Here is a 56,216-nt window from a genome sequence, read left to right as displayed (position 1 = left end):
TCCATGCATATCCGCCCGACGCCCGGTCGCCGCCTGCCGTTGATCATGACCTCCAGCCGACCGCCCAACGACCGGAAGACGCCGTCGGCGTAGCCGACCGGGATCAGCGCGAGGTTGGTGTCGCGCTGGGCGGTCCAGGTGTGGCCGTAGGATACGCTCTCCCCTGCGCCAATCGACTTCACCAGGGCAACAGTGCATTTCACCGTCATCGCGGGCACCAGACCCATATCGCCGCGCTCGGGCACCGGACTCAACCCGTATATCGCGATGCCGGGGCGCACCATGTCGAAGGCCAAGTCGGGACGAGACATCGTGGCCGACGAATTCGACAGGTGTGCGACGTCGAACCGCACACCCTGGTCACGCGCCTGCGCCAGCATGTCGCCGAATCGTTGGGCCTGAAGGTCATTCACTGGGTTGGCGGGCTGGTCGGCGTAGACCATGTGCGACATCAGCCCCCGCAGCGTGATGGCCTCCTCGGCGACGGCTCGGCGCAGCGCGGTCAGCATCGACGGGTATTGCCCCGGCGATACCCCATTGCGGTTCAGCCCGGTGTCGACCTTGACGGTCACCACCGCGGTCCGGCCGGTGCGGCGCGCCGCGTCCAGCACCTCCTCGAGCTGGCGCTCCGACGACACGGCGATCTGAATGTCGGCCAGCAGCGCGGGCCCGAAGTCGATGCCGGGCGGGTGCAGCCAGGCCAACACCGGCGCTCCGATTCCGGCCGCGCGCAGAGCCAGACCCTCGGCGACGGTGGCGACACCCAACTCGGTGGCCCCCGCGGCCAGCGCGGCGCGCGCCGTCTGGACGGCTCCGTGGCCGTAGCCGTCGGCCTTGACCACGGCCATCACCTGCGCGCCGCCGGCCTGCTCGCCCAGCAGGCGCACGTTGTGCTCAATCGCGCCCAGGTCGACCAGGGCCTCGGCGAGGACGCCCGGTGTCAGGGATATCGGCGTAACGGCCAAAAAAGTCGCGCTCCCGCTCTCGTCTGTCTGTTGGTTGGCTGTCTGCCAGTTCGCAGCAGCCATTGTCCCAGAACGGGTCGGACACATCGTTCGCCGACGGCGGGCGGACCGCAACGGGCCAGGATGGCTTCGTCGCAGTAATCACAGGCGTCACACGCGCCCCGCCGGGAATCTGACCGACGATTGCCCGCCTTTCAGCGACAAATCGCGACGTCAATGGCCCATGGGCTCGTTGTCGCTGTGAGGCGGGCAATCGCGCACATGACTTCCGCCGCCACCGCTGTGGCCGCCGTGACTCATTCGGCGGGACGTATCCGTGTGACACATCCCGTGCGGCACCACCGATGTGACACAGCCGGTGTGACAACCCCGTAGGACGGGCTCAGTGCGCGAAGTGCTCGGCCCTGTAGTGGCCGCCCGGCTTGAGCTTGTCCAACGACGCCAGCGCGGCACGGGCATCGTCGTGCAGGGCCCGGGCCAAGTCGGCGGACAGTCCCTCGCGCACCACGATGCGCAACACCGAAATGTTGGTGGCGTTGTCCGGCATGGTGTAGGCAGGCACCTGCCAGCCGTAGCCGCGCAATTCGTGGGAGACGTCGAACTCGGTGTACCCGCAGTCCCTCGAAAGCCGGAAGCTGACCACCGGGATCTCCGAACCGTCGGAAATCAACTCGGCGTGTTCTCCGCTGCGCAGCTGCTCACCCAGCCAGCGCGCCGTCGACGACAGCGTCTGCATGACCTGCGTGTAGCCCTCGCGGCCCAGCCGCAGGAAGTTGTAGTACTGGCCCACCACCTGGTTGCCGGGCCGGGAGAAGTTCAGCGTGAACGTCGGCATGTCGCCGCCCAGATAATTCACGTGGAACACCAGATCGTCGGGCAGGTACTCCTTGCCGCGCCACACCACGAACCCGACGCCCGGATAAGTCAGCCCGTACTTGTGGCCACTGACGTTGATCGAGACCACCCGGGGCAGCCTAAAGTCCCACTTCAGCTCGGGGTGCAGGAAGGGCACCACGAATCCCCCGCTGGCGGCGTCGACGTGGACCGGAACGTCCACCCCGCCACCGGCGGCCAGCTTGTCCAACGCCGCGCAGATCTCGGCGATGGGCTCCAGTTCGCCGGTGTAGGTGGTGCCCAGGATCGCCACCACCCCGATGGTGTCCTCGTCGACGGCGTCGATGACCTGCTCGGGCGTGATGACGTAACGCCCCTCCTCCATCGGCAGGTAGCGCGGTTCGACGTCGAAGTAGCGACAGAACTTCTCCCAGACCACCTGGACGTTGGACCCCATCACCAGGTTGGGGGTGCGCGTCTTCCAGCCGTCTTTTCCGGAGCCGACCTTTGCCCGCCACCGCCACTTCATCGCCAGACCGCCCAACATCACCGCCTCGCTGGACCCGATGGTGGATACCCCGCACGCGCTGGACGGGTCGTCGTCACGCAAGCCCTCGGCGTGGAACAGGTCGGCCACCATGGACACACAGCGCTGTTCGATGGCCGCCGTCGCCGGATATTCGTCCTTGTCGATCATGTTCTTGTCGAACGTCTCGGCCATCAGCCGGCCCGCCTCGGGATCCATCCAGGTGGTGACGAAAGTGGCCAGGTTGAGCCGTGAGCTGCCGTCGAGCATCAGCTCGTCGTGGATGAAGCGGTACGCGGCCTCCGGGTCCATCGACTCGTCGGGCATCCGCAGCGCCGGTACCGGCGCGGTGAACAGGCGGCCGGTGTAAGCCGGGGCGATTGAGTGTGCGCGCATAGACGGGTGTTGGGGCACAACGAAATCCTTTCAACGACTCCTACAGGGCGGCCAGGGCGGCTCGGATGTGCGGCACCATGCGCGATGCCGAGGTGGGCGCTTCTCCGGGACCCGGGTCGGCGGCCGACAGCGCCGCCGCGCGCGCGTGCACGAAGGCGGCGGCGGCCGCCGCCTCGACCGGCGGCAAACCCGACGCCAGTAGCGCGCCGATCATGCCGGACAACACGTCACCGGAGCCGGCCGTGGACGCCCACGACTGCCCGGCCGGATTGAGGTAGACCGGGCCGCCGGGATCGGCGATGACGGTGACGTTGCCCTTGAGGAGAACCGTGGCGCCGAACATGTCGGCCAGCTTGCGGCACGCACCCACCCGGTCCTCACCGGGCGGGTTACCCGCCAGCCGGGCGAATTCACCCGCGTGGGGAGTCAGCACCGTCGGGGCGGTGCGGTTGACCACCAGCTCGGGATGGGCCGCCAGGATCGTCAGCCCGTCGGCGTCCACGATCACCGGCAGGTCGGTCTCCAGCGCGAACCACAGCGCCGCGGCCCCGACGTCGTCGGTGCCCAATCCGGGCCCGACGACCCAGGACTGCACCCGTCCGGCCGATGCGGGGGTGGGCGAGGCGATCACCTCGGGCCAGTGCGCGAGCACCTCGCGGTGCGCGCTGCCGGCGTAGCGGACCATGCCGGAGGTGGCCGCGACGGCGGCGCCGGTGCACAGCACGGCGGCACCCGGATACGTCGACGAGCCGGCCATCACGCCGGTGACGCCCTGGGTGTACTTGTCGTCGTGGGGCCCGGGCACCGGCCAGCGGGCGGCCACGTCGGCGGTCTCGAAGCCCCGCACGTCGGTGTTCGCAAGAGCGAGCCCGATGTCGATCAGCCGGACCCGCCCGCAGTCGGCGAGTGCGTGCACGGGTTTGAGCCCGCCGAAGGTGACGGTCAGCACGGCGTGCACCGCGGGGCCGGTGATCGCCCCGGTCGCCGCGTCGATGCCGCTGGGGATGTCGACGGCGACCACCGGGATTCTCGCGTTGTCGACGGCGGCGAACACCTCGGACGCGGCGGGTCGCAGCGCTCCGGAGCCTGAGATCCCCACCACACCGTCGATGACGAGATCTGTTGTCGGGGAGACACCTTCGACGATGCGGCCGCCGGCCCGCAAAAACGCCGCCATGCCTTTGCGATGGGTGCGCTCGGGGTTGAGCAAGATCGCGTCCGCGGCCGCGCCGCGGCGGCGCAGGAAGGTGGCCGCCCACAGCGCGTCACCGCCGTTGTCTCCAGAGCCGACGACCGCGCACACGCGTCGACCCGCTACCCCACCGGTACGGGCGGCTAACTCGCCGAGGATTTCGGTGGCAAGCCCGTAAGCCGCCCGGCGCATCAGCGCACCGTCGGGCAGGCTGGCCAGCAGAGGCGCCTCGGCCTGGCGGATCGCGTCTACGGAGTAGTAATGGCGCATCAGAGTCAGATTACGTGTCCACGTGGCGGTGGACAGCCGCGCTCGGCAGGCCTGCGTCCACGGCGACCGGCACCGCTGCGGAGTGGCTTGGCGCCCACGGTGTTTCGGTGCCCTCCGGTGCCGGCATCAGGTCGAGGGCTTTGGCGGCACGTTGCGGCGCGCCATGGCCTGCAGGCGCGCGGGGCTCAACGGGCTGTTGCGCCTGGAGCGCGTGCGCGTCATCGGGTAGAAGCACAAGCCGATGAGGATCGAGGTGAAGTGCCCGATGGCGGTGAAGTTCAATTCGCTGCCCATCGTGATCAGCGGGAAACCGAAGATGATGCACAGGACCCCGAGATATCCCCAGCGCCACGGCCGGGCGATGTGGTAGCTCAGCACGGCCATCACGCCGACGAGGAAATAGCTGACCCCGATGTCGCGGGCATGCACCAGCCGTTGCGGGGCGTCGTGTTCCTCGATCGCGAAGTAGAGGATGCCTTCGCTGATGTAGGTGGCAAGGATGTGCGAGCTCAATCCGACAGTGAGCCAGCGCAGCTGGCCGAGCCAGTGTTCGGCCGGCGCGAGGAACAGGGTGAACAGCAGGAGGTAGGGCTCGAATTTTTTGCCGTCGATCCACAGCAGGCTGGAGAACAGGACGGCGAGCGGGTCACTGCCGAGCTCGTGAATGTTGGTGGAGCGGTGCAGCAGTACCGAGTGCAGTTCCTGGCCGGTGAGATGGTTCTGGATGAACGTCGTGATCATCAGCACCAACAGCCAGCCGTAGGTCAGCGGCGCGGTGATGACGAAATGCCAGACCACCAGCGTCATGCTGCGCACTCGACTGCGAACCGATGGATGCGCCACGACATCAACCTTCGCACGCTGGGCAGTCCGCCGGACGACTTCGGCGGCAAACACGCCACCGACGATCGGCTACTCCTCCGGCGGCGAGGCGACCGGATCCGCCGGTGCGGGGGTCGGACCCGCCGCGGCGGGCACCGGGCGCAAATGCCGCCACCAGCAGCCGATGTACAGGATCATCGAGATCGCCAGCGCGAGCAGGACCCAGATGACGACGGTGATATCGACCCAGCTGCCGAAGGGCGGCGAGCCGGGTAGCGCGTTTCGCAGCGGCACCACCGCGAACAACATCGCCGCGTACCACGTCGTCATCGGTGGCTGAAACGGCCGCCGATTCCGCGCCGTCTGAATCGCCACGACCAGAGCCAGGCTGGCGATCGTGATGAGCACGCCGAGGATCACGACGGCGAACGCCGCGGTGCTCAGCGAGCGCCGCACGTTCAGTCGGTAGGGGCCGTCCGCCTGGGATCTGGTGGCGGATAGCCGCCATCCCGAAAGGTGATCGACGAAAGTGACCGGCACACGCTCGGGCGCCCGGTCGGTGTCAGGCCCATGGAAGATTTCGACCTCGATCGGCCCCGACCGGTATTGATCGAAGGGCCAGCGCTCGATCTGGCCGGCGATGGTCAGCGGGACGGCCATCAGGCCGGGAAGCATGCCCTTGGTCCAGGTGTGCCGGGAGGGCATCGCGGCGGACCTGACGCGCAGACTCAGATCTTCCTTGAGGTGGCGGGTTTTGGGGTCCAACAACGCCGATCCGGGATTGAACGCCAGATTGACCGCGAGCACGCTGTTGTTGGATTGAATGTCTTCGACGTTGACTGTCGCCGACGGCTTGTCGCCTTCGACCGTTGGGGCGGCAACATCCAGACGCCGGCCAGTACCGCTTTGCGCGTACATCGCGACGGCCACCACGTATGCCGCGAGGATCAGGACGACAAGGCCTACGGCGCCGTATTTCGTGCCGGCCGCTCGCATAGTTGCTCCCGCCATCCCACCTGCCGCGAATCCTGCCCCAGGGCAATGTAATGGATCGGCTGGGTGTCCGCCGCTGATAGGGGCGAAGGGGCGCGAGCTATGCGCGCCTATTCAACGGTGACGGACTTGGCCAGGTTTCGCGGCTTGTCGACGTCGTAACCGCGGGCCTGGGCCACCGACGCGGCGAACACCTGCAGCGGGATGGTCGACAGCAGCGGCTGCAGAAGCGTTGACACGGACGGAATCTCGATCAGGTGGTCGGCGTACGGGCGCACGGTGTCATCGCCTTCTTCGGCGATGACGATGGTTACCGCACCGCGGGCCTGGATCTCGCGGATGTTGGACAACAACTTGGCGTGCAGCACGGCCGATCCTTTGGGGGACGGCATGATGACGATGACCGGCAGATCGTCTTCGATCAGCGCGATGGGGCCGTGCTTGAGCTCTCCGGCGGCGAATCCCTCGGCGTGCATGTACGCCAATTCCTTGAGTTTCAGCGCGCCTTCCAGCGCCACCGGGTATCCGACGTGGCGGCCCAGGAACAGCACCGTCGGGGACTGGGCGAATTGATAGGCCAAGGCGGCCACCGGTTTGATCGTCGCGATGACCCGCGCGACGAGATCCGGCATCGCCTCCAGCTCGTGGTATTCGCGCTGTACCTCGTCGGGGTACTTGGTCCCGCGGGCCTGCGCGAGGGCCAGCCCGACCAGATAGTTGGCGGCGATCTGAGCCAGGAACGTCTTGGTCGAGGCCACCCCGATCTCGGGGCCGGCACGGGTGTAGAGCACGGCGTCACACTCACGGGGGATCTGCGAGCCGTTGGTGTTGCAGATCGCCAAGACCTTGGCCTTCTGCTCCTTGGCGTGCCGGACCGCTTCGAGGGTGTCCGCGGTCTCGCCGGACTGCGAGATGGCGACCACCAGGGTGCTGCGGTCCAGAACCGGGTCCCGGTACCGGAATTCGCTCGCCAGCTCGACCTCGACCGGGAGCCTCGTCCAGTGCTCGATCGCGTACTTCGCCAGCAGGCCGGAGTGATACGCCGTCCCGCAGGCCACCACGAACACCTTGTCGATCTCGCGGAGTTCCTGATCGGACAGCCGCTGTTCGTCCAGGACGATCCGGCCGTCGACGAAGTGTCCCAGCAGGGTGTCGGCCACCGCCGCGGGCTGCTCGGCGATCTCCTTGAGCATGAAGTACTCGTAGCCACCCTTTTCGGCGGCGGCCAGATCCCAATCGATATGGAACTCGCGGTATGCCGCGGGTCCCAGGTCGTCGTTGCCGTCGAAATCGGTGATCCGGTAGCCGTCGGCGGTGATCACCACGGCCTGGTCCTGGCCGAGTTCGATCGCGTTGCGGGTGTGCGGGATGAAGGCCGCCACGTCGGAGCCGACGAACATCTCCCCGTCGCCGATGCCGATCACCAGCGGGGTGGAGCGGCGGGCGGCGACGATGGTGCCGGGGTCGTCGGCGTTGGCGAACACCAACGTGAAGTGGCCGTCCAGGCGGCGCAGTACGGCGAGCACCGATGCGGCGAAATCGCCTGCGGTGGGGCCATGCCGGTACGCCTGCGACACCAGATGCACCGCCACCTCGGTGTCGGTGTCGCTGGCGAACTCCACGCCCTGAGTCTCCAGCTCATGACGCAGGCTGGCGTAGTTCTCGATGATGCCGTTGTGGACAACCGCGATCCTGCCGGCGGCGTCGCGATGCGGGTGGGCGTTGCGGTCCGTTGGGCGTCCGTGGGTGGCCCATCGGGTGTGGCCCAGGCCGGTGGTTCCGGTCAGCGACGACGCCGGTATTTCGGCGATCGCCTCTTCCAGGTTGGCCAGCCGGCCGGCACGACGGCTGACCGTCAGGGTGCCTGCCGAGGGGCCACTGCCATCGACCAAGGCGACGCCCGACGAGTCGTAGCCCCGGTACTCCATCCGACGCAGCGCGGACATGACGACCTCACAGGCGGGACGCTGCCCGACATAGCCGACAATTCCGCACATTCTGAACAGGGTAGTGCAGGTGCAGCACCGGCCCCGCACTCTGAGGTCATGGTTAGGCCGCCCACCTGCACGAAAGGCTTGTTTGACCGACCCTACCGCCAGTTCTCCCTCCGGCTCGCCGAGCACATCGGAGCTGTGGTCATGTTTGTGCAGCGCACCTACACCTTCACCGGAACGCTCGAGCAATGCGAACGCGCGTATCGCGGTGCCCAAACCCACAGCTTCCTGGCCGGTTGGCGGGGCGTATCCCGCAGCAGGACGCTGACGTTCATTCACTCCCTCGTCACAGTAATTCACCTGATGTATTCGAAACATTGTTATTCGCCACGACATCTGCCGCGCGCATCACTTTAATCTTCCAAATATCAGCAAATACCGTAAAAACCTCAAACCTCGGAAGGACCGTCTGCAATCAGGGCTTTTGTCGGCTACGGGTCGGACATATCAGCTACCTGAGATCGCGCTTTTAGCTGAGCCATGAATTCAATTGTCAGTAATTGTTGACGGGGAGTTGTGCACCGGGTCGCATTGAGATGCGTAACTTTCTCCGACCGCGACCGGGCGCCATCAGGAGGCAGAAATGACCGCAGTTCGCTACGACGATCTGGTGCCCGCCCCCATCGCGCCGGCAACCCCGCAGAAACCCAGGCCGCGTCCTGGGGCGTCGGCAAACTCCGGCAACCCCTTGACGGATATGACCGCCCAACTGCTGTCGGTCCCGCTGCGCCAGCTTTACGCGGCCCTGTGGCGAATGGGCGTCATCGAGGTCACGAGTTAGCCGGGGCTCCGCGCACCGGCGTTCGCAAGCCGGGCGGCGTTCCTTCTCCCCCGGCGCCTGATTGCGATGCGCTAACGTCGACGCGTGGCCCGTACCCGCAAGCTCGTCGCAGCTCTCAGCCGCCGTGGCCCCCATCGGGTTTTGCGTGGCGACCTGGCCTTTGCGGGTTTGCCGGGGGTGGTGTACACCCCCGAGGAGGGGATGAATCTGCCCGGCGTGGCGTTCGGCCACGACTGGCTCACCAGCGCGGCCCGCTATTCGAACTTGCTCGAGCATCTGGCGTCATGGGGCATCGTGGCCGGCGCCCCCGACACCCAGCGCGGCCTGGCTCCCTCGGTGCTGAACTTCGCGTTCGATCTCGGCACCGCCCTGGACATCGTGTCGGGCGTGCGCCTGGGCCCCGGCAAGATCAGCGTGCACCCGGCCAAGCTCGGCGTGGCCGGTCACGGCTTCGGCGGCTCGGCGGCGGTGTTCGCCGCGGCCGGGATGCCCACCAAGCCCGCCGCAGCGGCGGCGATCTTCCCCAGCGTCACCAGCCCGCCGGCCCAGCAGCCGGCGGCGACGCTGAATGTTCCCGGGGTGATCTTCACCGCGCCCGGCGATCCGAAAACGTTGTATTCCAACGCGTTTGCGCTGGCCAATGCCTGGGACGGGGCGACGCTGCGCATCGTCAGCAAGGCCCAACCCGGTGGGCTGATCGAGGGCCGACGGCTGACCAAGGTGCTGGGGCTGGCCGGTGCGCACCGGCGCACCCAACGGTCGGTCCGGGCGTTGTTGACCGGCTACCTGCTCTACACCCTGGGCGGCGACGAAGAATATCGCGATTTCGCCGATCCGCAAATGCACCTGCCCGGCACCGATGTGATCGACCCCGAGGCCGCAGCGATTCCACTGGAAGACAAGATCGTCGCGCTGCTGAAGTGAGGCGGCACGGCCGAGGGGGTAATCGCCTTCTATGTCGACCGTGCAAGCGCTCTACGACCGCTGGATCATCGAACTGTGGAACGGCCAGCCCATCGCGGCAGAGATCGTCACCGACGACTTCGTAGGTCACTGGCCCGGCCGCGAGGTGTGCGGACCCCAGGAGCTTGCGCAGATCATTGAGCAAACGCGAAACATGTTCTCGGAATTGAGTTTTGCCGTCGAGATTGGTCCACTGTCCGACGGCGACCTGGTTGCCGGGCGCTGGGTGGGCACCGGTCTCGGTCCGGACGGACCGGTCTCGTTCACCGGCAACGACATCCTTCGCCTTGCCGCCGACGGCCAACGGTTCGCCGAATACTGGACGGGCACTTCGGCAGGCTGAGCGCCCCGGCCCGCGCGACAGCGTGGTAAGTGTCATTCATGCGAATCGGGATCGCGCTGAATTATTCGGGTGGCTTTCACGAGGCCGTGCACCGCGTGGTCGAATTCGAAAAATCGGGTATCGAAGTCGTGGTGGTGGCCGAGGCGTATGCCTTCGACGCCATCAGCCAACTGGGCTATCTGGCCGCCAAGACCAACACCGTCGAGCTGGCTTCCGGGGTGCTGCCCATCTACATCCGCACGCCGTCGCTGCTGGCGATGACCGCCGCGGGGCTGGACTACGTGTCCGACGGGCGATTCCGCCTGGGCATAGGCACCTCCGGACCGCAGGTGATCGAGGGATTCCACGGCGTCGCGTTCGACGCCCCGATCGGCCGCACCCGCGAGATCGTGGAGATCTGCCGCAAGGTGTGGCGCCGCGAACGCGTGCGATACGACGGCAAGCATTACCAGCTGCCGCTGCCCCCGGATCGCGGGACGGGTCTGGGCAAGTCTCTGCAGCTCATCAATCACCCAGTGCGCGAACGCATTCCGGTCAGCATCGCCGCGCTGGGCCCAAAGAATGTCGAGCTCACCGCCGAGATCGCGGAGGGCTGGCAGCCGGTCTTCTACCTGCCGGACAAGGCCGCGTCGATCTGGGGCGAGTCGCTGGCGGCCGGTGCCGCCAAGCGTGATCCCGCATTGGGGCCCCTCGATGTGATGGTGCACGCGTCGTTGGCCATCGGGGATAACGTGGACGATCGCCTGGCGTGGGTCAAGCCACAGCTGGGCCTCTACATCGGCGGGATGGGCGCCAAAGGCCGCAATTTCTACCACAATCTGGCGACGCGGTATGGGTTTGGGGAGGTCGCCGACCGGATCCAGGAGCTGTACCTGTCCGGACGAAAGCAGGAGGCCATCGACGCGGTGCCCGACGAGCTGGTGCGCGGCATGTCGCTGATCGGCCCGCCCGGATATGTCGCCGAACGCATGGCAGCCTTCGCTGAGGCGGGAGTGACCACGCTGTTGGTGAATCCGCTGGCCGCCGACCGCGCCGAATCCCTGCGCTTTGTCGAAGAAGCGCTGAAGTTGCAGCCCTGAGCGGTCACTGCCCCGCCTGCGGAAGCTGGTCGGCGGCAATCTCGCACGGCGTCGATCCCTGGTCGGCCGCGGGTGCCGGTCCGGCGACGGGACCAGCGGTCGGCGCGGGCCCTACGGTCGGCGCGGGCGGTGCAGGTGTGGTCGCCGGCGGTGGGGCCTCGTCCGGTTGGATCGTGTCGTCGGGCTCGGCCTGAGGTTCGTCGGTTTCGACGGGCCGGTTGGTTTCGACGGGGTCGTCCGGATCATCGGGGGTCTTCTCGGCGACCAGGTTCTCACGATCGTCTGCATGGAAGGGTGTTTCGTCGACAGGGTCCTCGCCCTCGTTCAACGGATCCGCGCCGTCCAGGCCGTCACCGGCCGATCCGATCAGCCCGCTTACCGCGTCGACGATCCGGCCGGCCAGCCCGAGCAGACCGCCGCCGCCGAGTCCGCCACCGCCGAGTCCATCACCGAGATCGCCACCGCCGAACCCACCCAGATCGCCCACCGGCATGCCGGGGGCTTCACCGAGCCCAGTTCCCCAGTCCCCCGGCGGCACGGCGGCGACCGGCGGCGGTGGCGGACTCGGCGAAATCGGTGCGGCGCTTTCCGAATCGGGCGCAGCGGCCGGCAGCGTCGCAGCGGTCTTTACGGTCGCGACGGGCGCGGCGTCCATCGGCGGGGCGAGCTGGACCGGTGCAACACCCGTCCCGAGATCGCCGGGGGATTCGAAACGCGCCGTCGGGACGGCGGTCATCTTGTCGATCACCATGGCGTAGGACGTCTCCACCCCGTCCGAGGCGGACCGCATCGCGGTAACCCAGTCGTTGCGAATGTCGTTGTCCACGAAGGGCAACACCTGTTGGCGCACCACCTCCGCCGCGCCGTCACGGTCCCCGGCCAGCACCGCGGCAGCCGCGGCCAGCCATGCCGGCCGCTGAGTGCCCACGCGGTCGTCGACGGCCACGGTGTTCACCACCTCCAAATCGATGAGGTACCACAGGTTGTCGCGCAGCGACTCGCAACGCTGGGCCGCCGCGCGCAGCTCCGTGACAACGGCATCCCCGGTGTCGCAATGCCGCTGCAACAGCCGCACAGCGGCGTCCCCGCCCGGACCGGTCCACGCGGCGGCCAGCTCGGCCACCTGGGCGCGCTGCATCCGCAGCGCTTCGGCCGCCACCACACCCGCCGCCCGCAACTCCGCGCAGTCGCGGTCCAGCGTGCGCAGGTCGAGACCGTCCTCGCCCGCATACCGCTCGCGGATCTGTACGGGATGCGTTGTCAGGTCAGGGTTTTGGTAGCCCAATGCGTGGCAGGCCTGCACGTAGGCCTGGGTGTGCTCGACGGCGGCCAGGCCCTCGGCGAGGCGGGCTGCCACATCCAGTCGGTCGGCCACGACCTAGGCGATCCGCGCCGCGGCATACAGTTCGGCATCGGCGTAGCGCTCGGCGCTCGACCGCAGCGCGGCGGCGATCTCCGCCGATGCGCGCGACCACCCTGACACCTGCGCCACCAGTCGATCCAACTCGACGCGCAGCGCGTCTCCGCGCGCGGTGTGCGTTCGCCCGGCGCTGGCCCCGGTGAAAGCCAGCCTGGACAAGTGGTCGCTTACCGAGCGGTCGATGAATTCGGCCGCCATCGCGAATTGGTTAGCGATCCGCTGCGCCCCCGGTAGGTCGATCTGGGTGCGGGCCATGGCTACGGGACATGCTCCCCCAACGGATTTCATGCCTTATCCGACGCCCGCGGCCGCGGCGGGGTTCCGATGAGATCAGAGCGCGTCGCTGACCGCTTCGGCGACTCGGGTGGCGACCCGCGCAGCGACGTCCTTCTCGGGCGCTTCCACCATGACACGGATCATCGGTTCGGTTCCCGAGGGGCGCAATAGGATTCGGCCGGTATCACCCAATTCGGCCTCGGCCTGTCCGACGGCCCGCCGCACCGCGGGCGCGCTGGCGGCGGTGTCCTTGTCGGCGACGGTGACGTTGATCAGCACCTGCGGCAACGTCTTCATCGCCGAGGCCAGCTCGGCCAGCGACGAGCCGGTCTGCACCATGCGGGTCATCAGCCGCAGCCCGGTGACGATGCCGTCGCCGGTCGAGCCGAGCGCGGGCATCACGATGTGCCCGGACTGCTCGCCACCCAGGCTGTAGCCGCCGGCGCGTAATTCCTCCACGACGTAACGGTCCCCGACACCGGTGGTGCGCACCGTGATTCCGGCCGAGCGCATGGCCAGATGCAGTCCCAGATTGCTCATCACGGTGGTGACCAGCGTCTTGGACGCCAGTTCGTCGGCCTCGTGCATGGCGAGCGCGAGCACCACCATGATGTGGTCACCGTCGACCAGGTTGCCGTCGGCGTCGATGGCCAGGCAGCGGTCGGCGTCCCCGTCGTGGGCAAGGCCCAGGTCGGCGTGGTGCGCGACGACGGCCGCGCGCAACGAATCCAGGTGCGTGGAGCCGCAGTCGTCGTTGATGTTGAGCCCATTGGGTTCGGCGTTGATCGCGATCACCCGCGCACCGGCCGCGCGGTAAGCGCGCGGAGCCACCGCGGAGGCCGCGCCGTGGGCACAATCCACCACCACGGTCAACCCGTCGAGGCGCAGCGTGCTGGCCTTGCTCAGATGGCGCAGGTAGCGGTCGTCCGCGTCCGCGGCGTCGATGACCCGGCCGATCCCCGCGCCGACCGGACGCGAACCGGGATCGAGCTCGAGCAGCGCCTCGATCTGATCCTCGGTGCCGTCATCGAGCTTGTGGCCACCGGGGCCGAAGATCTTGATGCCGTTGTCGGGCATCGGGTTGTGCGACGCCGAGATCATCACACCGAAGCCGGCGTCATACGCGCCGGTCAGGTAAGCCACCGCGGGGGTAGGCAGCACTCCGACGCGCAGCGCGTCGACACCTTGACTGGTCAGCCCGGCGATCACCGCGGCCTCCAGCATTTCGCCGCTGGCGCGCGGATCGCGACCGATCACCGCGACCCGCCGGCCCGGTGCCGGCTCGCTCGCCAGGTGCCGCGCAGCCGCGTAACCCAGCGCGAGCGCCAGCTCGGCGGTCAACTCGCGATTGGCGACCCCACGGACACCGTCGGTGCCGAATAGTCGACCCATGCGATAAAACCTCTCACAGTTGACGGGCTAGCACCTAACGTGCCCGTTCCTTTGTCGATGAAACCGACGGCGGCAGGGCGCAGACACGCCGCAACCGGCCACAACTTGTGCATCGCGATGCCAAGTTGTGGCCGGATAGCGACTGCTGATCAGCGCTTGCTGTACTGAGGCGCCTTACGGGCCTTCTTCAGGCCGTACTTCTTGCGCTCGGTGGCGCGCGGGTCGCGGGTGAGGAAGCCGGCCTTCTTCAGCGACGGCCGGTCCTCCGGCTGGGCCAGGATCAGCGCCCGGGCGATGCCCAGTCGGAGCGCACCGGCCTGGCCCGATGGGCCGCCCCCGTGCAGCCGCGCGTAGATGTCGAAGCTTTCCACCCGGTCGACGGTGACCAGCGGGGCCTTGATGAGCTGCTGGTGCACCTTATTGGGAAAGTAACCCTCCAGGGTGCGGCCGTTCAGGTTGAACTTGCCGGTGCCGGGCACCAGGCGCACCCGCACCACGGCCTCCTTGCGGCGACCGACGGTCTGGATGGGCCGGTCGAACACGAAGGGCGCGGCCGCTGCGGCCGTCTCCGAGGCCTCGACCGGGGCTTCGGTCACCTCGGTGACGGCCTCGACGGTCTCTGCGGCTTCTGGAGTTTCGGGGTTTTCGGGATTTTCGGGATTTTTTAAGCCCTCGGTCGTTTCGCTCACTGGGCCACCTGCTTGATCTCGTACGGAACGGGCTGTTGTGCGGCGTGCGGGTGCGTCGGACCGGCGTAAACGTGCAGCTTGCGCGCGATCTGCCGGGCCAGCTTGTTTTTGGGCAGCATGCCGACGATCGCGTCCTCCACGACACGGTCGGGGTGCTTGTCCATCAGCTCGCGGATGGTTCGGCTGCTCAGACCGCCGGGATACCCCGAGTGGCGGTAGGCCAGCTTCTTGTCCAGCTTCTGGCCGCTGAAGGCGACCTTGTCGGCGTTGATGACGATGACGAAGTCACCGCCGTCGACATTGGGGGTGAACGTCGGCTTGTGCTTGCCGCGCAGCAGGGTGGCTGCCGCGACGGCAAGGCGGCCAAGCACCACGTCCGTGGCATCGATGACGTGCCACGACCTCGTGGTGTCACCCGCCTTTGGCGTGTACGTAGGCACAGCGCTTACCTTCTTCTCTCGAGGTGGATCCCGGTGTGACCCGGGGGGCCGGTCAGGCGTTCACGGCAGGGCTTGGTCTCGGCGACCGACATTGACCCGAGGCCCCGTCGTACCGCACGCCAACGGAGCAGCTTACCGATCGCCATCCCCGCAGGTCAAAATGACTGTGTGGTCCCAGCGGCTCTCCTCCGCCAGGACCACACAGCCTCACGGCGCGGCTACCTCCGCGCGGTGGTCTTTTCGGCCGCTACCGCGCCCAGACGCCGGCGGCCCGGCGGTCGGCGTTGGCGACCTCTTGCGCACCGTCGCGCACGGCGTTTCCCAGGGCGGCCAGAATCTCATTGAGCGCCGTTGCCGATTGGTGCCATTTGAGCTGCTCAGCCTGGTATGCCGCGGCCGCTTCGCTGGTCCAGAGCTGCCGCAGCGGTGCGATTTGCGATCTCAGTTCATCCAGCGCGGCGACCAAGCGCGCCGATGTGGAGTGAATTTCCTGCCGCACCGTGTGTTCGATCTCGCCGAAGTTGTAGGAAAGCACCGGGTCCATGGGAGTCCTCTCTCGTTACAGGTCCCCGCCGGCGGCGGCGATGTGGTGTGCGTGGTTTTGGCCGGCTTCCTGCAGGGTGGCGGCGTTGTGCCGAATGGTCTCGGCGATGGTGTTCAGGGCGTGATAAAGCCGCACCGACTCCGCGTTCCAGCGATCCATGACGTCTTTGAAGCGCGCGGCCGCGAGCCCACCCCAAGCCGACGGCGGCACCCCGTTCATGCGACCGACGAACGCCTGCAGCTGTGCCCTGATTTCCTCGTTGCGGGCGTCGGTGATCGCAGCGACCGACCGCATCAGCTCGAGATCGGTGCTCAGCGTGTTCGGTGCAGCCATACCAAGTACGACCCCCGGCGCGGTACTTCGGTTCCACCAATTTTCATTCGATCGCGTGGGCGGATCGCACCGCCTGGTCGCAGGCGTCGCGGACGGCGTCTTCGTCGCCGGGCCGGCTCTGGCAGCCGATGCTGATCCGGACCGGCCCGTCCAGGAGCACAATCCACCGCACGTGATGCGCGGGGCGCACCTCGCGGTAAGTCACCGCTGGGCGCCCGGCGCTGGTTCCGGCTGGGTTGAAGTCGACGAACAGCCCGGGATCCTCGGCATCGATCGCATGCTTCAACCGCTCGGCGGCACCGCTGAGCGTCTCGCCGGCGACCGGTGATTGGGTGATGTGCAGGGCCACTTCGGGATCGGTCCGCGACGTGACCTGTACTCTGGCCGACCCGGGCCCGTCGACCACGCGCTGCGCCGCCCAGGTCGCCGGCACCGACAGCGCCACCCGACCTTCCACCAGATATGTTGTCGGCGCGGTTTTTACCGGCTGCGGCGCCACCACCGCGGTTCGGCCGATCGTCAACGCGGTCGGCGCCGCCGCGGCGACGACGATCGCGGCCGCCACGAGCCCGCTGCGCGTCCGGCCGGTACCGGCGGGTGCGGCCGGCTCCGGCGGTTCGCCGGTTGTGGGGTAGGTAGATCGCGCCAGGCGAGCCAGCCGAATGTCGTTGATTTCAGCGATGTCCGGGATGCTTCGTCCGCCCTCGCGCAGCGCATCGGCGATCAGCGCAGCCAGCGCCGGCGCACCGGCGACGGTGCTTGGAACGTCGATCAGCACGGCTTCGGGCGCCAACGCCGCAACGACGCCCGCGACGTCGTGGGCGACGGACAGCGGTTCGGCCGTGCGCGGTACAGCCGTGACCTCGCACGCGATGATCGCCACCAGCCGCTCGGCTATTTCGACCACGACCGTCGCATCCGGTGCGCACTGGGACGCCTGCCCCAACAGCCACGATCGCGTTCGTGTCTGACCCGCCACCGCCGCGGCGGCCTCGCGCACCACACCGACGCGCGATGCGGACCACCACGACGGATGCATGACGACCGTTCCGTCGCCGTGGCCCCGGGTTGCCGATCGCAACGCGGCTTCCCACAGTGCGTCGACGGCGGCCGGCCGCTCCCCTACCAGCGCCACCCGGTCGTCGATCGCATCGAGCGCCGTCCGGACGATGTCGAGTATCTCGCCGTCGGCGACGCCCCGTGTGGCACAACATAATCGCCGGATGGTGCCGGGCCCGGCCTCGATGTAAGCGGGATGCTGGCTCACGGTGCACTCCAGGCAACCTGGACGAGTTCCTCGCCACCGGCCCGAGTGACCAGGACGCCGCGGCCCCGCGGCAATCGCATCGGTGCGGTGGATGCCAGCGATGTACCCTGCGCCGGACATCCGCTCATCATCAGTGACGCGCAACCGAGGTCGCGCAGACTCGCCAACAGCGGCTCGAACATCGCCCGCTCGAGTCCGCCGCTGCGGCGCGCGATGACCAGATGTAATCCCAGATCTCGCGCATACGGCACGAATTCGACGAGCGGCGCCAGGCCATTGGCCGCCGGCCCGGCGACCAGGTCATAGTCATCGACGATGACATAGAGGTCCGGTCCAGACCACCAAGAGCCGCTGCGCAACTGATCCTGGCTGGCGTCGGGTGGCGGCATCCGCCCCTGCAAAACCTCCAACAGATCGGGCAGCAACACGGCCAGGGCGGCGGACGACATGGCGTAACCGCTGAGATGTTTTGACTCGACGACACCAAGTAGCGTGCGCCGAAAGTCGACAATCAACAGCTGAGCCTGGCCGGGCGTCTTCGTCCGGACGATCTCCCGGCACAACGTCCGCAGCGTCGCGGTCTTCCCGCATCCGTTGTCACCGACGACAAGGAGGTGCGTGCATCGTTCGAAATCGACTGCGACTGGCCGCAGTTCGCGCTCCCGTAGGCCGAGCAGCATCTGCGTACCCAACTCGGGGCTCGACCGGCGCACCACATCCTCGCGATCCACACGCTCCGGCAGCAGGGGTATCGGCGGGGCAACCGATTCACCATCGGGCACCTCTACGATGGGCAGCGCCACCACCATGTGCAGGCCCTCACGAGAAAGGCCATGGCCCGGACTGTCACGCGGAACATGCTGCGCCGCCTTGCGGTCGATTTCTGAATCGGCGGGATCACCCAGACGCAACTCGATGCGCGTACCGATCTGATCCCTCAGTGAGGGCCGCACCTCGGACCACCGCGATGCCGACAGCGCCACGTGCACGCCGTATGAAAGCCCCTGAGCCGCCAGCGCGGTGACCGACTCCTCCACTGTGCCGAATTCTTGGCGTACGCTCGCCCAGCCGTCGATGACGAGGAATACGTCACCGAATGGATCAGCGGATGCACCAATGTCCCCACGCCGCTTTCGGTATTCGGCGATCGACGCGATGCCATGCTCGCGGAACAAGGCCTCTCGGCGACGGAAAATCGCCCCGCATTCGGCAACTATCCGGTCGACCAGGCGCGGCTCGGCGCGGCCGGCGACCGCGCCCACATGCGGCAGCGTGTGCGCCGCCGACAGCGCCCCGCCACCGAAATCCAGACAGTAGAACTGCACCTGGTCAGGACGGTGCGTCACCGCCAACGCCGTAACTAGCGTCCGCAGCGCCGTCGATTTCCCGGATTGGGGTGCACCGATGACCGCCAGATTGCCCGTGGATCCGGACATGTCGACCATCAGTGGCGTGCGGCATTGGTCGAAGGGCCGGTCGACAATGCCGATGGGGACGGCCAGGGCACCCGGCGCGCACTCAACGTCGGCCAAGAGGGCGTCCAGCGCCGGTGCCTGCCCGAGCGGCGGCAGCCAAACGCGGTGCGCGGGTGGCCCCTGGCCAGCCAGCCGGTCCAGGACAGCGCTCGAAATGGTCCATTCGGCTGCCGCGCTCGCCTGTGCGGCGCGGCTGACCGCCCCGGTCACCCAGCTACCGAACACCTGCACCGTTCGCGCCGCCACGGCGTGCCCGCCGGCGTTCGTCGGCACGGGCGCCGAAACCGACGCGGCCTGGAAGCGAATCGGTTCGGCGCCGCTGACGCGCAAGAAGCCGGCGCCGGGCGCGCTCGGCAGGCGGTATGCGTCCAAAGAACCCAATATAGTCTGGGATTCGTTGGCCGACAGTGTTTTCAGGCACAGCCGATATGACAGATGGGCTTCCAGTCCGCGTAACCGACCCTCATCGAGGCGCTGACTGGCCAGCAGCAGGTGGATGCCCAGCGACCGTCCGAGGCGGCCGATCGCGACGAACATGTCGGCGAAATCGGGATGCTGGCTGAGTAGTTCGGAGAACTCGTCGACAATGACGAACAGCGTTGGCAGTGGGGGCAGCGTCCCAACGCCGCGTCCCCGGTCATATGCTACGACGCTTGCACAGCCCGCCATCCGCAACAGCTGCTGGCGACGGTTCATCTCACCGGCCAGGGCAGCGCGCATCCGCGCCACCAGCGGCGCGTCGTCGGCCAGGTTGGTGATCACCGCAGCCACGTGCGGAGCGTGCGCATAATCGAGAAAGGTTGCGCCGCCCTTGAAGTCGATGAGCAGCAGGTTGAGCGTCTCCGGCGAGTTGTGCGTCATCATGCCCAATGCGATGGTGCGTAACAACTCTGACTTGCCCGACCCGGTCGCGCCGATGCACAGCCCATGGGGGCCCATCCCGTCTTCGGCCGGCTCTTTGATATCCAGCTCGAGTGGGGTGCCCCCAACGGCGGTTCCGATCGGAACGCGAAGGCGGTCGCGATCTCGTCGGCGGCGCCACAACGCGGCCGGGTCGAGGTGGTCCAGATCGGAAATGCCGGCCAACTCAAGCCAATCCGGGTCAGCTCCCACCCGGCGCGTCGCGCGCACATGATAGCCGGCCAGCCGGCGCGCACATATCAGCGCGTCGATGGGTGCCATCCGGTCAGGGCACCATCCCGGTGCCTGATCACCCGGCGACCGGATCACCGGCGGGGCGCCGTCGCAGCTGGTACCGATCCCGATCGTGGTTGCGCCATCGATCGGGTCGGCGCCCAGAGCCAAATCGGTGAGCACCACCACTTCGGGTCCCTGGACCGCAGCGAGCGCATGCTGAACCTCCGCCGTGCTCGGGTAGATCATCCGCGCCGGCCCCGCCTCATCGAGGTCTAGCGGATGTTGATTGTGCGGGAGCCATTTCAGCCAATCCCAGTGACCGCACGCCTCATCGTCGACAGCGGCGGCGATCAGCAGTTGGTCGGGTGCGTGCAGCACGGCAAGTTGACAAAGGATCGCACGCAGTAGCCCGCGCACCGCGCCCAGATCGCCGTCGATCGTCACGAGTGCCCCCGCATGCAGGCCGATCGTGACCGGAGCGTGGACCGTTGAATGCGTCTGCAGGAAACGCGTGAGTGCCGTGACGGTGACGGGATCACCATGCCCCTCCGGAGCAAGCTGCGGGGCGACCAGACGGCGGGCGAGCGGCTGAGTTCCCATGCCCACCCGGATGAGGCCGAAGTCGGCGTCGGTTCGCCGCCGCTTCCACATCCGCGGACCACCGATCAGGGTCCACAGCGTGTCGGGATCGGGGTGGCTGCGCACCGCCGACCGGTATTGTGCCGCGGCGATTTCGGACACGCACCGGCGCAGCCCGCTGAGGTAGTCCAGATATTGATCGCGGTCGGCATCGACGCTACGGCCTCGTCCGCGAGCCCGGCCGGTCAGCCCCGTCACCACGGTCGAAACCAGCATCATCGCCGGGAACACCAGAAACAAGGGGCTGCGGGGCAGGCCGGTCCCAGCGGTGAACACCGCGGCCATCATGCTCATGCCCACCACGGAAATTGCGACCGGCAGAAGCCGCGCAAGCACGCCCGGCACCGTCGGCGACGGAAGGTCCGGCGGCGCCGCAACGACGATGTCCGCAGCCGGAATACGCGATTCCGCCGGCCCGGCAGCCTGGGTCACCTCATCCCCTTCCCGAGCGGCGACGCTACGAAGCACCGGCATCGGCGGCAAGTCAGCTGTGCACAACCGAATACGGCGTCGTGCTGAGCTGGCTATGTTTCCTTCCAACCCAACCGAAAGGTGCGCAGGTGCTTGCATCCGATAATGGACTGCGACGTGTCTCCGTGCATTGGGAGACTGCCGTCGTCGACGTCACCCTGCCCGCAGGAATCCCTGTCGCCGTGTTGATTCCATCGGTCGTCGACATCCTCCAAATTGTTCATTCCGACAACGAGGCCTGGCGATACCGCTTGTCGGTCCCCGGCGCGTCCGGGCTGGATCCATCGATGACCCTGGCACAGCACGGCATCGGAGACGGCGCACCCTTGGTGCTCAGCCGCAACACCGCGCCGTTGCCTGCTCCCCGCCACCTCGATGTCGCGGAGGCCGTGTCGGCCACACTCGACGCGGCGACCGAGCCGCGCCGCTACCCCGCACATGCGCGTGCCGTCCGTCTCATCGGGGTGGCGTCGGCGATTGTCTGGGTCGGGGTCGGAGGGCTGGCTATCGTGCGTAACACATTGTGTCTCAACGCCTACCGGGGCGCCGCCACGACGGTGACCGCGTCGGTGGCAGCGTGCGGCCTCGCCCTCGGACTTGCGGTCGTTGCGCGCCGCGGCTATCGAGACCGGACCGCCGGGCTGGGGTTGGGCCTCATCGCTACGGCGTTCGCGGCGGTGGCGGGCTTTGTGGCGGTGCCCGGCGCGCCTGGCATGCCGAACGTATTGCTCGCCGCGGCGGCGGCCGGCGCCACCGGGGTGGTCGCGATGCGGGTATCGGGTTGTGGTGTGGTGACTCTGACGGCCGTGTCGAACTGCGCCGCGGTCATCGCCGCGGCGGCACTGGTGGGCGTGTTCACAGCAGCACCACTGCGCATCGTCGCCTCGGCGACAGCACTGGTGTCCGTCAGCCTGCTTCCAGTGGCGGCGCGGGCATCGATCGCGCTGGCCGGGTTGTCGCCCCGGTTGGGGACCCCGGACGTAGGGGAGACCGAACCGGGCGACGCGCGAACGCATTTCCGAGCGATCCGCGCCGACAGGTGGTTGACCAGCCTGCTTGCCGGACTGTCGGTCTCGGCCACGCTGGGAGCGGTCGGCACCGTACTCGCCGGCGCACCCCGCCTGTCGTGCACCGCGTTCGGCACGCTCACCGGTGCGCTACTGCTGCTGCGTTCCCGATCGACCGACACGAGACGGACGCTGGTGTTTGCGTTCAGCGGAATCCTGGTTGCCGCAACAACCTTCGCGGTTTCCCTCTCACGCGTGCCGATGCCCGGCCCCTGGATCGTGATCGCAACGACGCTGGCGGTCGCCGTGTCGATGTGTTCGGTCTTCGCCGGATCCGCACGGCTCGCCTCGCCCGTCCTACGGCGCAGCGTCGGGCTACTGGAGTTGTCGATGCTGGCCACGATGGTTCCGTTGACCTGCTGGATATGCGGAATCTACGGTGCCGTTCGGGGATTGAACCTCACATGACGAGGCCGTGCGCCGGACGACTGCTGGCGGTGTCGGCTCTGATGTTGGCGGCGCCATTGGGAACGCCTACGGCGCGCGCGGTTTCACCGCCGGATATCGATGAGAGATGGTTGCCCAAGCCTGCCTTGCCTGCACCCCCGTGGCCGACCGTACAACGCGAAATCTGTGCGACGATGACGGCCGACTCTGGACCCGGCCGTCGACACCCAACGGGCCTCGGCGACCTATCGGCCGTCTGGCAACTCAGCCGCGGCACCGGACAACGGGTCGCGGTCATCGACACCGGGATCTCACGACACCTTCGGCTGCCCGATGTAGTGCCTGGCGGCGACTACGTGTCCACTGGCGACGGTACGCAGGATTGCGACGCGCACGGCACGCTGGTGGCTGGAATCATCGCGGCCGCAGCCGATTCCAAAACTGACGGGTTCACCGGGATGGCACCGGAGGCCACCTTGATCAGCATTCGTCAGTCCAGCGCGAAGTTCGCTCCCACCAGCGATCGGTCTCACACCGGCGTCGGTGACGTCGAAACACTGGCGAAAGCCGTTCGGACGGCGGCCGATCTGGGGGCCTCGGTGATCAACATTTCATCGGTTGCGTGCGCACCGGTGGCTTCGACGCTCGACGACCGCGCACTGGGCGCGGCGCTGGCCTACGCCGTCGACGTCAAGAATGCCGTCATCGTAGCCGCGGCGGGCAATACCGGCGGCCCGGGACAGTGCCCACCGCAGCGCGCGGACGCCACCTGGCAGACCATTACGGTCGCCGTCAGCCCGGCGTGGTACGACGACTACGTGCTGACCGTCGGCTCGGTGAATGTTCGCGGAGCGCCGTCGGCATTCACCCTTGCCGGCCCCTGGGTGGACGTCGCGGCGCCCGGCGAGGCGGTGATGTCACTCGCGCCGGAGCCGGTAGCGGGCACGAGCTATGCCGCCCCGGTGGTCAGCGGCCTGGCCGCGCTGATCCGGAGCCGCTTCCCGGCACTGACCGCGCGCCAGGTCATGCAGCGCATCGAGGTGACAGCGCATCATCCACCCGCCGGATGGGATCCCCTCGTTGGCAACGGCACCATTGACCCGCTCGCCGCGGTCAGCACCGGCACGGGTGGCCCCGGCGACACACCCGGCCCATCGCACGCACGGGTGCCGACCATCGCGCCGCCGCCGGAACCCCGCGATTCCCGTGCGCGGGACACGGCGCTCCGTGGCGTCGCGATCTGCGTGGTTGCGCTGGCTCTCGCGCTGGCCACGGGAGCAATCAGAGGTCGCCTATGGCGAGCCCGCAATCCCATCACGTGCGATTGATGCGTTCTGTCGGCTCAGCTCCGGTCCGGCCGGCAACAGCGAGAGAAGCGGCCACGGTGCCGGGCCCGCGCCGTCAAAGCCAAGGTCGTGCGCGGTGTCGTCGTCGTGAACGGCGAACCGAACGCCGGTGTCGCTGATCAGGTAACGAGTACCGGCGTCATCGCCCGCCCGCACGTAGGCGCTTGCGCCGGGCGGCACGTAGACGGCGTCCACGGCAGGGCCGGGGCCGTCGTCCTGCGCCAAACCCACCGGCGCCCGGCCGGGCGGGATCGGCAGCCGGTCCTCGGCCAGGATCACGACGTCGGGTCGGCCGGGTCGCATCTCGCCCCAGCCGGCGCACACGGTAGCGGCCGGCTCTGACAGCGTTGGCGCCCGGTCAGGAAAGAGGCCAACCGGTAGCTCGGCGACGACGGGAGCGGCCCGGATCGCGTCGGGCGCGACAGTGACCGGATTGGCCGTTCCCTGCCGGCTGCTGAACCGGAGTAAGTCGGCGGCCACGTGGCCGATGCGCTGCACGCCGGCGGCTAAAACCGCGTAGTACTCGTCGCCGTCGGCGCGTGTGATGCGAAGCACGCTGCCGACGGAGAACCCGGGCAACCCTGGCGTCGCGACGCCTCGACCGCGGAGGCGTGGCGGTGCGATCGGTGGCGCTTCCGGCACCGCATTCAGCAATGCGTGCGAGACGATCACCGGCGTTTTGCCCTCGAGGCGCAGCGCGCGCACGACGACAGCATCGTCGAGGTCCACCATCGCCCGGTGGCCGTCGTAAAGCAGGTAGGCAGGCGAATCCGACCCGGGACGCACCAGGATCGCTTGCCCGGCGGGCACTCGGTGCACGGTCGGCGCCTCGGAGCGGCGGCCGATGATGACGGTCGTGGTGCCAGCGCCAGTGCTAGCACATATCGACCAACCCACATCGTCTGGAGGCAACGGCCTGCCGAGAAACTGCGGCGCGCCCGGGATGCCCAGCAGCGGCCCGCGTTTGGTGGTGCTCAAGTCGGATTCGCTGACCGGCTGCGGGGCGGCGGCCGTCGCGGCGATGAGTCGGGCAGACGCCAGGTTGAGCACCGGATGCCAAACGTCGCGCACTCGAACGAACAGGGCGCCCGACTCCCGGCTCACCACGATCTGCGCGCGATCCAAGGCCACATGTGGCCGCAGCAGGGCGAGAACCGCACAGCCGGCCACCCCAACAGCGGTGATTACGCACCCGAACGCCACCGGACGCGTGCCCGAGCGAAACCCGGCCCGGGCATCCTGCCGCAGCAACGCGCTTTCGATCCGCCGCAGCAAATACCGGTAAGCGCTGACGTGCAGCCACGTGGCCGGCTGACGCGGCACCTGATCCCCTGACTCTCAAATTCCGTCAACGGCCACGTTAAGCGGCCATGTCGGGACGCCAGAACGGTTATCCACAGGTTGCGCGGGGTTTCGGCGCATCACAATTTGGGTAAAATTGCGCCGGTGAAAACTCACCGTGTACGTACCCGTCGGGCGGGCACCGCGCGGTCAGCCGGCCGGATCGGCCTGGGTGTTTCTGCCCTGGCTCTCGCCGCTGGCCTGCTCGCGACCCCCGCCCCGGCGCCGAAAGCCACCGCAGATGACTGCCCGGACGTCGAGGTCATCTTCGCCCGCGGCACCAACGAGCCCCCCGGCCTGGGTCGGGTCGGCGACGCATTCGTGGACTCGCTGCGCCAGCAGACCAACGGCCTGAACATCCTGCCCTACGGCGTGAACTACGCCGCCAGCAAGCTGCAGCTGCACGGCGGCGACGGCGCCAACGACACCATCGACCGCGTCAAGAAGAGCGTGGAGAAGTGCCCCAACACCAAGATCGTGCTGGGCGGCTACTCGCAGGGCGCCTCGGTGATGGACATCGTGGCCGGCGTCCCGATCGGCGGCATCACCTGGGGCAACACGCTGCCGGCACAATACGCCAACAACATCGCTGCCGTCGCCACCTTCGGTGACGTGGCCGACCGGGCCGGCGGCACCCTGCCCAGCCAGAGCGCGATGCTGGGATCGAAGGCCATCGACCTGTGCAACCCCAACGACCCGGTCTGCCACGCCGGGCCCGGCAACGAGTGGAGTGGGCACACCGAGGGCTACGTCCCCGTGTACACCACCCAGGCCGCGGCGTTCGTCGCGCAGAAGCTGGCGGCCGCCGGGCTCGGCCAGCAGTCGCCCGCGTTCGGTCCACCGCTGGGCCCCGTCCCGCAGACCCCCGGCTACGGCCCTCAGCAACCGGGCTACGCCCCCCAGCAACCGGGCTACGGCCCTCAGCCGCCCGTCTACGGGCAGAACCCGCCCGGGTCGGGCCCCTCGATCCACGGCGGTCCCGGCACCGGTCCGGCTCCCGCGCCATCGTTGCCGGCGCCGGCTACCAACTCACCGCAAGCACCTCTCGTCTAAATCGTTACCGTCGGGTTATCAACGCCCCCTTAACATCGCTGTGTGAGGCTTATCCCGTTAGGGCTGGGCATCGGAATTGGCGCAACGACGGCGTTATTGATTGGTCCCCAATTGGTTCCGCATGCGTCGGCGTCGTGCCCCGGCGTTGAGGTGGTGTTCGCCCGGGGCACCGACGAGCCACCCGGTGTCGGCAAGGTAGGAGCCGCCTTCGTCAGCGCGTTGCGCGAGCAGACCCGCAAAAGCGTTGGCGCATACGGGGTGAACTACCCGGCCAACAAAGACTTCCTGGCCGCTGCCAACGGCGCCAACGATGCCAGCACCCACCTTCAGCAGATGGCCGTCAACTGCCCCGACACCAAACTAGTGCTGGGAGGCTACTCCCAGGGCGCCGCCGTCGTCGACATCGTCACGGCCGCACCGATATCCGGCCTCGGCTACCGCCAGCCGTTGCCGCCACAGGCCGCCGATCACGTCGCCGCCGTCGCGCTGTTCGGCAATCCATCCGGCCGGGCGGGTCAACTGATGAACGCCCTGTCCCCGAATTTCGCGGGAAAGACCATCGACCTGTGCAACCCGGGCGACCCCATCTGTTCGGCGGGGTCGCAGTGGAGCTCGCACCTGAGCTACGTGCCCGGATTGACCAACAGGGCAGCGAATTTCGTCGCGGGCAGGATCTGATCTTGAATCACCGCCGGTACTGCGCGGCGTGCGCCGCGTCCATCGCTGCGGCGACGCTTCTCGCTCTAGCGGTCACCACCCTCGCGGCGCCGCCGGCGTCGGCGGACTGTCCGGGTGCCGAGGTGGTTTTCGCCCGCGGCCGGGAGGAACCACCCGGTGTCGGCTACGTCGGCGCCGCGTTCCTCAATTCACTGCGCGCCAAGGTGCGCATGCCGGTGGGGGCCTACGGGGTCAACTATCCCGCCGATGTCAGCCCGGCCAAGGGCGCCAACGACATGAGCGCGCACGTCCAGCAGATGGCGCGAAGCTGCCCGGGCACCCGCGAGGTGCTCGGCGGATATTCGCTGGGTGCCGTTTCCGCCGATCTGGTTGTCGCGGTTAGTCAACCGGCATTCGGATTCACCAACCCGCTGCCCCCGGCATTCGACCAGCAGGTGGCGGCGGTCGCCCTGTTCGGTAACGGCACCCGCAAAGTCCTTGGACCGGTCCCAGATTTCAGTCCGGCGTTCGCCGCCAAGACCATCGATGTGTGCGCGAAGGGCGACCCGATCTGCTCGGCGGCCGGCCTGAATTGGCCTTCGCATCTGCAGCCCTCTTACATCGACTCCGGACTGGTTGATCAGGCCGCCAACTTCGTCGCCGCCAGGCTGTGACCACTCAATCGCGCGAGCGCACATCCCGGGTGATCAGGTTGCGCGCCGCCAGCTGGTCATCGGGCGGGTAATCGACACCGACCAGCGACAAGCCATGCGCCGGAGCTGCGGCGAAATCGCTGGATCGCTGTGTTGCGCTAAGCAATTCGCGGCAGTAGGAGACGGGACGGCGGTGTTCCCCGACGGCCAGCAGCGCACCGACCAGTGAGCGCACCATCGACCAGCAGAACGCGTCGGCGCTCACGTGCGCGGTGATCAGGTCGCCGTCGTGGATCCAATCCAGCCGCTGCAGGTCGCGAATGGTGGTGGCGTTCTCGCGATGCCGGCAGAACGCGGCAAAATCGTGCAGGCCGAGCAGGTCTCGCGATGCCGCGTTCATCGCCTCTACGTCCAGCGGGCGCGGCCAGGCCGTGACGTAACGGGTCTGCAGCGGCTGCACACCCCAGGGCGCCGTCGAGATGCGATACACGTAGTGGCGGCGCAGCGCCGAGAACCGGGCGTCGAAACCCGCAGGGGCGCGGGTGATATCGACAACCCGGACATCAGTGGGCAGAAACCGGCCCAGCCGGCGCAGCAGTGGCACGAACTCGGGTTCACCGACACGCGGTGTACGCGGATAGGCGTTCGGCAGCGCTTCTGACGGCACGTCGACGTGGGCCACCTGCCCGGTGGCATGGACTCCGGCATCGGTACGTCCCGCCGCGCGCAGCCGCACGGGCGCGCGAAAGACGGTCGTCAGCGCCTCGTCGAGAATTCCCGCCACGGTCCGTTGGCCGGCCTGAGCGGCCCAGCCCGCGAACCCTGTTCCGTCGTAGGCGATGTCAAGCCGCAGACGGATGTCCTCGTTAACTCTCGTCAGCCTCGTCATCGGCGTCGGCCGCTTCGGCTTCGGCTCTCGCGGCGACGGCCTTGTCGGCCTTTTCTTCCGCTTCGGCCTGGACCTTGGTCGGCTCGGCCTCGGTCGTGGTCTCCTCGACCTCGGCCGTCGGGCCGACGGCCTCTTGCGGCTCGACAGAAGCCTGGGGTGCCGCGGCCGCCGCCACAGGAGCGTCGGTCTTCTTCGAAGCCTTCACCCGACGAGCCCGATCGGCCTCCGAGGTGACCGTCTTCTCCCGCACCAGCTCGATCACGGCCATGGGTGCGTTGTCGCCCTTGCGTGGCTCGACCTTGATGATGCGGGTGTAGCCGCCGTTGCGGTCGGCATAGAACGGACCGATCTCCTCGAACAGGGCGTGCACCACGTCCTTGTCGCGGATCTTCTTCAGCACCTCTCGACGGTTGTGCAGCGCACCCTTTTTCGCGTGCGTGATCAGCTTTTCCGCATAGGGCCGCAACGCACGCGCCTTGGGCTCGGTCGTCTTGATTCGGCCGTGCTCGAACAGCGAGGTGGCCAGGTTGGCCAGCAGTGCCTTCTGGTGCGATGACGACCCGCCGAGGCGAGGTCCCTTGGTGGGCTTGGGCATTGCGACTATCTCCTATTTGGGGCCGGCCCCCGTATCAGGTAGGGCCGGGACGGACTTTCGTCAGTTGTGTCCGGTTCCTCAGCGGCCGCTGCACGGCCGCATCGTCACCGGACGGCGTTTACAGCTGCTCGGTTTCCGCGTAGTCCTGGTCGTCGTAGGACGCCTCGCTGGACCAGGTGCCGGTGGCGACGTCGTAACCCGCGACCTGCGAGGGGTCGAAGCTCGGCGGGCTGTCCTTGAGCGACAGGCCCAGCTGGTGCAGCTTGACCTTCACCTCGTCGATCGACTTCTGTCCGAAGTTGCGGATGTCGAGCAGGTCGGACTCGGTGCGGCTCACCAGCTCGCCGACGGTGTGCACACCCTCGCGCTTGAGGCAGTTGTAGGACCGGACGGTCAGATCCAGGTCGTCGATCGGCAGGGCGAACGACGCGATGTGGTCGGCCTCGGCCGGCGACGGCCCGATCTCGATGCCCTCGGCCTCGACGTTGAGTTCGCGTGCCAGACCGAACAATTCGACCAGGGTCTTGCCCGCCGACGCCAGCGCGTCGCGGGGGTTGATCGAGCTCTTGGTCTCGACGTCCAGGATCAGCTTGTCGAAGTCGGTGCGCTGCTCGACACGGGTGGCGTCCACCTTGTAGGTGACCTTGAGCACCGGCGAGTAGATGGAATCGACTGGGATACGGCCGATTTCGGCACCGGACGCGCGGTTCTGCACGGCGGGCACGTAGCCACGGCCGCGCTCGACGACCAACTCGACCTCGAGCTTGCCCTTGTCGTTCAAAGTCGCGATGTGCAAGTCGGGGTTGTGCACGGTGACACCGGCCGGCGGCACGATGTCACCCGCGGTGACCTCGCCCGGGCCTTGCTTGCGCAGGTACATCGTGACCGGCTCGTCCTCCTCGGAGGACACGACCAGGCTCTTGAGGTTCAAGATGATCGCGGTGACGTCTTCCTTGACGCCCGGCACAGTGGTGAACTCATGCAGCACGCCGTCGATGCGGATGCTGGTGACGGCCGCACCCGGAATCGAGGACAGCAGGGTCCGCCGCAACGAATTGCCCAGGGTGTAGCCGAATCCCGGCTCCAGCGGCTCGATGACGAACTGGGAGCGGCTGTCGGTGAGAACTTCCTCCGACAGGGTGGGTCGCTGAGAGATCAGCATGGTGTTTCTTCTTCTCCTTCTCGGCACCCGCTATTTGATGCCGCTTGGGTTGTCCCGCGGGGATCCGCCGCGCCCGGCTTCGCCGCGCTTGCGATCACCGCGAGACCTGCACCGGTTGGGTACAGGGGTCTTTACTTCGAGTAGAACTCGACGATGAGCTGCTCGACGAGGGGCACGTCGATCTGAGCCCGCTCGGGCAGCTGGTGGACGAGGATGCGCTGGCGCTCCCCCACCACCTGCAGCCAGCTCGGGATCGGGCGGTCGCCCGCCGTCTCCCGCGCGATCTGGAACGGCACGGTGTTCAGCGAGCTGTCCCGCACGTCGATGATGTCGTGCTGCGACACCCGGTAGCTGGGAACGTTGACGTGTACGCCGTTGACGCTGAAGTGTCCGTGGCTGACCAGCTGACGGGCCATCCGGCGGGTCCGCGCCAGGCCGGCGCGGTATACGACGTTGTCCAGCCGGCTTTCCAGGATGCGCAGCAGCTCCTCACCGGTCTTGCCGGGTTGCCGCACGGCCTCTTCGTAGTAGCGACGGAACTGCTTTTCCATCACACCGTAGGTGAAGCGGGCCTTCTGCTTCTCCTGCAGCTGCAGCAGGTATTCGCTTTCCTTGATCCGCGCGCGCCCGTGCTGGCCGGGCGGGTAGGGGCGCTTCTCGAAGGCCTGGTCGCCACCGACGAGGTCGGTGCGCAGCCGGCGCGACTTGCGAGTGATGGGTCCGGTGTATCGAGCCATGGTTGTCTCCTAGACCCTTCTGCGCTTCGGCGGGCGGCAGCCGTTGTGCGGCTGCGGCGTGACGTCGGCTATCGCGCCGACCTCCAGGCCGGCGGCCTGCAGCGACCGGATCGCGGTCTCCCGGCCCGAACCCGGGCCCTTCACGAACACGTCGACCTTCTTGACGCCGTGTTCCTGCGCCTTGCGCGCGGCGTTCTCGGCGGCCAGCTGGGCCGCGAACGGGGTCGACTTCCGCGAGCCTTTGAAGCCCACGTGACCCGACGATGCCCAGGCGATGACGTTGCCCTGGGGGTCGGTGATCGTGACGATCGTGTTGTTGAAGGTGCTCTTGATGTGGGCGGCACCGTGCGGGATGTTCTTCTTTTCCCGCCTGCGGGTCTTCTGACCCTTCTTGGGCGCCGCGGCGCCCGCCTTCTTTGCTGGTGGCATCGGGGTTTACCTGGCCTTCTTCTTGCCGGCGATGGTGCGCTTGGGGCCCTTGCGGGTGCGCGCGTTGGTCTTTGTCCGCTGGCCGCGCACCGGCAGGCCGCGGCGGTGCCGCAGGCCCTGGTAGCAGCCGATTTCGATCTTGCGGCGGATGTCAGCCTGCGTCTCGCGGCGGAGGTCACCCTCGACCTTGAGGTTTGCCTCGATGTAGTCACGCAGGTGGGTCAGCTGATCATCGGTCAGATCCCTCGTGCGCAGGTCCTTGTCGATGCCGGTAGCTGCCAGAATCTCGTTCGACCGGGTGCGGCCGACGCCGAAAATGTAGGTCAGGGCGATCTCCATCCGCTTGTCACGCGGAAGGTCGACGCCGACTAGTCGAGCCATGGGTGGCGTTTCCTCTTTTTCAGGCGGAGGTCTGTTCCCAGCCCGTTCCCGCAACCCCGGTAGGGATGGTCATATCTCGCGGGGCCCGGCCTCCGTCCGGGCGTGGATGAGCTAGCCCATCTCTGTAGATGCCAGCCGCTCACTGGTGCTGGGAGGTCTGCATTCAGTTGTGTCGGGGCGCCGAAGCGCATGCGATCGCCGCTAGCCCTGGCGCTGCTTGTGGCGCGGATCCGAGCAGATCACCATGACCCGCCCATGCCGACGGATCACCCTGCACTTGTCACAGATTGGCTTGACGCTCGGGTTCACCTTCACGGCTGTTCGATCCTGTTCTGTTTCGTTCGTCGTTGTTGGAGATCAGGCGCGTTACTTGTACCGGTACACGATGCGGCCACGGGACAGGTCGTAGGGAGACAACTCCACCACCACCCGGTCCTCGGGCAGGATACGGATGTAGTGCTGCCGCATCTTGCCGCTGATGTGGGCAAGCACCTTGTGACCATTCTCCAGCTCAATGCGGAACATCGCATTGGGCAGGGGCTCGACCACCCGGCCCTCCACCTCGATGGCGCCGTCCTTCTTGGCCATAACTAGTTAAGAATCCTCGTCATATAGTTTCGTTCTCGTCTGCGCCCAGTCGACGCGACATTGCACCGACTTGGAACGTGAGCCGGCGACAGGAAATTCCTAGGAACTTGGCACACAAAAAGTCGGCGCGGATGCCGCACCGTTGTTCCACGATACCCGGTTGATCCGCTGCACCAAAATCGCTGTCGGCAAAACGCGGCCGGCGTCCTCGACCTCCCGCCTGGCCGCTGACGAGCGCATACTTAACGCCGATGACCAACCCCTCAAGCCAGCGCAAGCCCGTCATGTTGACCGTCGACGACGATCCCTCGGTCTCCCGAGCGGTCGCGCGCGACCTGCGCCGCCACTACGGAGAAGAGCACCGGATCGTGCGCGCGGAATCCGGGCCCGACGCGCTGGGCACGCTCAAGGAGCTCAAACTGCGCGGCGAGACGGTCGCGCTGCTGATCGCCGACTACCGGATGCCGGAGATGAGCGGCATCGAGTTCCTCGAACAGGCGATGGACCTGTATCCGGCGGCGCGCCGGGTGCTGCTGACCGCCTACGCCGACACGCACGCCGCCATCGACGCGATCAACGTCGTCGACCTGGACCACTACCTGCTCAAGCCGTGGGATCCGCCGGAGGAGAAGTTCTATCCCGTCATCGATGGGCTGCTGGACGCCTGGCGGGCCGCACCCGAGCACCCGATCCCACACACCAAGGTGATCGGTCACCGCTGGTCGGCGCGGTCCTGGCAGGTCCGCGACTTCCTGGCCCGCAACGGCCTCTATTACACCTGGTTCATGGCCGACGAACCCGCCGGTGAGCGGCTGCTCAGCGCGGCCGGCACCGACGGCCTGCGGTTGCCGGTGGTGATCACCCAGCGCGGCGAACCTTTGGTCGACCCCACCGATGCGCAGCTGGCCGAAACCCTGGGTCTGACGACCACGCCGTCACAGGACTTCTATGACCTGATCGTGGTCGGCGGCGGGCCCGCGGGCCTGGCCGCGGCCGTGTACGGCGCCTCGGAGGGGCTGCGCACGGTGCTCATCGAGCACACCGCCACCGGCGGTCAGGCCGGTCAGAGCTCGCGTATCGAGAACTATCTGGGCTTCCCCGACGGGGTGTCGGGTGGCCAGCTGGCCGACCGGGCCCGCCGGCAGGCGGACAAGTTCGGCGCCGAGCTGATCACCGCACGCAAGGCGAGCGCCCTCGAGGTGAACGGAGCCAAACGCACCGTGCGGTTCAAAGACGGCGGCTCGGTCGACGCGCACGCCGTCATCCTGGCCACCGGGGTGTCCTACCGCAAGCTGCAGGCCGAGGGCTGCAGCGAGCTGACCGGCTGCGGCATCTATTACGGAGCGGCCGTCTCGATCGCCTCTGAATGCGAAGGCGAAGAGGTCTACGTGATCGGCGGAGCCAACTCGGCCGGCCAGGCGGCCATGTATCTGTCGCGGACCGCCAAGTCGGTCAACATCGTCGTGCGCGCCCCGTCGCTGGAGGCGTCGATGTCCTACTACCTCATCCAGCAGATCGAGGCGAACCCCAAGATCAACGTCCTGACCTGCACCGAGGTGCAGCGCGCCACCGGCGACGGCCACCTGGAGCAGCTACGGCTGGTCAACAACCGGACCGGGGAAACCGAGGATGTCACCTGCGGCCGGATGTTCATCTTCATCGGCGCCGCCCCGCGCACCGACTGGCTCGACGGGGTGCTGGCCCGCGACGACCACGGGTTCATCCTGACCGGTCCGGACCTGCGCAACGTGTGCGGCTGGACGCTGGAACGCCCGCCGCATCACCTCGAGACCAGCGTGCCCGGGGTTTTCGCCACCGGCGACGTCCGCTCGACGTCGGCCAAGCGGGTAGCCGCCGCCGTCGGCGAAGGGTCGATGGCGGTCATGCTGGTCCACCGATACCTGGCCGAATCATGACCGCCACCGAATCGAAGCCGATGCCGTGTGAGCCCGACGAGCTGCGCAGCCTGTTCCTGTTCGAGGCGCTCACCGACGAGCAGCTCGCCGTGCTGTGCAGTAACGGGCACATTCAGCACTACGAACCGGGTCCGATCTGCGTCGAGGGCGAACCGGCGACCTGCTTCTACGTGCTGATCGAGGGCGAGCTGATGATGTCGAAGCTCTCCGGCGGCCAGGACATCGAAACGAACCGCACCTCACAGCGCGGCGTGTACTGCGGGGCGTGGCGGGCCTTCACCGGCGGCAAGCAGAAGACCTACGACGCCTCGGTGCACGTGACCAAGCCGTCGCGCTTCTTCGTGATGGACGCGCCGGTGTTCGCCGATTTCATGAAGGCCCAGTTCCCCATGGCGGTGCATCTGCTCGACGGCATCGCCGTCGGCACCGACCGCACCCGCCGGATCATCGACAACCGGGAGAAGCTACTGGCGCTGGGCCGGTTGTCCGCCGGGCTGACACACCAGCTGAACAATCCCGCCGCGGCCATCTCGCGGTCCGCCGCGGATCTGCGCGAACGCGTCGCCAACATGCGGCACAAGCTGGCGATGCTCGCCGACGGCACCATCAGCCCCGAGGCGTTGAGCGCACTGGTGCAATTGCAGGAGCGGGTCGCCGAGCAGGTCGCCAAGTCGGCGTCCGAGCACCTGAGCGCGCTCGAGACCTCCGACCGCGAGGACGCCGTCGGCGACTGGCTGGACGAGCACGGCATCGAGGGTGGCTGGGACATCGCGCCGACGTTCGTCGAGGGCGGCATCGACACCGACTGGCTGGAGCGGATTTCGGCGGTCAGCGAGGAGCTCGCGTCGACGTCGCTGGAGCAGGCGATCCGATGGATCAACTACACCATCGAAAGCGAGCTGCTGATGAATCAGATCGTGGAAGCGAGCAAGCGAATTTCGGCCTTGGTCGCCGACGCCAAGCAGTATTCGCAAATGGATCGGGCCCCGTTCCAGGTGGCCAATGTGCACGATCTGCTGTACAGCACGCTGGCGATGTTCGCCGACCGGCTGACCAAGGACGCGGGCAAAGAGGCCGGGGAGAACCCCGCGATCACCGTGGTCAAGGATTTCGACAAAACTCTTCCCGAAATCCCTTGCTATCCGGGCGATCTCAACCAAGTGTGGACCAACATCATAGACAACGCGCTCGCCGCGATGCGCGATACGGGCGGCACGCTGACCGTCCGGACCTGCCGTTTCGGCGAGAACATGGCCCGGGTCGAGATCTGTGACACCGGGCCGGGAATCCCGGCGGATATCCGCGAGCACATTTTCGAGCCGTTCTTCACCACCAAACCGTTCGGCGAGGGCACCGGGCTCGGGCTGGATCTGGCGTTCAACATCGTCGTGAAGAAGCATCGCGGTGACCTGCGGGTGGAGTCGGTGCCCGGCGACACCCGGTTCATCGTGCTTCTGCCGCTCACTGCCGACGCCGCCGCCGCGGACCTCGACGAAGTCGATGAGGACGAAGCCGATGAGGATGTAGCCGCCGCGGAATAGCTCTCACGGGGCGCGGGTTAAGAACACCATGACCGATGCAGCGAGCAAACCCAATCTCGGCCGGTTCGGATCGTTCGGACGCGGCGTCACACCCGAGCAGGCCAGGGACATCGAAGCGCTGGGCTACGGCGCCGTCTGGGTCGGTGGTTCACCGCCCGCCGAGCTGGCCTGGGTCGAGCCCCTCCTGGAGGCGACCACGACGTTGCAGGTGGGCACCGGCATCGTCAACATCTGGACCGCGGCGGCCAAGCCGGTGGCCGAATCGTTTCACCGCATCGACAAGGCGTACCCCGGCCGGTTCCTGCTGGGCATCGGCGTCGGCCATCCCGAGGCTCACACCGAATACCGCAAGCCGTACGACGCGCTGACCGACTACCTGAACCAGCTCGATGACTATGGCGTACCCGCCAACCGCAGGGTAGTGGCGGCGCTGGGCCCGCGCGTCCTCAAGCTGTCCGCAGAACGCTCGGCCGGGGCGCACCCCTACCTGACCACCCCGGAACACACCGCGCGTGCCCGCGAACTCATCGGGCCGTCGGCCTTCCTGGCTCCCGAGCACAAGGCGATCCTGACCACCGACCCCGAGAAGGCCCGGGCCGTCGGCCGCAAGGCGCTCGACGTGTACTTCAATCTCGCCAACTACCGGAACAATTGGAAGCGGCTCGGTTTCACCGAGGACGAAGTCACCCGGCCGGGCAGCGACCGCCTGGTGGACGCGGTGGTGGCGTATGGCACCGTGGACCAAATCGCGGCGCGGCTCTCTGAACACCTGGACGCCGGCGCCGATCACGTTCCCGTGCAGGTCCTGACGAAGGATGAAAACCTGGTCTCCGCGCTGGCCGAACTGGCGGGGCCGCTGGGTTTGACGCCGTCCTGACGTCCCGTAGGGGGAGCTAGATGACCGACGTTTCACTCAAACCCGAGCTCGGCCGGTTCGGGGTGTGGCTGCCAAATCGATCGATTTCTCCCGAACTGGCCGCGAGCATCGAATCGCTGGGCTACGGCGCCGCCTGGATTGGTGGATCACCGGACGCCGACCTGTCCTGGGCCGAGCCGGCCCTGGCGCAGACGGCGTCGTTGCAGCTGGCCACCGGAATCATCAACATCTGGTCGGCGCCGGCCAGGGTCGTCGCCGAATCGTTTCACAGGATCGAATCCGGCCATCCGGGAAGGTTTTTGCTGGGGATCGGCGTCGGCCACCCGGAGCGCACGCAGGAATACGTGAAGCCCTACGACGCGCTGGTCTGCTACCTCGACGAACTCGACTCGGCTGTGGTGCCGACCAGCCGGCGAGTGGTCGCGGCGCTCGGGCCGCGGATGCTGGGCCTCGCGGCGCGGCGCAGCGCCGGTGCGCACCCGTATCTGACCACGCCGGAGCACACCGCCAAGACGCGTGAGTTGGTCGGCGGGGCAGTGTATTTGGCGCCCGAACACAAGGTGGTGCTGACCACCGACGCCGAGAAGGCCCGCGCGGTCGGTCGTCGGACGGTCGAGTTCTATCTGGGCCTGAGCAACTACGTGAACAACTGGTTGCGGCTGGGGTTCACCGAAGCCGACGTGCGCAAGCCCGGCAGCGACAAATTGATCGACGCGGTGGTCGCCTATGGCACCGCGCAGGACATCGCGAATCGGTTGGCCGAACATCTGGAGGCCGGCGCCGACCACGTGGCGATCCAGGTGCTGGGTGGCGATGGTGACCAAGCAACGCTGCTACCTGCGCTAACCGAATTGGCGGCACCCCTGGGGCTAACTGCCGCAAACTGACCGATCCGCTCGGTTAGGGTTTGGGCATGCGGTTATTGGTCACCGGCGGCGCTGGATTCATCGGCGCCAACTTCGTGCACAGCACGGTCCGGGAACACCCCGAGGATTCCGTGACGGTGCTCGACGCCATGACCTATGCGGGCCGGCGCGAGTCACTGGCCGACGCCGAGGACGCCATAGAGCTGGTGGTGGGTGACATCACCGACACCGAGCTGGTGTCGCGGCTGGTCGCGGAATCCGACGCGGTGGTGCATTTCGCTGCAGAGAGCCACGTCGACAACGCGCTGGACAGTCCCGAGCCGTTCCTGCACACCAACGTCGTCGGCACCTTCACCATCCTCGAGGCGGTGCGCCGTTACGGCGTGCGGCTACACCACATCTCGACCGACGAGGTGTACGGCGACCTGGAGCTCGACGACCCGCGGCGGTTCACCGAGGCGACGCCCTATAACCCGTCGAGCCCGTATTCGGCGACCAAAGCCGCCGCCGACATGCTGGTGCGCGCCTGGGTGCGCTCGTATGGGGTGCGCGCGACGATCTCGAACTGCTCGAACAATTACGGGCCGTATCAGCATGTCGAGAAGTTCATCCCGCGCCAGATCACCAACGTGCTCACCGGCCGCCGGCCCAAGCTGTACGGCACCGGCGCCAACGTTCGCGACTGGATCCACGTCGACGACCACAACAGTGCGGTCCGGCGCATCCTGGACAAGGGCGAGATCGGGCGCACCTATCTGATCAGCTCCGAAGGAGAGCGCGACAACCTGAGCGTGCTGCGCACGCTGCTGCAGATGATGGGCCGCGAGCCCGACGACTTCGACCACGTCACCGACCGCGTGGGCCACGATCTGCGTTACGCAATCGACCCCTCGTCGCTGTACGACGAATTGTGTTGGGCGCCAAAGCACACCGATTTCGAAGACGGCCTGCGTGCCACCATCGACTGGTATCGCGCGAACGAATCGTGGTGGCGCCCGTTGAAAGACGCCTCGGAAGCCCGCTACGAAGAGCGCGGGCAGTAGCGTGCACGTTCGCGAACTAAAGATTCCCGGCGCCTGGGAGATCGCTCCCACCGTCCACGGCGATTCGCGCGGCATTTTCTTCGAATGGCTCAGCGACAAGGGCTTCCGCTCCTTCGCCGGCCATGGCTTGGACGTCCGACAGGCCAATTGCTCGGTGTCCTCGGCCGGCGCGTTGCGCGGATTGCACTTCGCGCAGTTGCCGCCGAGCCAGGCCAAGTACGTAACCTGCGTTCGCGGTTCGGTGTTCGATGTCGTCGTCGATATCCGGGTGGGCTCACCGACATTCGGGCAGTGGGATTCGGTTCTGCTCGACGACTCCGATCACCGGACGATCTACGTCTCCGAAGGACTGGGGCACGGCTTCCTTGCGCTGCAGGACAATTCCACGGTGATGTATCTGTGCTCGGCGGAATACAGCCCGCAGCGCGAACACACGATCTGCCCGACCGATCCCTTGCTGGCCATCGACTGGCCGTCGGTGGACGGGCGGGCACCCAACCTATCCGACCGAGATGCCGCGGCGCCCAGCTTCGCGGAGGTGCGTGCCTCCGGCCTGCTGCCCACCTGGGACGAGACCCGGGCGTTTGTGGAGGAGATGAGACTCAGGCAGAAGCGGGCCGATTTCGCCTAGCCGCCAGAGGGCACGCCCACAAGGCCACCGTGAGCACCTCCGCCATCACGCTGGCGGCGGCGTACGGTGCTGGTTCCCAACCCCGTTCGGAGAAGCCGGACAGGCCGGCGGTGCGCGACAGCATGAATGCGACGAGTGAACCGGCCGCCAGCATGGCACCGGCCCAGCGCAGCCAGCCGGGACCGCCGATCAGGATCAGCAGCGCGATCGCGAACGACAGGCTGGCCTGAGCCATGAATGCGGTGCCGATCGTCGGAATGTGCCGGTAGCCATGCAGATAGAGGTGGGCGTGGGCCGCGGCGCTGATGGTCAACGAGACGGCGAGGCCGAGGCGGACCAGGATGGTCGTCAATGTCATTGCAGCGCGGTCTCCTTCAGGGCCAGAGCGGTCTGTCCCTTGGCGTAGCTGACCTCGCGGACGCCCAGCGCGTCGCGCAGCTTGCCGGCCGGAAGCGTGACCGGCTTGGGCGCGGGCCCATCGCCGGGCCGCGGCAGCGGGTAGGCGGTGGTGGTGCCGCTGTAGAACGTGACGTTGTCCTCGGTCTTGGAGAACAGTTGGTGAACATGGCCGTTCAGGCAGGTGACCGAGGAGAAGCGGCGCAGGTAGCTCAGCGCCTGGGTGGCGTCGTCGGTGCCCCAGCCCCATTGCGGGTACATCGCGAACAGCGGGATGTGGGTGAACACGATGATGGGGGTATCGCTGGAGAGGCGCGCGACATCCTTTTTGACGAACTCCAACTGATCGGCGCCAAGATGGCCGAGTTTGCGCAGATTCAGCGTATTGACCAATGCGATCAGGTGCACGCCGGCGATGTCGAGGCTGTACCACCCGTCGCCAACGGAGCCGGCGCCGAAGGTGTTTCGATACTTGCGCCCCGCGTCATCGATCGAGTCGTGCTCTCCTGGCACGGTGAACACGTGTGGCGTCTTGAGTCCACTCATCATCTGCTTCGCCTGGTCGAACTGCTCCGGGCTGGACAGGTGGGTGAGGTCCCCGGTGTGGATGACGAAATCCGGTGTGTAACCGAGGTCGTTGACCAGATCGATCGCGCGGCCGAAGGTTCCGGTGACGTCGGGGTTGGGCGCCCCGGTGAAACCGAGGTGGCTGTCGCTGATTTGGGCGAACCGCAGCGTGGGCCGGGCAGCCGCGTGTTGCGCCCCTGCCCGGCCCGCGACATGCGAGATGACCTCGCCGCCGGCCACTGCGAACCCGACCGCCGCACCGAACCATGCCGTGTGCCGGATGAGCTGGCGGCGAGTCATGCCCTTCTCGCCGACGCTCATCCCGTCACCACCACGGTGCCGCGCATCATCGGGTGGATGGAACAGACGTAGTCGAAACTCCCTGCGGCGGAGAAGGTATGGGCGAAGGTGGCACCCGTTCCCATGCCGGGTGAGCGAAAGGAGCCGTCACTCGCTGCCACCGTGTGGGGTTCTTCGTCGCGGTTGGTCCACGTGACGGTGGTCCCGACGGGCACGGTCAACGTCACCGGCGCGAACGCGAAGCCGTCGATGCTGACCTGGTCGCCGCGCACCGGGGCCGGCGCGGTGATCGAGGTCGCGGTGATCGAGGTGCTGGGCGCGGCGGTGGTCGCCACCGGTCGTGGCTGAGAGCAACCGGACAGCAGCACCACACCCACGGCCGCCGCAGTCGCCGAAAGTCTTCGTAGCATGGGGATATCCATGCCAGGAGATAGCGCGGTGGGTTACACCGCTCAGGCCGGGCGCGTCGGACGCGGCGGGGCGAAGACCTCGATGGCCCCGTTGACCTCACGAACCATCAATTCGGGCAGCGGCTTCGGCGCTATGGGCAACTGGTGGGTGAGCACCTGCCCGGTCGGCGAGAACGACGTGGTGTGGCACGGGCAGCGCAGGGTGTCGTCGGGTGCGTCGAACCACAGCTTGCAGCCCTGGTGGGTGCACACCCCGGAGATCGCCTGGACTTTTCCGGCGACGCGGCGGACGAATCCGGTCACCGAGCCGAGATCGAAAGCGCGCATGGCGCCGTCGGGCACGTCCGAGCCGGCCGCGACGCGCTGCCAGCTGCCCTCGTTGGGCGTGAGTTGCCCGGCGGCGTTCTCCGGAGTCCGACCGTCGCCGCGTTGGCCCGCGATCAGGGCGCGGTCGACGGACACCGCGGCGACCGCCGCGGTCGCGGCGGCCGACGTCGCGACGATGACCTGACGGCGCGTGCCGCCGCGGCGCGGCGCGGTTTCCGTGGTCGCGCCCGACATCTGCTCGGCGACACGCCGGTGCAGATCGGCAACGAATTCCGGGCTCGGCGCGTCACCACCCTCGCGGGCCGCGCGCAGCTCGATCGCCGTGCGGACCTGCGCGGCCTCGAAGTCGTCGGGCGCGAACGGCCTGGGCCGGCGCCCCCGCAACAGGTCGTCGACATAACGTCGCAGCCCTCGCGCATTCATGGCTGGCCCCCATCGTTGACCTGCGCCGCCAGCCGCAGGGCGCGGTGCTGGAGCACCTTGGCATTGCCCACGCTGATTCCGAGTTCCGCGGCTGACTCCTTGATCGAATTACCCCGCAGGAAGCGGGATTCCAGGATCTGGCGATAGCGGTCCGGCAGGCTGTCCAGCACCCGGGCGACACGCTGGGGTGCGGTGCTGACCGCGTCCTGGCTGTCGGCTGGTTGTTCGATGTCCTCGATCGAGGTTATCTCTCGCCCCAGCGTCTCGCGCCAGTGCGCGGCGAGCACCGTCCTGGCGGTCGCCCTCAGGTACGCACGCACCTCGGCGACGCTCGCGGTCAGCCGCAGCGGCCGCAGCGCGGCGAGGAACACCTCGGCGGTGAGATCTTCTGCGTCGGTTTGGTTGCCGACGCGCGCGAACAGCGTGCGGTACACCCAGGTCACGTTGTCGGAGTACACGGCTTCCCAGTCCGGGTAGCCACCATCGGGCACCGCGCGCAGGGGTCGCGGGCCGACGGGTTCGTTTCTTGGCGCCACATGCCTCCTTCACCCGATGAATATCGGCTCGGGTTACAGGGGTCAGGGCGCCGCGAGGGCGGCTTCGGCGGCCATCAGCTGGTCAAGCTTGGTGGCGGTGGCGGAGAACGCCGACTTGGCGATGCCGAGAATCCGGTCCCGCACTCGGGGCTTCGCAGCGGCCGACGGCAGCAGGTGACCGATCAGATGCCCGAACAGGTCCAGACGGGCCGCGGCCAACCACGACATCAAGTCCGGATCGTCGAACCAGCGCAGCTGGTTGTCGTAGTCGGCCCGGGCAAGCCGCAACCAGTCGAGGTCGGTGTCCGGATGCGGCAGCGGCACGCACAGCTCGTTTTTCACGGCGTCGTCGCGGTATGCGGCTTCGACATGGGCGATCAGGGCGGCGCTGAAGATCTGTTGGCATCCGCGCACGCTTTGCAGGGTGATTTTCCCAGGACCGAAAATTGGTGTGGCGGGCCGCTTTTCGGCTCCGTCCGCAGTGCAATCGATGTACAACTCATCGCCGCTGACCGCCACGGTGCCGCCATCAAGGATCATCCTGTCCGACTCGATGGCAAGCAGGTGGCCCATGCGCACCACGTCGGTGATGCGGCGCAGCTGCTCGAGTTCGAGCCGGGTGACGGTGGCGCAGCGGTACATGGCGGGCCGGACGGCCGGGTCGATCCGCAACAGCACGCCGGCGGTCTCGAGCTGCGCGAACAGATCCTGCACCGAGCTCGCGTCGTTGATCGCGCGCAGTTGTGCGGTGAAGCCGGCCTTGACCTTGTCGGCGAACAGCGCGCCGGGCTGCATCGTCTCGCGGTCCAGCAGCCAGGAATCGCGGGGCATGATCCAGGTCAGCCGATCCGGCCCGACACCGTGACCCAGCAACCACAGGCAGGTGTCGATGCCGGTCTTGCCGGCCCCCACGACGACATAGCGCCCACGCGCGGCGAGCCGGGGCAGGTCGTTGGGCGGCACGCATCCGATGCCGTCGGCAACCGCATACGGCGGGCGGCGCATGGCCGGCACGGTGACCCGCATGTAGGTCGCGTCGACGATGCGGCGCGTCACACCGACGGCGTGGTCGGCGCCGGCCAACGTGCGAAACCGGCCGTCACCGCGGTATTCACTCATCGGGAAGTAGCGCACCCGGCCGGTCGGCAACCACTCCCGGCGGATGATGCGCTCGTAATACGCGCAGATTTCGCCGGCGGACGCCAACTCGTAAAGGCCGCGGTTCCAACCCATTTGGTCGATCGTGTCGCAGCCCAGCCGCGTCGAGTTGACGCCGTAGAACGCCGAGGGCTGATGCAGCCGCACGAACGGGTAGGCCATGGTCCAGTGCCCACCGGGCGCGTGGTGGCGGTCCACCACGACCACGCGGGCCTCCGTCTCGGAGACCAGCGTGTCGATGAACGCCATGCCCATGGCGCCCGCGCCAACTACCAGGTAATCGGCCTCGATGGTGCCCATACAGCTGTCAGGCTAGCCCGGCACCCGCCTTGCGACGTCTGACTCGGGTTACTAGGATATCCAAGTATCCGCTCAAGCGCCGTCAACCACACTCGAGGGCCCCATGACCACACAGATTCCGCACTTCATCGATGGGCAACGCACCGCAGGCCGGTCCGGCCGCAGCGCTGACGTCTTCGACCCCAGCACCGGCCAGGTCCAGGCGACGGTGCCGATGGCCGGCCAGGCCGACATCGACGCCGCGGTGGCGTCGGCCGTCGAGGCCCAAAAAGGTTGGGCCGCAACCAATCCGCAACGGCGCGCACGGGTGATGATGCGCTTCATCGAGCTGGTCAACCAGCACAACGACGAGCTGGCCGAGCTGCTGTCGCGCGAGCACGGCAAGACGCTGGCCGACGCGAAGGGCGACATCCAGCGCGGCATCGAGGTCATCGAGTTCTGCATCGGCATCCCCCACCTGCTCAAGGGCGAGTACAGCGAAGGCGCCGGCCCGGGCATCGACGTCTACTCGCTGCGCCAGCCACTCGGCGTGGTCGCCGGCATCACGCCGTTCAACTTCCCGGCGATGATCCCGCTGTGGAAGGCCGGCCCGGCGCTGGCCTGTGGCAACGCGTTCGTGCTCAAGCCCAGCGAGCGTGACCCGTCGGTCCCGGTGCGGCTGGCCGAACTGTTCTTGGAGGCGGGCCTGCCGCCCGGTGTGTTCCAGGTCGTGCACGGCGACAAGGAGGCTGTGGACGCCATCCTGAACCACCCCGACATCCAGGCGGTCGGGTTCGTCGGCAGCTCCGACATCGCCCAGTACATCTACGCTGGGGCCGCGGCCACCGGCAAGCGCTCGCAGTGCTTCGGCGGCGCCAAGAACCACATGATCGTGATGCCCGACGCGGACCTGGACCAGGCCGTCGACGCTCTCATCGGCGCGGGCTACGGCAGCGCCGGCGAACGCTGCATGGCGATCAGCGTCGCGGTCCCCGTCGGCGACAAGATCGCCGACCGGCTGCGCGCCCGGCTCATCGAGCGGATCAACAACCTGCGCGTCGGCCACAGCCTGGACCCCAAGGCCGACTACGGCCCGCTGGTGACCGAGGCCGCTGTGGCTCGGGTGCGCGACTACATCGCCCAGGGTGTCGACGCGGGAGCCGAACTGGTCATCGACGGCCGCGAACGGGCCAGCGACGACCTGACTTTCGGCGATGCCAACCTCGAAGCCGGCTTCTTCATCGGCCCCACCCTGTTCGATCACGTCACCCCCGACATGTCGATATACACCGACGAGATCTTCGGCCCGGTCCTGTGCATCGTAAGGGCGCAGAACTACGAAGAAGCGCTGGCGCTTCCTTCTCAGCACGAATACGGCAACGGCGTGGCGGTTTTCACGCGCGACGGCGACGCGGCCCGCGACTTCGTCTCCCGCGTTCAGGTCGGCATGGTCGGCGTCAACGTGCCCATCCCGGTGCCGGTGGCTTACCACACCTTCGGCGGCTGGAAGCGTTCCGGTTTCGGTGACCTCAACCAGCACGGCCCGTCGTCGATCATCTTCTACACCAAGACCAAGACGGTGACGTCGCGGTGGCCGTCCGGCATCAAGGACGGTGCCGAATTCGTCATTCCCACAATGGATTAGGACATTATGTTCACCCTGAATGACGACGAGCGAGTCATCACCGAGACGGCCGCCGCGTTCGCCGCCAAGCGACTCGCTCCGTACGCCCTGGAATGGGATGCGGCCAAACATTTCCCGGTCGACGAGCTGCGCGAATCGGCCGAACTCGGCATGGCGGCGATCTACTGCCGCGAGGACGTCGGCGGCAGCGGGCTGCGCCGGCTCGACGGGGTCCGCATCTTCGAGCAGCTGGCGATCGCCGACCCGGTCACCGCCGCGTTCCTGTCCATCCACAACATGTGCGCGTGGATGATCGACACCTTCGGCACCGCCGAACAGCGCAAGGACTGGGTGCCGCGGCTGGCGTCCATGGATGTCATCGCGAGCTACTGCCTCACCGAGCCCGGCGCCGGATCCGACGCCAGCGCGCTGAGCACCCGCGCGGTCAAACAGGGCGGCGATTATGTGCTCGACGGCGTCAAGCAGTTCATCTCCGGCGCGGGGGCCTCGGACGTCTACGTGGTGATGGCCAGGACCGGTAGTGAGGGCCCGCGCGGCATATCGGCGTTCGTGATCGAAAGGGGAACCGCCGGGCTGAGTTTCGGCTCGCTCGAGGAGAAGATGGGCTGGCATGCCCAGCCCACCGCGCAGGTGATCCTAGATGGGGTCCGGGTGCCGGCGGACGCGATGCTCGGCGGCGCCGACGGCGAGGGCGCCGGATTCGGCATCGCGATGAACGGCCTCAACGGCGGTCGGCTCAACATCGCCGCGTGCTCGCTCGGCGGCGCCCAGGCCGCCTCCGACAAGGCCGGGGCCTACGTTCGCGATCGGCGGGCGTTCGGGTCGTCGCTGCTCGACGAGCCGACCATCCGGTTCACCCTGGCCGACATGGCCACCGGCCTACAGACGTCGCGAATGATGTTGTGGCGGGCGGCCAGCGCGTTGGACAGCGACGATCCCGACAAGGTCGAGCTCTGCGCGATGGCCAAGCGCTACGTCACAGACACCTGCTTCGAGGTCGCCGACAAGGCCCTGCAGTTGCACGGTGGCTACGGCTACCTGCGCGAGTATGGTCTGGAAAAGATCGTCCGCGACCTGCGAGTGCACCGAATCCTGGAAGGCACCAACGAAATCATGCGGGTGGTCATCGGCCGGGCCGAAGCCGCACGGGTCCGCGCAACCGCATAGAAGGGTCTTGGAGATGACCGAGCACCTGACGGTGGCCTTCCTGGGCCTGGGCCATATGGGCGGGCCGATGGCGGCGAACCTTGTCGGGGCCAAGCACGCGGTGCGCGGATTCGATCCCGTGCCTGCGGCGCTGTCCGCGGCGGCCGAGGCCGGCGTCACCGGCTTCGGCAGCGCCACCGACGCGGTGGCCGGCTCGGACGTGGTCATCACCATGCTGCCCAATGGCGAGCTGGTCAAACGCTGCTACGCGGAGATTTTGCCGGCGGCGCGGCCCGGCGCGCTGTTCATCGACAGCTCCACGATCTCGGTCAACGATGCCCGCGAAGTGCATGCGCTGGCCGAATCGAACGGCGTCGTGCAGCTCGACGCACCCGTATCGGGCGGGGTGAAGGGCGCCGCGGCCGGGACGCTGGCCTTCATGGTCGGCGGCGACGAGGACGCCCTGCAGCGGGCCCGGCCGGTGCTGGAACCCATGGCGGGCAAGATCATTCACTGCGGAGCCGCCGGAGCCGGGCAGGCTGCCAAGGTGTGCAACAACATGGTGCTGGCGGTGCAGCAGATCGCGATCGGCGAAGCGTTCATCCTTGCCGAAAAGCTCGGGTTGTCCGCCCAGTCCCTGTTCGACGTCATCACCGGGGCGACCGGCAACTGCTGGGCTGTGCACACCAATTGCCCTGTGCCCGGCCCGGTCCCGACATCACCGGCGAACAACGACTTCAAACCGGGCTTCGCCACCGCGCTGATGAACAAGGACCTGGGCCTGGCGATGGATGCGGTGTCGTCCACCGGATCGGCGGCGCCGCTGGGCACCCACGCCGCCGAGATCTACGCGAAATTCGCTGCCGGCCACGCCGATAAAGACTTCAGCGCGGTCATCGAGATGCTGCGCGGCAGCTGAACTTATGCGGCCCTGGCCTCCACCAAGCTGAGCGGTGAAGCGGTTCGCACGATCCTGGTCATCTCGAACCCCGCCTCGCTCAGCAGATAGCGGTACTCGACGGCTGTGCGCTCCCGAGCCCCCAGGTTCAACAGCATCTCCAGGTCCACCCAGTTTCCCGGGAAGTCGCGGTCGTGCTCCGGGATGACCATTTCGACCAGCACCACCATGGCTTGCGGGCCGGCCGCCGCGCGAACGTTGCGCAGGATCCGGACCGCCGTATCGTCGCGCCAGTCGTGAACGATGTTCTTGAGGATGTAGGCGTCACCACCATCCGGAACGGTGTCGAAGAACGACCCCTCGACAATGCGCACCCGGTCGGCCACACGGTGCTTTTCGAACAATGGGCGCGCGCTCCCGACGACCGACGGCAGGTCGTACAGCACGCCGCGGGAATGGGGCGCCGCCGCGAGAATAGCGGCCAGCAGCGGGCCGTGGCCGCCGCCGACGTCGACGATTGTGGGGTAGGCGCTGAAGTCGTAACCGGCGACCACGGACGCGGTGGTCAGCTCGGAAATGCTCGTCATCGTCTGGTTGAAGAGCTCGGCGAGCTCGGGCTCGTCGGCGAAGTAATCGAAGCTCTCCTTGCCGTGCAGCGCCGGGACGACCGAGAGACCGGTGCGGACCGAATCGACGAGCAGGGTCCAGCGTTCGCGCTGCTCGGCCGACCCATAGAACCGCGCAGCGGCTGATATCGACACCGGTGCGTCCGAACACAGCGTCGCCGCAAGGGGATTCAGCTCATAGCGGCCATCGCGGCGACGGAAGATCCCCCGCCCGATCAGGGCCCGAAGCAACCTTCGCAGCGCGTCGGCGTCCGCGCCCACCCGGTCCGCCAGTTTCTCGATCGGCAGCGGGCCGTCGGCCAGCGCATCGGCGACGCCCAACTGGGCCGCCACCGTGATCGCCTGCGAAGTCCAGGTGGCGGTGATCATTTCCATCATCGCCGCCGGCGGGGGTACCAGCCGTTGATGTAGCCGATACAGAAGATGGCGGACCCATTCGACAACGCGGGCCAACCACGCAGGCGGCAACTTGGCGCTCACCGACATCACCTCGCCTCCGATCGCTCGCGCGCGGGCGCGGCGGCCGCGAGGTCTCGACTGATCGCCGCGGACATCCGACTGTGACTCACCTTCTGCAGGAACGTCGTCAGCGCCCAGGTCATGAACCGGTCCGAGATCATTGCCGCCGGCCTCAGCGTGGACTCGCTGCGCGACACCTGCTGCGTGGTCACCCAGGACACGGCCTTGACCTGGCGCCGCCGGGTCTTTTCGTACCAGCGCAGCGCGCCCACCAGATGACGTCCGCCGCCCTGAGGAGTTTGGTCGAGATCCGATAGCGCCTTGCACAACACCATGGTGTCGAGCAGCGCCTGGTTGGTCCCCTGCGCAAGGGTGGGCGGCATCGTGTGTGCCGCATCACCGAGCAGCGTGACAGCGCCGCGGCCGGTGCGCGGAATCGGATGCCGGAAATGCGGGAATGGCGAGGGGGCGAGATCCTCGTCGCTCAATGTCACCAGCACGCGGTCGACGAGTTCGGACCATCCGGTGAAGTGGGAGCGCAGCATGTCGAGCGAACGAGGCGGTCTGACGAAATCGGATGCCCACGGCAAGTCGAACCACCACTGCAAATCCGACCCACCCGCCGGCCACAGGCCGAGGTTTCCATGCTCGCCGATCATCATGAGCGCGGCGCTCCTATCGACCGGGCCCGGAAGAGTCACAAGCCCCTGCCAGCTGCACCAGCCCGTGGGCCGAGCGGCCGGCCCGCCGACGTGATCACGGACCAGGGAGTGCAGGCCGTCCGCGCCGATCAGCAGATCCCCGTGCGCTGAAGTGCCGTCGTCGAATTCGACCCGCACCCCATCGGGGGTGTCGACGAAGCCGACGGCGCGGCGGTTGAACCGAATACGCTGTGCGGGAAACCCTTCCAGCAGGCGGGCAAGCAGGAGTCGACGCGGGACCATCCGGACCGGTGCGCCCAACCGGGCGGTGATCGTCGACAAGTCCACCGTTGTGATCCGCCGACCGGTGGGTGTCTTGACGCGCACCGTGGACAGCAGCTGCCCGGCGCCGTCCATATCGACACCGAGCTGGTCCAAAACCCTTGCGCCGTTGGGCCAAATGGTTACCGCGCCGCCACCAGGCTGCGAATCCGGGCGTCGCTCGAAGACGGTGACATCGTGCCCGTCGCGCATGAGCCCCCGAGCGACGGAGATGCCCCCGACACCGGCACCGATGACGAGAATGTGAAGCGGCATCGGCATTAGTTCCGCGTGGAGCAAGGGTTCATCGCAGACCTCCTACCGCTACCACGTAGGACGTCGACGAGAGGTTCAAAAGTCGCCGGCGTTGCGCCGCAGCGTCTCAATGGACGACGCGAGCGCTTCGGACTCATCGGAATCGATCCCGATGTCGGCGAAAACCTTCTCATTGAGCGTGATGGTGGCGTCCTCGACGGTCGAGCGGCCGAGATCGGTGATCTGCACGAGCGTGGTGCGCCCGTCGGTGGGGTGGGGCACCCGCCGCACCAGCCCATTGGCCTCCAGCCGACGGATCGCGTGCGTGACGCTGGTGACGTGAACCTGCAGCCGGTCGGACGCCTTGGTGATGGGCAGCGCCCCGCTGCGGCTGAAGGCCAAAAGCCGCAACAATTCGAAGCGGGAAAAGCTCAAGTCGTAGGGGCGCAGCGCGTTCTCGACGCGGGCGAGCAGGATCTGGTGGGCCCGCATCACGGACGTCACCGCGACCATGCCCGGCGCCACGTCTCCCCAGCCCGCGCGTGTCCAGTTCGCCCTCGCCTGCGCGATCGGGTCGGGTTTGTCGGATGCGGAAGGGGCCACGCCCTTTCTTACCGCACTTTGACCGTGATTTTCCTCAGGCGGGTGACTTTGCCACCGCGGCCAGCACCGCTCGGGTGGATGCGCGGCTGCCGACGGTGATCCGCGCGCCTCCGTCGGGGTAGTGCCGGACCTTCAGCCCGGCTGCACCGAACACCTGTTGCCAGTGCCGCCCGACAGGCGGCAAATAGACGAAGTTGGCGTGTCCGTCGGTGGTGCGCACCCCCATCGCGGCGAGCCGCCGGGCCAAATACTGGCGCTCACCGGCGATTCGCAGAATGCGTCGCCGCAGCTGGTCGTCGGCCGCATAGGAAGCAGCCACCGCGACCAGGCTGGTGATTCCCATCCCGAACGGCAACTGCATCTTCCACAGGACGGTGGCCAGCTCCGGTGAGGCGAACCCGTAGCCGATACGAAGCCCGGCCAGACCGTAGGCCTTCGAGAACGTCCGCAGCACCACGACATTCGGGAAGCGCCGCACCAGATCCGGACCACCGACGCGGTGCTGGCGGGCAACGAATTCGATATAGGCCTCATCGAGCAGTACGACAGTGTCGTCCGGCACGCGGCGCAGGAATCCTTCCACCTCCGCGACGGGCTCCACCGTGCCGGTCGGATTGTGCGGCCGGCACAATACGACGACACCGGCGCCCTGCGCCGCCTCGGCCATGGCCTGCAGGTCGTGGTGGCCACACTCGTCGAGCGGCACGGTGACCGGCGTCAGGTGCGCCATATGGGCGAAGATCGGATACCCGTCGAATGTCGGCTCGCTCAACACAATCCGGTCTCCGGGTCGGGTCACCGCATGCAGAACCTGCATCGCCACCCCGCTCGCCCCGGCTCCGAGCACGACCTGCCCGTCGCCGACCCCGACGTGACCGGCGACGAGTGTTCGCATCCGTTCGGGCCGGAATTCGGGATAACGGTTGGCGGCGTCGATCGAGCGGATCAACGCCGAACGCACGGCCGGCAGCGGCGGGAACGGGTTCTCGTTGAGGGACAGCGCCAGCGGATCGATCGCGTCCGGCAGCGCGCCGCCCACCTCACGGGGGTCCGCTTCGAGCACGGCCGACATCAGTCTCGCCCGCCCCACCGCACCGCGGCCGCGCCCGCGAAGTCGCCGGCGTGCGCGAAAGCCGCCATCATCACCACGTCGCCGGGTTTGAGCTGCCCGTCGGATATCGCCCGGTCGAGGTTGACGGGGATGCCGGCGCCGAACAGGTTGCCGCACTCGTCGAAGGTGTCGCGATGACGTTCGGGCGGCACCTCGAGCGCCTCGCGCCAGTTACGCAGGAACACCCGGTTGGGCTGATTGGTCACCAGCAGATCGATTTCTTTGGCGGGCAACCCGATACGGTCGCAGACCGCGAGCGCGACTTCGGGCACCTGCCTGTTGCCGCGGGCCAACACCTTGGTGATCTTGCTTTCGGTGAAACCGATGCAACCCTCACCCGGTCCGGGTTGCCACCATTTACGGGGCGGGTCGACGGCGATGGTCATGTCGCCGGCGTATTCGCCGTAGGTGCGGCACTCGACATCGAGAATCGGTGAATCGTTCGACAGCGTGACGAGGCCCACGGCGGCGCCGTCACCGGGAACCGACGACTGCGCCTTCGCCCGCACGCCGGGTTGGTCGAAGATCTGCCCGGCGGCGTTCTGCGCGACGGCGATGAGTGCGGTGCGGCCTTCGCCGGACGTCAGGAGCCGACGGGCCACCTTGAGCCCCAGGACGAACGCCGCACAACCGCCGTTGTGCAGATCCAATACCCAGCTGGGCCGCATACCCAGGCGGTGCGCGATGCTGCCGCCTCCGCCGTAGAACGGCATGTCGGGCATCTGAGCGTGGGTGATCAGCACGTCCACGTTGGAGATGACGTCGCGGCCGTGCCGTTCGATCAGGCCGGCGGCGGCCCGTTCAACCATGTCGACCGCGGTTTCATCGGCCCCGACGTGATGGCGGAATTTAGGGGCCCGGAACATCAGGTTGTCGGCCAGCTCATCGGAGCCGGCGTACTGCGCGTAATAGTCCGCACCGATGGGTTCTCCGGGTAGGTAGGTGGAGATATCGGTCAGGCTCGTGGTGGGTTGCTTCATCGCCCCATTCACCTCATCCAGACCGGCGTGATCGGCAGGCCGTTGCGATGGCGGTACTCGGCGATCGTTTTCAGGTTGTTCAGTTCCACCCCGTGCCCGGCGCCGAAGATGTCCCAGAAATCGCCCACCCAGCCCGTCCGATCCGGCGGCGCGACGTCGGCATACGGGTTGTGGTCGTAGAAGGGGTGGTGGCAATTGGTCCACAGCACAACGGAACCGGGCTTGTTCAGCACCATCTGGGCATCGACGACGCGCATCAGGTAGATCATCCAGAGGTGCTCGCCCTGGTCCCAGGCGCAGTGGTAGTCGACGGTGCCCGCCTCGGCGTTAGCCACCGTTCGGGTGAAGATCTTGGTATCCGGGAGCAACCGGTCGTAAGCCAGCCACAGGCCTGGCTCGTCGGTGGGGGTGAAGTCGCGCAGCGTGTACGTCCACTCCTCGAGGCTGCGCGTATCGGCTAGGTACTCGAACAGCTCGTCGGGTGGGCAGTCGACGTAGTCGCTGACGGTGCAGTATTGCCCGTAGACCTCATCGTGCGGGTACATAGACCGCATCTGGGCCATGAACATCGGGGCGGTCTTCTCGAGCGGCGAGGTTTCGATCCGGACCAGCCCCTCGATCGGCTCGGTGGTTCCGGTGTGAACGCGAATGTCGTCAAGCGCTGGCAGGGACATCTGATCTTTCCCCTTCGTGAGGTGTCGGTCGGCCAATGAATTTGGTCGCTGGTGGGGTCAAAAACGCTGCAAAGGGCGGTATTTCGTCGGCAGAGCACTCAACACTGATCACCGACGGGCCATCGGCGGTCATGGCCCCTTCGACGGCGGCAGCCAGCGCGTCGACGTCGGCCACGTCTACCGCCGACAGTCCCGGGAACATCGCCGCCAGCCCGGCGCCCAGCCGGCTGGGACCGAACCGGTTGTAGCTGTACAGGTCGTCGTACAACAACTGCTCGCGGGTCACGCACATGGCGTGGGCGTTGTTGTTGAACAGGACGAACGTCACCGGCAGCCGGTACTGCACCGCCGTGTGGACTTCCATGCCGTGCATGAAGAAGGCGCCGTCGCCTGCGATTACGACAATGCGCCGGCTGAGCCGGCCGCCCACGGCACGGCCGAAAGCCATCCCGATGGCGGCACCGAAGCTGTAACCCATGCCTCCCATGCCCAGCGCGACGGCGAACCGCCCGCCACGCCGGACCGGCAGATGGTGAATGGCCGCCGCGCCGGTGTTGCCCGCGTCGACGACGATGTCCACACCGTCGGGCAGCGCCCGGTCCAGCACCGTCAGCGCATCGCGGTAACGGACACCCGGACCGCCGCACGGTGGTGGGCGCAGTTCGGTGTCGGTCACGAAATCGGGGACACGCACGCCCCTGGGCCGCCCCCGCCCGGACAGTTCCATGGTCACCATGCGCAACGAGGTCCGCAGGTCGTCCGTGTACACGTGAGTGCATGGGAGGTAGGGCGCCGCCGAACCGATCGAGACCGTCCGCGCCGCCGTCAGCGCGTCATCGAGGCCTGCCCGGGCTGTCACCGACAGGCGGGTGCCCACCACCAAGCACACCGTGCTGTTTCCGACCGCCTCGGCCACGCCGGGGTGACCCATGACACCGGTCACGCCCAGCGCCGACGACGAACCCGAACCCGGCGTGCCGGCAACATCTTTGGCGTCGGGCACACATGCCACCCGCGCGCGCAGCAGCGCCCGCAACGTCTCCAGCTCCGCTCGGGCATCGTCGCGCGCCACCTGCTCGCCGGCGATGATCGTGACCGGCCCGTCGGCGGTGCGTAACGCCCGCAGCACCGGATGAAGGTCACCGATGCGGGGTGCCGGCGCTGCAACGCCGCAAGCATGACCGTTGCAACCGACGACCGTGACCGGCTTCTGCTGAATGTCCTTGGGCAACAACAAAACAGCCGGACCGCCGCCACGCGCCGCCGCGATGGCCTCCGGCAGTGCGGTAACTATGTCCGAGGCTGTGAGCACGCGCCGGCACCAGACCGATACCGTCGAGAACAACGCCTCGGCATCCAGCGAACCATTGCGGCCGCTGGTGTCCTGGAAGCTGCCCCGCCCGTCCATTGTTGTCGCCGGCTGGCCCACCAAAGCCAACACGGGGACGCGACTGGCCAACGATTCCCCGAGGCCGGGAACCAGATTGAGCGCTCCGCCGCCAGAAGTCGCCGCCACCACCCCCAGGCCGGCGCCGCTGCGGCTGTACCCGTCGGCCATGGTCGCCGCGGAGAATTCATGCTTGGCCAACACGGCGGTGATGTCTGCGCAAAAATGTGCGGCATCGTAGAGATCTTCGATGTTGGCGCCGTCTACGCCGAATATGTAATCGGCGTCGGTGCTCGCGAGGTGCTCGACGATGTGGTCGACCACCCGGTATTGCCTCGACATCTGCTCACCTAACTTATGACGATGCCTGTGACACGACCGGCGGGTAACTTAAGTTCACTCGGAACCGGAATCTCTCCGGATTGCCAGCGCTTTTAGCTACGTGTCAAATAGCTGTGGAAGCGGCCTTCCGGGTCGTACGCCGCGCGCACCCGGTTCAGCCGGGCCATGTTCGATTCGGTGATGAATCGCGCCGGACGCCGGCACAGGTTCTCGTCGGCCAGCGAGATGCCGGTCGCCAGGTGCGACATCGCGGCCAGGTTGGACGCGGCCCAGTCGCGGTATCGCTCGTCGTCCGCCGGATCCTGCCAAATGGTGTAGAGCGCCATGTAGATGTCGTCTTCGAGGCCGTACACCATGTCGGCGCGGGCGGGCGAGGTCTTCCAGCCCGTGAAGATGAAGTGTGACGGGTGCGGCGGCATGGTTTCGATGATCCGGCGGATGCCCGGCAGCAGTTCTTCGGCGCAAGCCGAGGTGAACATGCTGTCCGCGATGTAGCGGTGGCCCTTCGGGTAACTGGTCATCACGGCCGTGTACCAATTCGACAGGGTCGTCGGGGCATAAGGGAGGCTGACGATCGCCTTATCGACAACCGGGCAACTGCCCAGCGGGGCAAGGGCTTTGGCCGCTTCGTCCTCCGTATCGGCGAACACGGGCGAGGCAATCGTGATGCCCGGCTGATTGAGGCCGGCTCCCGGGAAGCTGCGGGCGGTATGCATCTGCAGTTCGACCCGGTCGTCGAGCTCACCGCTGATCGAGCGCGCCCACGTGAAGACCTCGTCGGCAAGGTCAATCGGATACATGTACAGGCAGGTGCCCCAAACCGCCGGACGCGGATAAACACGTAGCTTGAACGAGGTCACCACGCCGAAGAAGCCGGGCCCCGAACCGCGTGCAGCCCAGTACAAGTCGGGATGGTTCTCGGGATCGCAGTAGATGCGCTCGCCGTCCGCGGTGATGACCTCCAAGCCGAGCACACTCTCGCATGCCGGTCCCAGAGCACGGCTGTTCCAGCCGTAGCCACCTTGCAGCAGGTAACCACCCAGGCAGATGCCCTCGCAATGGCCAGCGGGAAAGAACAAATTTTGCTTGTCGAGCTCGGCCGCGAAGACGCTGGCGATTTTTCCCGGGCCCACCTGCGCGGTCATCCGTTCCGGATCGACGCTGCAGTGATCGAGGCGGCTGACGTCCAGCAGCAGGCCGCCGTCGCGAAGGTGGTTGGCGGACCAGCTGTGCCCGCCCGACCGTACCCCGACGCGATGCCCGTTCACCCGCGCATAACGCAGCGCCGAAACCACGCCATCCACATCGTGCGCCTGTACGATGACATCCGGA

At 67.4% G+C, this 56,216-nt stretch carries 56 protein-coding genes (2 of these 56 cut by a window edge); 18 read left to right on the top strand and 38 right to left on the bottom strand.

The window, feature by feature from the left end:
- From alr to glmS, 6 genes are all read right to left on the bottom strand, one after another.
- Positions 1 to 965, bottom strand: the 5' portion of a protein-coding gene (alr, locus tag AC5Y4F_RS18130) for an alanine racemase (RefSeq protein WP_067932771.1). The gene continues 202 nt to the left of window position 1, outside the view; only the first 965 of its 1,167 coding nucleotides appear in the window; it begins with the start codon at positions 963 to 965; its stop codon lies off the left edge, out of view.
- Between the two features lie 382 nt (positions 966 to 1,347).
- On the bottom strand, positions 1,348 to 2,721 hold the full coding sequence (gad, locus tag AC5Y4F_RS18125; protein ID WP_156749993.1) for a glutamate decarboxylase: 1,374 nt from the start codon (positions 2,719 to 2,721) through the stop codon (positions 1,348 to 1,350).
- A 40-nt stretch (positions 2,722 to 2,761) separates the two neighbouring features.
- Positions 2,762 to 4,183, bottom strand: a complete 1,422-nt coding sequence (locus AC5Y4F_RS18120; protein WP_067932651.1) for a bifunctional ADP-dependent NAD(P)H-hydrate dehydratase/NAD(P)H-hydrate epimerase — start codon at positions 4,181 to 4,183, stop codon at positions 2,762 to 2,764.
- Between the two features lie 126 nt (positions 4,184 to 4,309).
- Positions 4,310 to 4,990 (bottom strand): rhomboid-like protein, encoded by a 681-nt coding sequence (locus tag AC5Y4F_RS18115; RefSeq protein WP_067932769.1) that lies wholly within the window; start codon positions 4,988 to 4,990, stop codon positions 4,310 to 4,312.
- Between the two features lie 105 nt (positions 4,991 to 5,095).
- Positions 5,096 to 6,001, bottom strand: coding sequence for a DUF4436 domain-containing protein (locus AC5Y4F_RS18110; RefSeq protein WP_067932648.1), 906 nt, complete (start codon positions 5,999 to 6,001; stop codon positions 5,096 to 5,098).
- A gap of 107 nt (positions 6,002 to 6,108) precedes the next feature.
- The gene (glmS, locus tag AC5Y4F_RS18105) at positions 6,109 to 7,995 is read right to left on the bottom strand and encodes a glutamine--fructose-6-phosphate transaminase (isomerizing) (RefSeq protein WP_499997765.1); all 1,887 of its coding nucleotides are present in this window, start codon (positions 7,993 to 7,995) and stop codon (positions 6,109 to 6,111) included.
- Between the two features lie 580 nt (positions 7,996 to 8,575).
- Between glmS and AC5Y4F_RS18100 the strand changes: the two genes are divergently transcribed.
- The 4 genes from AC5Y4F_RS18100 to AC5Y4F_RS18085 all read left to right on the top strand — a co-directional run bounded on the left by AC5Y4F_RS18100 (position 8,576) and on the right by AC5Y4F_RS18085 (position 11,158).
- Entirely contained in the window at positions 8,576 to 8,773 is a 198-nt protein-coding gene (locus tag AC5Y4F_RS18100; protein WP_067932646.1) for an Rv1535 family protein, read from the top strand.
- An 84-nt stretch (positions 8,774 to 8,857) separates the two neighbouring features.
- Positions 8,858 to 9,697 carry a dienelactone hydrolase family protein gene (locus tag AC5Y4F_RS18095; protein ID WP_499997764.1) on the top strand — a complete coding sequence of 280 codons (840 nt, stop codon included), beginning with the start codon at positions 8,858 to 8,860 and terminating at the stop codon, positions 9,695 to 9,697.
- 31 nt (positions 9,698 to 9,728) lie between these two features.
- The gene (locus tag AC5Y4F_RS18090) at positions 9,729 to 10,079 is read left to right on the top strand and encodes an ester cyclase (RefSeq protein WP_067932642.1); all 351 of its coding nucleotides are present in this window, start codon (positions 9,729 to 9,731) and stop codon (positions 10,077 to 10,079) included.
- A gap of 38 nt (positions 10,080 to 10,117) precedes the next feature.
- On the top strand, positions 10,118 to 11,158 hold the full coding sequence (locus AC5Y4F_RS18085) for an LLM class F420-dependent oxidoreductase (protein WP_499997763.1): 1,041 nt from the start codon (positions 10,118 to 10,120) through the stop codon (positions 11,156 to 11,158).
- A gap of 4 nt (positions 11,159 to 11,162) precedes the next feature.
- On the opposite strand, the gene AC5Y4F_RS18080 is transcribed toward AC5Y4F_RS18085, so the two are convergent.
- The 9 genes from AC5Y4F_RS18080 to eccCb form a co-directional block, all read right to left on the bottom strand.
- On the bottom strand, positions 11,163 to 12,533 hold the full coding sequence (locus AC5Y4F_RS18080; protein ID WP_499997762.1) for a hypothetical protein: 1,371 nt from the start codon (positions 12,531 to 12,533) through the stop codon (positions 11,163 to 11,165).
- Positions 12,534 to 12,536: 3 nt separating this feature from the next.
- Positions 12,537 to 12,866, bottom strand: coding sequence for a type VII secretion target (locus AC5Y4F_RS18075; RefSeq protein ID WP_067929744.1), 330 nt, complete (start codon positions 12,864 to 12,866; stop codon positions 12,537 to 12,539).
- A gap of 42 nt (positions 12,867 to 12,908) precedes the next feature.
- Positions 12,909 to 14,246: a phosphoglucosamine mutase gene (gene glmM, locus AC5Y4F_RS18070; RefSeq protein WP_499997761.1), complete on the bottom strand. Its 1,338-nt coding sequence runs from the start codon at positions 14,244 to 14,246 to the stop codon at positions 12,909 to 12,911.
- A 149-nt stretch (positions 14,247 to 14,395) separates the two neighbouring features.
- On the bottom strand, positions 14,396 to 14,842 hold the full coding sequence (gene rpsI / locus AC5Y4F_RS18065) for a 30S ribosomal protein S9 (protein WP_197520436.1): 447 nt from the start codon (positions 14,840 to 14,842) through the stop codon (positions 14,396 to 14,398).
- 89 nt (positions 14,843 to 14,931) lie between these two features.
- Positions 14,932 to 15,375, bottom strand: coding sequence for a 50S ribosomal protein L13 (gene rplM, locus AC5Y4F_RS18060; protein WP_007773455.1), 444 nt, complete (start codon positions 15,373 to 15,375; stop codon positions 14,932 to 14,934).
- 247 nt (positions 15,376 to 15,622) lie between these two features.
- Complete coding sequence (locus tag AC5Y4F_RS18055; protein ID WP_067929746.1) at positions 15,623 to 15,919, bottom strand: WXG100 family type VII secretion target; 297 nt, start codon at positions 15,917 to 15,919, stop codon at positions 15,623 to 15,625.
- A gap of 15 nt (positions 15,920 to 15,934) precedes the next feature.
- Positions 15,935 to 16,252, bottom strand: a complete 318-nt coding sequence (locus AC5Y4F_RS18050; protein ID WP_499997760.1) for a WXG100 family type VII secretion target — start codon at positions 16,250 to 16,252, stop codon at positions 15,935 to 15,937.
- Positions 16,253 to 16,295: 43 nt separating this feature from the next.
- On the bottom strand, positions 16,296 to 17,519 hold the full coding sequence (locus AC5Y4F_RS18045; RefSeq protein WP_067929748.1) for a type VII secretion-associated protein: 1,224 nt from the start codon (positions 17,517 to 17,519) through the stop codon (positions 16,296 to 16,298).
- Positions 17,516 to 21,244 (bottom strand): type VII secretion protein EccCb, encoded by a 3,729-nt coding sequence (gene eccCb / locus AC5Y4F_RS18040; protein WP_499997759.1) that lies wholly within the window; start codon positions 21,242 to 21,244, stop codon positions 17,516 to 17,518. Before eccCb ends, AC5Y4F_RS18045 begins: the two co-directional genes overlap by 4 nt.
- Before the next feature lie 86 nt (positions 21,245 to 21,330).
- Here eccCb and eccD point away from each other — a divergent pair, with 86 nt between their 5' ends.
- On the top strand, positions 21,331 to 22,716 hold the full coding sequence (gene eccD / locus AC5Y4F_RS18035; protein WP_499997758.1) for a type VII secretion integral membrane protein EccD: 1,386 nt from the start codon (positions 21,331 to 21,333) through the stop codon (positions 22,714 to 22,716).
- Complete coding sequence (gene mycP, locus AC5Y4F_RS18030; protein ID WP_499997757.1) at positions 22,713 to 24,023, top strand: type VII secretion-associated serine protease mycosin; 1,311 nt, start codon at positions 22,713 to 22,715, stop codon at positions 24,021 to 24,023. Before eccD ends, mycP begins: the two co-directional genes overlap by 4 nt.
- Here the strand turns inward: mycP and eccB are convergent.
- The gene (gene eccB, locus AC5Y4F_RS18025) at positions 23,988 to 25,364 is read right to left on the bottom strand and encodes a type VII secretion protein EccB (RefSeq protein WP_499997756.1); all 1,377 of its coding nucleotides are present in this window, start codon (positions 25,362 to 25,364) and stop codon (positions 23,988 to 23,990) included. The genes mycP and eccB overlap by 36 nt on opposite strands.
- 123 nt (positions 25,365 to 25,487) lie before the next feature.
- On the opposite strand from eccB, the gene AC5Y4F_RS18020 reads away from it, so the two are divergent.
- The 3 genes from AC5Y4F_RS18020 to AC5Y4F_RS18010 are packed head-to-tail and all read left to right on the top strand — an operon-like array spanning position 25,488 to position 27,766.
- On the top strand, positions 25,488 to 26,435 hold the full coding sequence (locus AC5Y4F_RS18020) for a cutinase family protein (RefSeq protein WP_369829657.1): 948 nt from the start codon (positions 25,488 to 25,490) through the stop codon (positions 26,433 to 26,435).
- A gap of 42 nt (positions 26,436 to 26,477) precedes the next feature.
- A complete protein-coding gene (locus tag AC5Y4F_RS18015; RefSeq protein WP_067929751.1) occupies positions 26,478 to 27,113 on the top strand; it encodes a cutinase family protein in 636 nt (211 codons plus the stop codon).
- Positions 27,113 to 27,766 carry a cutinase family protein gene (locus tag AC5Y4F_RS18010; protein ID WP_369829658.1) on the top strand — a complete coding sequence of 218 codons (654 nt, stop codon included), beginning with the start codon at positions 27,113 to 27,115 and terminating at the stop codon, positions 27,764 to 27,766. The genes AC5Y4F_RS18015 and AC5Y4F_RS18010 overlap by 1 nt, the downstream gene beginning before the upstream one ends.
- Positions 27,767 to 27,770: 4 nt before the next feature.
- On the opposite strand, the gene truA is transcribed toward AC5Y4F_RS18010, so the two are convergent.
- From truA to infA, 8 genes are all read right to left on the bottom strand, one after another.
- Entirely contained in the window at positions 27,771 to 28,634 is an 864-nt protein-coding gene (truA, locus tag AC5Y4F_RS18005) for a tRNA pseudouridine(38-40) synthase TruA (RefSeq protein WP_082947392.1), read from the bottom strand.
- Positions 28,612 to 29,229 carry a 50S ribosomal protein L17 gene (gene rplQ / locus AC5Y4F_RS18000; RefSeq protein ID WP_499997755.1) on the bottom strand — a complete coding sequence of 206 codons (618 nt, stop codon included), beginning with the start codon at positions 29,227 to 29,229 and terminating at the stop codon, positions 28,612 to 28,614. The genes truA and rplQ overlap by 23 nt, the downstream gene beginning before the upstream one ends.
- 118 nt (positions 29,230 to 29,347) lie before the next feature.
- Positions 29,348 to 30,391 carry a DNA-directed RNA polymerase subunit alpha gene (locus AC5Y4F_RS17995; RefSeq protein ID WP_007773471.1) on the bottom strand — a complete coding sequence of 348 codons (1,044 nt, stop codon included), beginning with the start codon at positions 30,389 to 30,391 and terminating at the stop codon, positions 29,348 to 29,350.
- Positions 30,392 to 30,522: 131 nt separating this feature from the next.
- Positions 30,523 to 31,128, bottom strand: coding sequence for a 30S ribosomal protein S4 (gene rpsD / locus AC5Y4F_RS17990; protein ID WP_499997754.1), 606 nt, complete (start codon positions 31,126 to 31,128; stop codon positions 30,523 to 30,525).
- Between the two features lie 9 nt (positions 31,129 to 31,137).
- Positions 31,138 to 31,557 (bottom strand): 30S ribosomal protein S11, encoded by a 420-nt coding sequence (rpsK, locus tag AC5Y4F_RS17985; RefSeq protein ID WP_067345980.1) that lies wholly within the window; start codon positions 31,555 to 31,557, stop codon positions 31,138 to 31,140.
- Between the two features lie 6 nt (positions 31,558 to 31,563).
- On the bottom strand, positions 31,564 to 31,938 hold the full coding sequence (gene rpsM, locus AC5Y4F_RS17980) for a 30S ribosomal protein S13 (protein WP_067129331.1): 375 nt from the start codon (positions 31,936 to 31,938) through the stop codon (positions 31,564 to 31,566).
- A 201-nt stretch (positions 31,939 to 32,139) separates the two neighbouring features.
- Positions 32,140 to 32,253, bottom strand: a complete 114-nt coding sequence (gene rpmJ, locus AC5Y4F_RS17975) for a 50S ribosomal protein L36 (RefSeq protein WP_003879483.1) — start codon at positions 32,251 to 32,253, stop codon at positions 32,140 to 32,142.
- 51 nt (positions 32,254 to 32,304) lie between these two features.
- Entirely contained in the window at positions 32,305 to 32,526 is a 222-nt protein-coding gene (gene infA, locus AC5Y4F_RS17970) for a translation initiation factor IF-1 (protein ID WP_003418601.1), read from the bottom strand.
- Positions 32,527 to 32,777: 251 nt separating this feature from the next.
- Here infA and AC5Y4F_RS17965 point away from each other — a divergent pair, with 251 nt between their 5' ends.
- The 6 genes from AC5Y4F_RS17965 to rfbC are packed head-to-tail and all read left to right on the top strand — an operon-like array spanning position 32,778 to position 39,400.
- Positions 32,778 to 34,442 carry an NAD(P)/FAD-dependent oxidoreductase gene (locus tag AC5Y4F_RS17965; protein WP_067929754.1) on the top strand — a complete coding sequence of 555 codons (1,665 nt, stop codon included), beginning with the start codon at positions 32,778 to 32,780 and terminating at the stop codon, positions 34,440 to 34,442.
- Positions 34,439 to 35,983 (top strand): ATP-binding protein, encoded by a 1,545-nt coding sequence (locus AC5Y4F_RS17960; protein WP_067929755.1) that lies wholly within the window; start codon positions 34,439 to 34,441, stop codon positions 35,981 to 35,983. The genes AC5Y4F_RS17965 and AC5Y4F_RS17960 overlap by 4 nt, the downstream gene beginning before the upstream one ends.
- Positions 35,984 to 36,011: 28 nt before the next feature.
- Positions 36,012 to 36,860, top strand: coding sequence for an LLM class F420-dependent oxidoreductase (locus AC5Y4F_RS17955; protein WP_067929756.1), 849 nt, complete (start codon positions 36,012 to 36,014; stop codon positions 36,858 to 36,860).
- Between the two features lie 20 nt (positions 36,861 to 36,880).
- Positions 36,881 to 37,747, top strand: a complete 867-nt coding sequence (locus AC5Y4F_RS17950) for an LLM class F420-dependent oxidoreductase (protein ID WP_067929757.1) — start codon at positions 36,881 to 36,883, stop codon at positions 37,745 to 37,747.
- Between the two features lie 26 nt (positions 37,748 to 37,773).
- On the top strand, positions 37,774 to 38,769 hold the full coding sequence (gene rfbB / locus AC5Y4F_RS17945) for a dTDP-glucose 4,6-dehydratase (RefSeq protein WP_499997753.1): 996 nt from the start codon (positions 37,774 to 37,776) through the stop codon (positions 38,767 to 38,769).
- 1 nt (position 38,770) lies between these two features.
- A complete protein-coding gene (rfbC, locus tag AC5Y4F_RS17940; RefSeq protein WP_067929759.1) occupies positions 38,771 to 39,400 on the top strand; it encodes a dTDP-4-dehydrorhamnose 3,5-epimerase in 630 nt (209 codons plus the stop codon).
- On the opposite strand, the gene AC5Y4F_RS17935 is transcribed toward rfbC, so the two are convergent.
- Genes AC5Y4F_RS17935 through AC5Y4F_RS17910 form a run of 6 tightly spaced genes read right to left on the bottom strand, consistent with a single transcriptional unit; the run spans position 39,372 to position 43,817 of the window.
- Complete coding sequence (locus tag AC5Y4F_RS17935) at positions 39,372 to 39,758, bottom strand: hypothetical protein (protein WP_499997752.1); 387 nt, start codon at positions 39,756 to 39,758, stop codon at positions 39,372 to 39,374. The genes rfbC and AC5Y4F_RS17935 overlap by 29 nt on opposite strands.
- On the bottom strand, positions 39,755 to 40,684 hold the full coding sequence (locus AC5Y4F_RS17930; protein WP_067929761.1) for a metallophosphoesterase family protein: 930 nt from the start codon (positions 40,682 to 40,684) through the stop codon (positions 39,755 to 39,757). The genes AC5Y4F_RS17935 and AC5Y4F_RS17930 overlap by 4 nt, the downstream gene beginning before the upstream one ends.
- The gene (locus AC5Y4F_RS17925) at positions 40,681 to 41,073 is read right to left on the bottom strand and encodes a cupredoxin domain-containing protein (protein WP_067929805.1); all 393 of its coding nucleotides are present in this window, start codon (positions 41,071 to 41,073) and stop codon (positions 40,681 to 40,683) included. Before AC5Y4F_RS17925 ends, AC5Y4F_RS17930 begins: the two co-directional genes overlap by 4 nt.
- Before the next feature lie 42 nt (positions 41,074 to 41,115).
- Entirely contained in the window at positions 41,116 to 41,823 is a 708-nt protein-coding gene (locus AC5Y4F_RS17920) for a Rieske (2Fe-2S) protein (protein ID WP_499997751.1), read from the bottom strand.
- Positions 41,820 to 42,359: an RNA polymerase sigma factor gene (locus AC5Y4F_RS17915; protein ID WP_067929763.1), complete on the bottom strand. Its 540-nt coding sequence runs from the start codon at positions 42,357 to 42,359 to the stop codon at positions 41,820 to 41,822. The genes AC5Y4F_RS17920 and AC5Y4F_RS17915 overlap by 4 nt, the downstream gene beginning before the upstream one ends.
- 42 nt (positions 42,360 to 42,401) lie before the next feature.
- A complete protein-coding gene (locus tag AC5Y4F_RS17910) occupies positions 42,402 to 43,817 on the bottom strand; it encodes an NAD(P)-binding protein (protein ID WP_067929764.1) in 1,416 nt (471 codons plus the stop codon).
- 103 nt (positions 43,818 to 43,920) lie between these two features.
- On the opposite strand from AC5Y4F_RS17910, the gene AC5Y4F_RS17905 reads away from it, so the two are divergent.
- Genes AC5Y4F_RS17905 through mmsB form a run of 3 tightly spaced genes read left to right on the top strand, consistent with a single transcriptional unit; the run spans position 43,921 to position 47,506 of the window.
- Positions 43,921 to 45,441, top strand: a complete 1,521-nt coding sequence (locus tag AC5Y4F_RS17905; RefSeq protein ID WP_499997750.1) for a CoA-acylating methylmalonate-semialdehyde dehydrogenase — start codon at positions 43,921 to 43,923, stop codon at positions 45,439 to 45,441.
- A gap of 6 nt (positions 45,442 to 45,447) precedes the next feature.
- Positions 45,448 to 46,608 (top strand): acyl-CoA dehydrogenase family protein, encoded by a 1,161-nt coding sequence (locus AC5Y4F_RS17900; RefSeq protein ID WP_499997749.1) that lies wholly within the window; start codon positions 45,448 to 45,450, stop codon positions 46,606 to 46,608.
- A gap of 13 nt (positions 46,609 to 46,621) precedes the next feature.
- Positions 46,622 to 47,506, top strand: a complete 885-nt coding sequence (mmsB, locus tag AC5Y4F_RS17895) for a 3-hydroxyisobutyrate dehydrogenase (RefSeq protein ID WP_067929767.1) — start codon at positions 46,622 to 46,624, stop codon at positions 47,504 to 47,506.
- Between the two features lie 2 nt (positions 47,507 to 47,508).
- Here the strand turns inward: mmsB and AC5Y4F_RS17890 are convergent, their stop codons facing one another.
- From AC5Y4F_RS17890 to AC5Y4F_RS17855, 8 genes are all read right to left on the bottom strand, one after another.
- Entirely contained in the window at positions 47,509 to 48,597 is a 1,089-nt protein-coding gene (locus AC5Y4F_RS17890) for a methyltransferase (RefSeq protein WP_499997748.1), read from the bottom strand.
- On the bottom strand, positions 48,597 to 49,808 hold the full coding sequence (locus tag AC5Y4F_RS17885) for an FAD-dependent oxidoreductase (protein WP_231986234.1): 1,212 nt from the start codon (positions 49,806 to 49,808) through the stop codon (positions 48,597 to 48,599). Before AC5Y4F_RS17885 ends, AC5Y4F_RS17890 begins: the two co-directional genes overlap by 1 nt.
- A gap of 75 nt (positions 49,809 to 49,883) precedes the next feature.
- Complete coding sequence (locus AC5Y4F_RS17880) at positions 49,884 to 50,390, bottom strand: MarR family winged helix-turn-helix transcriptional regulator (protein WP_067929770.1); 507 nt, start codon at positions 50,388 to 50,390, stop codon at positions 49,884 to 49,886.
- Positions 50,391 to 50,424: 34 nt separating this feature from the next.
- Positions 50,425 to 51,462, bottom strand: a complete 1,038-nt coding sequence (locus AC5Y4F_RS17875; RefSeq protein ID WP_499997747.1) for a pyridoxal phosphate-dependent aminotransferase — start codon at positions 51,460 to 51,462, stop codon at positions 50,425 to 50,427.
- Complete coding sequence (locus AC5Y4F_RS17870) at positions 51,462 to 52,481, bottom strand: 3-oxoacyl-ACP synthase III family protein (protein ID WP_499997746.1); 1,020 nt, start codon at positions 52,479 to 52,481, stop codon at positions 51,462 to 51,464. The genes AC5Y4F_RS17875 and AC5Y4F_RS17870 overlap by 1 nt, the downstream gene beginning before the upstream one ends.
- A gap of 8 nt (positions 52,482 to 52,489) precedes the next feature.
- Positions 52,490 to 53,155 carry a hypothetical protein gene (locus AC5Y4F_RS17865; protein WP_067929772.1) on the bottom strand — a complete coding sequence of 222 codons (666 nt, stop codon included), beginning with the start codon at positions 53,153 to 53,155 and terminating at the stop codon, positions 52,490 to 52,492.
- The gene (locus AC5Y4F_RS17860) at positions 53,136 to 54,884 is read right to left on the bottom strand and encodes a thiamine pyrophosphate-binding protein (protein ID WP_067929773.1); all 1,749 of its coding nucleotides are present in this window, start codon (positions 54,882 to 54,884) and stop codon (positions 53,136 to 53,138) included. The genes AC5Y4F_RS17865 and AC5Y4F_RS17860 overlap by 20 nt, the downstream gene beginning before the upstream one ends.
- Positions 54,885 to 54,976: 92 nt before the next feature.
- Positions 54,977 to 56,216, bottom strand: partial view of an FAD-binding oxidoreductase gene (locus AC5Y4F_RS17855; protein ID WP_499997745.1) — the 3' portion only. It continues 101 nt past the right edge of the window; only the last 1,240 of its 1,341 coding nucleotides appear in the window; its start codon lies beyond the right edge, outside the window; the stop codon is at positions 54,977 to 54,979.

This window comes from Mycobacterium sp. NGS56 (genome assembly GCF_059812425.1).
Note: the sequence above shows the minus strand (reverse complement) of the source record. Positions and strands in the feature narration are given on the sequence as shown.

Coding starts and splice junctions, on each gene's coding strand:
- rpsM (WP_067129331.1), bottom strand. CDS start 31,938: ATGGCTCGACTAGTCGGCGTCGACCTTCCGCGTGACAAGCGGATGGAG.
- AC5Y4F_RS18050 (WP_499997760.1), bottom strand. CDS start 16,252: ATGGCTGCACCGAACACGCTGAGCACCGATCTCGAGCTGATGCGGTCG.
- AC5Y4F_RS18110 (WP_067932648.1), bottom strand. CDS start 6,001: ATGCGAGCGGCCGGCACGAAATACGGCGCCGTAGGCCTTGTCGTCCTG.
- gad (WP_156749993.1), bottom strand. CDS start 2,721: ATGCGCGCACACTCAATCGCCCCGGCTTACACCGGCCGCCTGTTCACC.
- AC5Y4F_RS17875 (WP_499997747.1), bottom strand. CDS start 51,462: ATGTCGGCCGTGCTCGAAGCGGACCCCCGTGAGGTGGGCGGCGCGCTG.
- infA (WP_003418601.1), bottom strand. CDS start 32,526: ATGGCCAAGAAGGACGGCGCCATCGAGGTGGAGGGCCGGGTGGTCGAG.
- AC5Y4F_RS17900 (WP_499997749.1), top strand. CDS start 45,448: ATGTTCACCCTGAATGACGACGAGCGAGTCATCACCGAGACGGCCGCC.
- rplQ (WP_499997755.1), bottom strand. CDS start 29,229: ATGCCCAAGCCCACCAAGGGACCTCGCCTCGGCGGGTCGTCATCGCAC.
- rpsK (WP_067345980.1), bottom strand. CDS start 31,557: ATGCCACCAGCAAAGAAGGCGGGCGCCGCGGCGCCCAAGAAGGGTCAG.
- truA (WP_082947392.1), bottom strand. CDS start 28,634: ATGACGAGGCTGACGAGAGTTAACGAGGACATCCGTCTGCGGCTTGAC.
- AC5Y4F_RS17925 (WP_067929805.1), bottom strand. CDS start 41,073: ATGCTACGAAGACTTTCGGCGACTGCGGCGGCCGTGGGTGTGGTGCTG.
- rfbB (WP_499997753.1), top strand. CDS start 37,774: ATGCGGTTATTGGTCACCGGCGGCGCTGGATTCATCGGCGCCAACTTC.
- AC5Y4F_RS17960 (WP_067929755.1), top strand. CDS start 34,439: ATGACCGCCACCGAATCGAAGCCGATGCCGTGTGAGCCCGACGAGCTG.
- AC5Y4F_RS18090 (WP_067932642.1), top strand. CDS start 9,729: ATGTCGACCGTGCAAGCGCTCTACGACCGCTGGATCATCGAACTGTGG.
- glmS (WP_499997765.1), bottom strand. CDS start 7,995: ATGTGCGGAATTGTCGGCTATGTCGGGCAGCGTCCCGCCTGTGAGGTC.
- AC5Y4F_RS18055 (WP_067929746.1), bottom strand. CDS start 15,919: ATGGACCCGGTGCTTTCCTACAACTTCGGCGAGATCGAACACACGGTG.
- AC5Y4F_RS18085 (WP_499997763.1), top strand. CDS start 10,118: ATGCGAATCGGGATCGCGCTGAATTATTCGGGTGGCTTTCACGAGGCC.
- AC5Y4F_RS17905 (WP_499997750.1), top strand. CDS start 43,921: ATGACCACACAGATTCCGCACTTCATCGATGGGCAACGCACCGCAGGC.
- AC5Y4F_RS17865 (WP_067929772.1), bottom strand. CDS start 53,155: ATGTCCCTGCCAGCGCTTGACGACATTCGCGTTCACACCGGAACCACC.
- eccCb (WP_499997759.1), bottom strand. CDS start 21,244: ATGCCGGTGCTTCGTAGCGTCGCCGCTCGGGAAGGGGATGAGGTGACC.
- AC5Y4F_RS17920 (WP_499997751.1), bottom strand. CDS start 41,823: ATGAATGCGCGAGGGCTGCGACGTTATGTCGACGACCTGTTGCGGGGG.
- AC5Y4F_RS17995 (WP_007773471.1), bottom strand. CDS start 30,391: ATGCTGATCTCTCAGCGACCCACCCTGTCGGAGGAAGTTCTCACCGAC.
- AC5Y4F_RS17870 (WP_499997746.1), bottom strand. CDS start 52,481: ATGAAGCAACCCACCACGAGCCTGACCGATATCTCCACCTACCTACCC.
- AC5Y4F_RS18075 (WP_067929744.1), bottom strand. CDS start 12,866: ATGAAATCCGTTGGGGGAGCATGTCCCGTAGCCATGGCCCGCACCCAG.
- glmM (WP_499997761.1), bottom strand. CDS start 14,246: ATGGGTCGACTATTCGGCACCGACGGTGTCCGTGGGGTCGCCAATCGC.
- AC5Y4F_RS17910 (WP_067929764.1), bottom strand. CDS start 43,817: ATGGGCACCATCGAGGCCGATTACCTGGTAGTTGGCGCGGGCGCCATG.
- AC5Y4F_RS17885 (WP_231986234.1), bottom strand. CDS start 49,808: ATGCCGCTTCACATTCTCGTCATCGGTGCCGGTGTCGGGGGCATCTCC.
- AC5Y4F_RS18100 (WP_067932646.1), top strand. CDS start 8,576: ATGACCGCAGTTCGCTACGACGATCTGGTGCCCGCCCCCATCGCGCCG.
- mycP (WP_499997757.1), top strand. CDS start 22,713: ATGACGAGGCCGTGCGCCGGACGACTGCTGGCGGTGTCGGCTCTGATG.
- AC5Y4F_RS17955 (WP_067929756.1), top strand. CDS start 36,012: ATGACCGATGCAGCGAGCAAACCCAATCTCGGCCGGTTCGGATCGTTC.
- AC5Y4F_RS17860 (WP_067929773.1), bottom strand. CDS start 54,884: ATGTCGAGGCAATACCGGGTGGTCGACCACATCGTCGAGCACCTCGCG.
- AC5Y4F_RS17950 (WP_067929757.1), top strand. CDS start 36,881: ATGACCGACGTTTCACTCAAACCCGAGCTCGGCCGGTTCGGGGTGTGG.
- AC5Y4F_RS17890 (WP_499997748.1), bottom strand. CDS start 48,597: ATGTCGGTGAGCGCCAAGTTGCCGCCTGCGTGGTTGGCCCGCGTTGTC.
- AC5Y4F_RS17935 (WP_499997752.1), bottom strand. CDS start 39,758: ATGACATTGACGACCATCCTGGTCCGCCTCGGCCTCGCCGTCTCGTTG.
- AC5Y4F_RS18120 (WP_067932651.1), bottom strand. CDS start 4,183: ATGCGCCATTACTACTCCGTAGACGCGATCCGCCAGGCCGAGGCGCCT.
- AC5Y4F_RS17965 (WP_067929754.1), top strand. CDS start 32,778: ATGACCAACCCCTCAAGCCAGCGCAAGCCCGTCATGTTGACCGTCGAC.
- rpsD (WP_499997754.1), bottom strand. CDS start 31,128: ATGGCTCGATACACCGGACCCATCACTCGCAAGTCGCGCCGGCTGCGC.
- AC5Y4F_RS17930 (WP_067929761.1), bottom strand. CDS start 40,684: ATGAGCGTCGGCGAGAAGGGCATGACTCGCCGCCAGCTCATCCGGCAC.
- mmsB (WP_067929767.1), top strand. CDS start 46,622: ATGACCGAGCACCTGACGGTGGCCTTCCTGGGCCTGGGCCATATGGGC.
- AC5Y4F_RS18115 (WP_067932769.1), bottom strand. CDS start 4,990: ATGACGCTGGTGGTCTGGCATTTCGTCATCACCGCGCCGCTGACCTAC.